Source organism: Nocardioides sp. (assembly GCF_014360585.1).
GTDB lineage: Bacteria > Actinomycetota > Actinomycetes > Propionibacteriales > Nocardioidaceae > Nocardioides.
Map to the genome: position 1 here is coordinate 1 of NZ_JACIXG010000041.1, position 46076 is coordinate 46076.

Here is a 46076-nt window from a genome sequence, read left to right on the forward strand (position 1 = left end):
CTCGAAGTCAACAGGTTTGAGATTGCGGGGTCTCGACAGGCTCGACCACCGGTGAGCACGCCTCGACCACGGCGTACGCACGTCTTCTAGACTGGTGCCTGCACCCCCTGTCTTCCCGGCCGGGGGCTCTCGTGCTTGCCTGCCATTTTGGAGTCACCCGTGATCCTCGCCCCGCTCGCCGATCTCGTCCTGCGCGATGCCGCCCTGAGCGAGGTGATGGCGGAGGCCAAGGGCGGCCGGATGCTGGCGCTCGACGTCACCGGGCCGGAGGCGCTGCGCCCGTTCGTGGTCACCGGTCTCGTACGCCAGGAGCGCACCGTCCTCGCGGTGACCGCGACCTCTCGCGAGGCGGAGGATCTGGTCAACGATCTGACCGATCTGCTCCCGCCCGACTCGGTGGCCATCTACCCGAGCTGGGAGACGCTGCCCCACGAGCGGCTCTCCCCGCGCAGCGACACCGTCGGGCGCCGCCTGGCGGTGCTCCGCCGTCTCCGTCACCCCGATGCCGACGGCGCCCACGGTCCGCTGAAGGTCGTCGTCGCCCCGGTCCGCAGCGTGCTCCAGCCGCAGGTCAAGGGCCTCGGCGACCTGGAGCCCGTGGAGCTGATCAAGGGCCAGGAAGCGGCCCTGGACGACGTCGTCCAGAAGCTCGCCGACGCGGCCTACTCCCGCGTCGACCTGGTCGAGAAGCGCGGCGAGTTCGCCGTCCGTGGCGGCATCGTCGACGTCTTCCCACCCACCGAGGAGCACCCGGTCCGGGTGGAGTTCTGGGGCGACGAGATCGACTCGCTGCGCCATTTCGCGGTCGCCGACCAGCGGGCGATCCCGCCCGAGCACGGCGGCGAGACCGAGCGGCTGTGGGCGCCGCCCTGCCGCGAGCTCCTGCTGACCCCGGAGGTGAGGGCGCGAGCCAAGGCGCTCGGCGAGGCCCACCCCACCCTGGTCGAGCTCACCGACAAGATCGCCGCCGGGATCGCGGTCGAGGGCATGGAGTCGCTCGCCCCGGCGCTCGTCGACGACATGGAGCTGCTCCTCGACCTGGTCCCCGACGACGGCCACGTGCTGCTGCTCGACCCCGAGCGGATCCGCAGCCGCGCCCACGACCTGGTCGCCACCGCTGATGAGTTCCTCGGTGCCTCCTGGGCCGCCGCCGCCAGCGGGGGAGTCGCGCCGATCGACCTCTCCGCGGCTTCCTACAAGGACTTGGCCGACGTACGCGCCCACGCCATCTCCCAGGGCAAGCCGTGGTGGTCGGTCAGCCCGTTCGGCCTGGATGACGCCGACTCCGATCTTGCCGACCCGGATGTGGTCGGCGTCCCTGCCCGCAAGATCGACTGGCAGCCCGCGAAGGCCTACCGCGGCGACACCGCCGCGGCACTGGCCGACATCGAGCGGTGGCGCGACGACAGCTACCGCGTGGTCGTCGTCCAGCCCGCTCACGGCACGGCGCAGCGTACGGTCGAAGCCCTCGGCGAGCGCGACGTCCCGGCCCGCCTCGCCGAGGACGACCCGGACACCGCCAAGCCGGTCCACAAGACGGTCACCGTCGTCCACGCCCGGCTCAACCACGGCTTCCTCGACGAGGCCAACCAGCTGGTCGTGCTCACCGGCGAGGACATCTCGGGCCAGAAGTCGTCGACGCGCGACATGGTCAAGATGCCGACCCGGCGCAAGAAGCAGATCGACCCCCTCGAGCTGAAGCCCGGCGACTACGTCGTCCACGAGCAGCACGGGGTCGGGCAGTTCATCGAGATGAAGCAGCGCGAGGTGCAGGGCGCGACCCGCGAATACCTCGTCCTGGAGTACGGAGCCAGCAAGCGCGGCGCGCCGCCCGACCGCCTCTACGTCCCCGCCGACGCGCTCGACCAGGTCACCCGCTACGTCGGCGGCGAGCAGCCGAGCCTCGACCGGCTCGGCGGCGCCGACTGGCAGAAGCGGAAGGCCCGCGCCCGCAAGGCGGTCCGCGAGATCGCCGCCGAGCTGATCAAGCTCTACGCCGCCCGCCAGGCGACCAAGGGCTTCCAGTTCGGCCCCGACAACCCCTGGCAGCGCGAGCTCGAGGACGCCTTCCCGTTCCAGGAGACCGCCGACCAGCTCGCGGTCATCGACGAGGTCAAGCAGGACATGATGCGGCCGGTGCCGATGGACCGGCTGGTCTGCGGTGACGTCGGCTATGGCAAGACCGAGATCGCGGTGCGGGCTGCGTTCAAGGCCGTTCAGGACGGCAAGCAGGTCGCGGTGCTGGTGCCGACGACGCTGCTGGTCTCCCAGCACCTCTCGACGTTCATGGAGCGGATGTCGGGCTTCCCGGTCAACGTCCGCGGGCTGTCCCGGTTCCAGACGGACAAGGAGGCGGCCGAGGTCATGGCCGGCCTCGCCGACGGCACCATCGACATCGTCGTCGGCACCCACCGCCTGTTCAACAAGGACATCCGGTTCAAGGACCTCGGCATGATCGTCGTCGACGAGGAGCAGCGCTTCGGCGTCGAGCACAAGGAGGCGATGAAGCGCCTGCGCACCTCCGTCGACTTCCTGTCCATGTCCGCGACCCCGATCCCGCGGACGCTCGAGATGTCGATCACCGGCATCCGGGAGATGTCCACGATCACCACACCGCCCGAGGAGCGACACCCGGTCCTGACGTACGTCGGTGCCTACGAGGACCGCCAGATCGTCGCCTCGGTGCGGCGTGAGCTGCTCCGCGAGGGCCAGGTCTTCTACATCCACAACCGGGTCAACTCGATCGAGAAGGCGGCCGCGCGGATCCGCGAGCTCGTGCCCGAGGCGAGGGTCGCCGTCGCCCACGGCCAGATGAACGAGAAGCAGCTCGAGCAGGTGATGGTCGACTTCTGGGAGAAGGAGTTCGACGTGCTGGTGTGCACCACGCTGGTCGAGTCGGGCCTCGACGTCTCCAACGCCAACACCATGATCATCGAGCGCGCCGACACGCTGGGGTTGTCGCAGCTTCACCAGCTGCGTGGCCGCGTCGGCCGCTCCCGCGAGCGCGCCTACGCCTACTTCCTCTACCCCGGCGAGAAGCCGCTCACCGAGACCGCCCACGAACGCCTAGCGACCCTGGCGCAACACTCGGACCTCGGCGGCGGCATGGCGATCGCGATGAAGGACCTCGAGATCCGCGGCGCCGGCAACCTGCTCGGCGGCGAGCAGTCCGGCCACATCGCCGACGTCGGCTTCGACCTCTACGTACGACTGGTGGGCGAGGCCGTCGCCGAGTTCAAGGCCGGCCCGGACGGAGCTGCCGAGGAGTTCAACGAGGTACGCATCGAGCTCCCCGTCGACGCCCACCTGCCCCACGACTACATCCCCTCGGAGCGGCTGCGGCTCGAGATCTACAAGCGCCTGGCCGAGGTCCGCACCGACGAGGACGTCGAGTCGGTCGCCGCCGAGCTCCTCGACCGCTACGGCAAGCCCCCGGCCGAGGTCTCCTCGCTCCTGCAGGTCGCCCGCTTCCGCGCCCGCGCCCGCCAGGCCGGTGTCACCGAGGTCACCCTGGCCGGCAAGAACGTACGCTTCCACCCCGTCTCGCTGCCCGACTCCCGCGTTGTGCGGTTGAACCGGATGTACCCCAAGTCCCTGGTCAAGCCGCAGCTGGACACCATCATGGTCCCGCGCCCGGTCTCCTCCGGCTTCCCCGCCAAGCCCCTCGACGGCCCTGACCTCCTCGACTGGGCCAGGGTCGTCATCGACGCGATCATCGACCCGCTCACCTGATGATGTAAGGGTTCGATCACATCAAACCTATGTAATCGAACCCTTACATCCGCGACGCGAGATGGTTCCCTTACACCTCCGGTCATCGCGAGGAGGGCCTGATGGCGTCCCGTGGGGGATCTGCATTGGACTTAGGTGGATCCTGTCGCCCGGGGCCGATCAGCCCCGACGTCACGATGGGGGATCAGCGGCCGAGGATCTCGTCGGCAAGCCGGTGCAGCGGTATGACCAGGTCGGTGTAGTCGCCCATGCGGGTGCGACTGAGCATGCGTGCGATTGCGAGGAGCTGTGCGCGCCGCCCGTCAGGGGAGTCGAGCATGTGGGAGAAGCGGTCTCTGATGGCAGCCGCGGTTTCGGGCACGAGGAGGCTGTGGCAGTACAGGGTGGCGATGTCATAGCCGGATGGGGCCAGGCCCCACTGTTCCCAGTCGAGGATGACGAGACCGGGGGCGGTGAGGTTGGCCCAGTGCAGATCGCCGTGAGAGGCCACCCAGCGCTCGACCTTGGGGTCGATGCGGTCGCCGAAGTACTCACGCAGCTGCTGAGTGACGTCGTCCTGGACCTTCGCCTCCCGCGTCGTCGACGCGGCCGCGAGCGCTTCGAGCGACGTACGCAGCTGGTCCAGCCATGCGTCGTCGATGGTGGGAGGTGTCGTCGCTGCAGGAATCGGCGAGGCAGGGGCCTGATCGACCAGCGTCATCACCTCGGTACGGAACCAGCGGTCCTCGTCACGGGTCTCGGCGGAGTCGAGGACGATCGGCTTGGGGACGCCGACGATCTTGTTGGCTTCGAGGTTGCCGGTCCAGAACAGCATGTCGACCCACTGGGACTGCTCGGTGACGGTGCGGACCCAAACTCTCTGTCCATCTCGCGTGGCGCCGCCGGACACAGAGCGGTCGTACCAGCCCCACCGCCGATCCTGGCCCAGCGTGCAGCCGAGTCGGCTGGCGGTGGCTAGGTGAATGTCGGTGAGGCGCAGCCGATGGGCGATGTCGGCGGGGCTCAGGTCGGTAGGTAGGAGAGTGTCGATCTGCTCGTTCGGATCTCCCAGCTGGAAGAGCACCGGCTTGGCCTCATCGGACATGGGGGGCACCTCTGTCGCCTTCTTGGAGTCGTAAGGCCACGCTACGTGTGGTCGCCGGCGGGGCGCTGGTGGCTTTCGTGGTGGAACTCGGCGAGAAGTTCGGTTGCCGTCGAGGCTGCGGTGGCGATGGTGTCCTTAGATACGTCGCACATCCTCAGTGCAGCCGCTGCGATGCGGTTCGCGCTCTTAGCGGTGAGTGTCATGCCAGCGTTGCGGATGGTGGTGACGACCTCGACCGAGTGCATCAGCATCTCGCCAAACTCTCGGGTGTCGATATCGGCGGCGACGCTGGGTGAGGCGGCCTGGAGGCCGAAGCGGCCGTAGGTGGCGACCAGTTCCTGGCGGGCATCGCGGAACTCGGCGTAGATCTCGCTATTGGTCACATCGGCCTGCCCGTAGAGGATGCCGACGTTGTGGGGTGCCTCGGCCAGGGTGCGGATGTCGATGAGCGCAAGGAGGTAGAGCGCGGTCGCGTGGATCTGCGGTGGGACCAGGGCCTCGATCTTGGCGACCTTGTCCACCGTAGGACGTACGGAGCGCTGCAAGAGTTCAGCGAGGATCTCGTCCTTCCCGGCGAAATGGTAGTAAAGGCTCGCTTGCCGAATCCCGACCCTTTCCGCGATCTCCCGGGTCGATGTCGCCGCGAACCCACGTGTCACGAACAGCTCCGCCGCCGCGTTGAGCACCTGGTCACGCGGCGATACCGCGCTGCTGCTGGGGACGTGCCGTGGGCGTCCTGGGCTCGGTCGCCGGGTTGTCATCGGCTGCCCCCTGAGGTCATCGCCTGCTGGGTCACGTCCACGTCCTGATCCTCCGATCACAACCATCAATTGGATCGGCCAAGGCGGCGGGGCATGAGAGTCGCACCCACCCGGTGCACACTCGGGGCGCCCGCCGCCCCGGCCGTGTTCCCAATCTGCAGCCCTGATGAAGGAGGCACTAGATGCCTGGTGTCGCCCCACGTGTAGGCCAGATGTAGGCCACAATCAAGGACATGGAGATCGGGGAACGGATTCGCCAGCACAGGCAGGAACTCGGCTGGAGCCAGGACAGGTTGGCTGCCGAGGCATGTCGTGCGGCCGGAGTCTCCGTGGGCACATTGGGTCGTCAGGAGATCTACCGCTGGGAAAAGGGAAAGCGCACGCCGCGTGAGTGGCTTTCGTTCATCGCCAAGGCTCTCGGCACAACCCAGGACGTGCTGAGGTCACCAGAGCCCGACATAGCGTACGGACCCTCCCTCGGAGGCATATGGCACAGCCACTACGCCTACGAGAGCACCGCGCGCGGCACCATCTCGCGCCACCACCACGTGGTCATTCTCCAAAGCGGCAACCAACTGTCGGCAGAGAGCCTTCCGAACTCCAACGATTCGCCGGTGTCATTGGCGCTGACCATGCGAGGCCCTATCGGGACGGGCACGTGGACAGAGCAGACAGCCGTCGGCGGCTACTACCAAGGAGCGGTGTATCACGGGGCGCTCCAGTTGATCGTGGATCCCACCGGACGCAGCATGGCGGGCAAGTGGGTCGGCTTCGATAAGGAGTTCCGCGTGGACTCCGGGCCTTGGAACCTCGACCTGGTTGACACCGCCACTGATGCTGCGACATGTCAGCGATACGACATCAGCCCAATAGGATCAAGGATCGATTGACAGACGCTGCGCGTGACGTACGCCGTCGAAGCGGCCGCCACGTGGCGCAACAGTCGAGTAGCGTGCAACGGTCCGGGAACGCCCTGCGTTTGGAGGAGTCGGCGATGGCATCGAGCGAAAGCGTACGCAGTTTTGAAGGGACCTGGCTCTCGCGGTATGTGATTCACCGCTCTGGTCACTCCATGGACGAGGTCTACGAGCACTCCATCGTAGTTCGTGAGCAGGGTGATCACCTGCTCGCCACGAGCCTCCCGCACCCGTCGGGCTCGACGGTGAGCCTCGATCTCGTAATTGAGCCCCCGACGGCCCCGAAGCTCCGCAATCAGCCCATCCTCCACTCCGCCAGCATGAGAGGTCAGCATGCGACAGCCTCTCTGCGCGCGAATGAAGATTCGTTCGCCCGCCAGTCAGCCCAATTGTCGAGCAGTCGAGGCGCCCGATGTTCGACTCAATCGGCTGACGCCTTTCGACTTCTCGGGCAAGGTGTGAGCAGAGGAGGACCAGATGACATCAGCCGCACCTCACGCAACGTCGCGGCCCTTCAGGCTGACTGTGGGCTCGCTGGTTCTGCGCGATTTCGAGGCGGGTGATGCCGACGGCGTACATGCCATCGTTGGTGATGACCGGGTCACCTACTGGATGAGCTTCGAGTCTCAAAGCCGGGACGAGGCGCAGGCCATGCTCGACGGGATCCTGGAGCGACAGCGCGAAACCCCACGCGGTGAGTTCTACCTCGCCATCACCGAGTCGGACTCGCCCGAGGTCATCATCGGCTTCGTCCGGCTCGGCCTGATGGGGGTCAAGGCAGCTGACCTGGGTTATGCGTTGCGACCCGAGTGGCAGGGCCGAGGCATTGCCCGAGTGGCAGTCTCGCGAATGATCGAGTTCGGGATCGAGGACCTTGGACTGCACCGGATCACGGCGAATGTCGGATCGATGAACACGTCGAGCATGCGGCTGGTGGAGTCGCTCGGCTTCCAGCGCGAGGGCACGATCCGGGACCATGTGCACACCAATGGCGCCTGGCGCGACAGCGTCTCCTTCTCACTGCTTGAAGGCGAGCGGTCGCCCGCATCTGATTGATGACCCAAGGGGTTCAATATCCACAAAGTGGAGGTTGTTATCCCTTTTGTGAGAAGCCAGGCGCCGTTGCTCGCGCCTCTGTTCCGGTCGGAGGCGCAGACGCTGTACGACGCGGCTCTGGAGCGGCTCACGACCTGAGCCGGGACTCGATGTCGGTGCTCGGATCTACGGTGGGGACATGACGGAAAAGCAGGAGCTTTCGAGGGAGCCGTCGTGGCAGGTCCTGGCGGTCTTTCACAACGACGACGACAGTCGAGACTTCGCCTACACGGTGGGATTGGCCGAACACGGGCTGCCTGAGGTGCACATGTGGGCGCGACCGAATGCAGGCGAGGACCCCGGCCACGACTGGCGGTTCAGCTCCCGAGATGCTGCTGCCATTCTCAACGAGCTCGCCTGGCGGCTGATCGACGGTCGGGTGAGGCCCGGCGATACGTACAGTCGGCGGTTCGACGCCGGGATGGTGCAGGTGACGTTCGAGCTCGGCGAGCCGGTCGAGGCAGGCAGTCTCGACGCATATCAGGCAGAACCATCGGCGGTCATCCCGTTGCTATGGTCGCTTCATCGTGTGCCGGAGGGCGTGCTCGTAGGGATGGACGCCGATGCGATCGGGGTTGCTGAGGCCGAATATGCCCGGCTCGGTGCGGACTTCGGGCGGTCGGAAGGCGTGCCCGGAGAGATCTGGGTGCCGCCGTCCGTCCCGTCCTGGGATCCGCACCAACGGTGGGGGCCGCGCACGCCCTTGGTGGCCGTTCACGCCGCCAGGATCGCCGGGTTCTCGACCGAGGACATGATCGGGTTGGTGAACATCGCGTTTCCTGTGGAAGTGGCAGGTTCTGCGGGCTACCCGCAGCTGGTGGCACGTGCAGCGGCGCGAGGCGTCGGGAGAAGTGGCGCACTCGACCAGCTCGCCGAGGACGTCTCGACGCTGGTCGACGAAATCGGGATCACCTGGAGCCGCGCTGCTTGGCCGGCGGCGCGCGACTGGCTCGACAGCGATGGCAGCGACGAGCCTTTCCCGGAAGAGGACCTTCGCCGGATGGTGAAGTCGATCCTGACCAGTCATCTGCTGACCGTCGCTGTCGCGGACCAGCTCACCACAGACCAAGAGCTGACCGGGACAGGTCCGGTCAGCTTCGCCGCAACGATCCAAGGCCTGCCTCCCGACGAGCGGTGGCACGCTGCGCCGCACATCATCGCCGTCGTGCGCGGACTGTTGACCGATGTGGATGCCACCGTAGCGGCGGCCCGTGCGTGGCGCTTGGCAGACGACGAGCCGGTGATGGCAGCGGGAGGGGATCTCCAGGTTGCCGCCATCCATGGCCCATCGATGTTCCCGCGGCTGTCCGAAGCGCTTCCGGCGCCGTTGCTCCGTGACGTTCGTCAGGCTGCGCTCGCTCACCGTGTGACTGAGGCGGTCGTGCAGTCGTGGCTCAGTGTCCTCGCGACGGTGCTGACACACCGAGCGAACCTTCAGGACGAGACTGTCGACGTGGTCAACCGGGTGGGATTGGCGATGCCGGGCCTCGCGACCGTCCTGAACACGCCTGTCGCTCTCACCGCAGGTCATCCCGGCTGAGAGTCCACTCTGCGGCGATGTCACTCCGACACGTACGGATCTGTCTGGCAGGATCGACGCATGACGATGGAGGCTTTCGGCGAGCAGTCCTTCCCTGAGGAGCCCTTCGGCAACGAGTGGGACACCGAGCCCGGGTGGCTCTCCGAGGAGGAGCTGGGTGAGACCCGCGGGCGGGTGCCCATCCTCTACGTGGAGGCGGTCCCGGTGCGTGTCGATCCCGACGGCGCGGTGAGCGAGGTCGGGTTGCTGCTTCGGAGCTCGCCCACGACCGGGACGATCACGCGGTCGCTGGTATCGGGCCGGGTGCTGCACGGTGAGCGGATCCGCGACGCGCTGATGCGCAACCTGGAGAAGGACCTCGGCCCGGTCGCCTTCCCGACGCTGCCGCTGACCACGGTGCCGGTGACCGTCGCCGAATACTTCCCCTGGCCCGGCGAGCGCTTCCAGGACCCGCGCCAGCACGCGGTCTCGCTGGTCTACGTCATCCCGGTGACCGGCGAGTGCGAGCCACGCCAGGACGCCCTGGAGCTGTCCTGGATGACGCCCGCCGAGGCCGCCTCCGACGCGGTCGTCGGCGACATGGAGGGCGGGCGCGGAGCGCTGCTGCGGCAGTGCCTGAGCGCGTTCGGGGCGCTGGATTGAGCCCAGCGGGCGGCGAGAGCGGGACGTACGCCTCGGGGGAGGGGCTCGTCGAGTTCCTCGACCTGATGCGGCTGATGCGTGAGCGCTGCGTGTGGAAGTCGTCGCAGACGCACGCGACGCTGGCTCCGTACCTGCGCGAGGAGTCCGACGAGGTGCTCGAGGCCATCGACGAGGGCGACCCCGAGCACCTCAAGGACGAGCTCGGCGACCTGCTGCTCCAGGTCTACTTCCACGCCGCCATCGCCGAGGAGGCCGGCGAGTTCACCATGGACGACGTCATCGCCGGCCTCACCGCCAAGATGAAGCGTCGCAACCCGCACGTCTTCGGCCCCGAGGCCGATTCCGGCCGGCGCTACACCATCGACGAGGTCGAGCAGCTCTGGCAGGCCGCGAAGGCCGCCGAGCGCGCCCACCCCGCCGAGGAGTAGGCGCTCGCGTCGGCCGAGACGTCACCCAGGTCGGCCGAGACGTCGCTTACGTCGGCCGACAGGGCATCTCACTGCCCTCTCGGTCGACGGGAGCGCCGCCTCGGCCGGCGTACGTGACGTCTCGGCCGACCGGGGCGACCTTTCGCGGAGCTAGGGGGATGAGCATCGCCGCGAGGGCCGCACCGAGTGCGATGAGGGCGAGGAAGCCGAAACCGTTGATGTAGCCCTGCTCCGCCGGATAGCCCGAGGGCAGGGTCTCGGCGGTGACGATGGAGGTCATCACCGCGGAGCCGATGGTGCCGCCGACGGTGCGGATGTTGGCGTTCATGCCCGTGGCCACGCCGGTGTGCTCGGGTGGCACCGCGGCCACGACAGCGTTGGCGAGGTTGGCGAAGACCAGGCCGGTGCCGAGGCCGGAGAGCCCCGCGGCGACGCACATCTGCCACGGCTCGTCATGGACGAAGGCGACCATGACCAGCGAGACCGCGGTGAGCAGCCCGCCGATGACCAGGATGCTGCGCATCCCGATGAGGTCTGCGAGCCGGGCGCTGACCAGTCCGCACAGGAACGAGGTGATGGCCGTCGGCAGCATCAGGTATCCGGCGACGGTGACCGACGCGCCGAAGCCGTAGCCGGCCGACGACGGGGTCTGGGTCAGCTGGGGGATGAAGCCGAAGGAGGCGTACATCGCGATGCCGATCAACAGGGCGACCAGGTTGGCCGTCCATACGCCGCGGCGGCCCATCAGACGCAGGTCGACCAGCGGCAGCCGCGCGGTCCACTCGACCCGGATCCAGGCGGCCAGGAGCACTGCCGCGGCGCCGAGCAGGCCGATGGTGGCGGGCGCGGTCCAGCCCCACGACGGCGCCTGGCTGACGCCGAGGAGGAGCGCGACCAGCCAGCCGGCGAGCAGCAGCGCGGGGAGCAGCGGGATCGGCTCGCGGGTGAGCACCGGTGACTCGGGCACCATCCGCAGCGCGCAGATCGCGGCGCCGGCCGCGACCAGCGCGGGCAGCAGGAACAGCGCCCGGAAGCCGAGGGTCTCGGCGACCGGGCCGGCCAGCACGATCCCGGCCGCGAAGCCCATCGAGAGCAGGGACGAGGTCAGCGCGATCGCACCGGCGACGCGCTCCTTGGGCAGCTCGTCACGCAGGATCGCGAAGGCCAGCGGCAAGGTCCCGCCACCCAGCCCCTGCAGGACCCGGGCGCCGATCATCACCTCGATGGTGGGGGCCGCGGCGGCGAGGAGGGCGCCGGCGGTGAGGGCGGCCAGGCTCCACACGTACATCCTCCGTTTGCCGAAGGAGTCGCCCATCCGGCCGATGATCGGGGTCGCGACCGACGCCGAGAGCAGGAAGGCGGTCAGGATCCAGGACCCGGTCGCCTGGTCGGTCTCCAGCTCGGTCTGGATCAGCGGCATCGTCGGCACGGAGACCGACTGCAGCAGTGAGTAGGAGCAGACGCCGATGGCGACGATGGCGAAGGTGAGGCGGGGGCTGGTGTGGGGCACGGACATCGCCGCAAAGTTTAGCTTGGCTAACTGTATTCCACGAACTGTTTCGCTCGCCGTGGCAGCTGCGAGCCCGGCCCGCCACCGGACGGTGGCGGGCCGGAGCCGAGATGATCCTCAGCGCTTGGGTGCCTTGCCGAGGTCGAGGAAGACCGTCTCCCCGGTGGCATCGTCGAGGCCGTCGTTGTCGGTGATCGCGTAGGCGTGACCGTCCGCGCCGATCGTGAAGCCCTCGAGCTTCTCCTGGGTCCATCCGTTGGTGCGCTGCAGGGCAGGCAGCAGGTCGTACGCCAGGCGCTTGCGCAGCGGGGTCACGGGGCTGAGTCCGGTGGCGCCGCGGCGGGGCAGATCGACCGTGTAGACCCGCTTGATCGCGGCCGTGGTGCCGTTCTGCTTGTCGCGCTCGACCACGGCGAGGGTGTCCTCGTCGACGGCCGTGATCTCGGAGAGCCCGAGCCAGTCGCCGGCCACCGAGGTCGACTCCAGGCCGTAGCCGAACCACTCCCATTCGCCCGTCGCCGGGGTGTAACGACCGATCCGAGCGGTGCTCGCGCCGTCCACGCCGGGCTTCTTCGTGGTCGAGTCGGCCCACAGCGGGCGCTGGAGCGCGACGTACACCTTCTCCGAGCGACGCTTTCCGGTCACCGTGACACCTTCGAGGCCCCACTTGCCGACCTTCGCGGCGATGTCCGCGGGCAGCGGCACCGTCTCGGCGATGCGGCCGTCGCGGTCGAGACGGAGCAGGGCGTTCCCGGTGCCGGTCTCGCCCTCGTCGGCGACCCAGAAGCCACCGCCACGGCGGGCAGCCAGACCCTCGATGTCGAGCCCCTCGGCCACCTCGCCCGAGGCGTCGGTGACCTCGAGGACGTCACGGATCACGGCGGGGGAGCGGCGTACGTTCAGGGTGTAGATCCTGCCCGTCGCATAGGCGGAGTCGCTGGCGGCGTAGAGCTTGCCGGGCTCGCCGGGCACCTTCGAGAGCGCGCTGAGCGCGCCCCAGCCGATCGGCTTGCCGTTCTGGGAGGCCGACTCGACGCTCGGGAAGGAGGACGACTTCCGACCGAACCCGTAGAGCGAGACCGAAGCCCGCACCAGGTCCTTGGCAGAGTCCTTCTCCGAGGAGATCGCGAGCAGGTTCCGTGACGGGATCGGCAGCAGCCCCTCGGGCCCGTTGGTCGCCGGAAGCACCTGCTTCAGCCTCGGCGAGGAGGGCGTACGCATGTCGTAGACGGCCACGAAGTTGCTGCGCTCGGAGCCCACGAAGGCGTACGGCACCCCACCGAAGGTCTCGAACGCCAGCCCCTCGGGCTCGGCCCCCTTCTTGGCGGCGCGGTCGTTGTTGTGCAGACCGTGCTTCGTGGCGATGTCCTCGAAGGTTGACCCGGCGTCCCAGACCACCTCTCCGGTCGCGGCGCGGAAGACGGTCCAGCCGCGCGTGCCACCCTTCCAGTCGCCCTCGTTGGCGGTGGCGACCAGGCCCTTGCCGACCCACTGGATCGAGTCGGGCTCGCGCGGTGCGTCGATGGTGTCGACCGGGTCGAACAGTCCGTTCTTGGTCGTGTCCACACCCTTCACGACCGCGTTCCCGGCGCTCCACACGGTCTCGACGGTCGCGGACGGGAGGTCGATGATCGCGACGCCGTTGTTCTCCTGCAGCGTCAGCGCGAGCTGGTTGTCGGCGTTGATGTCGACGTACTCCGGCTCGGCGTCCTCCGGCGCCTCCAGCCCCTTCAGCAGCGAGGCAGGCAGTGCCACATCGGTGATCCGCCACTCGGTCGGCCCGCCGTCGAGACCCACGATCTTGACCGATCCGGCCGGCGCCTGAGGCGGGTCGCCCTCCTCGCCGCCGGCCGGGGTGACAGCCTCGTTGCGCTGGTTCTCCATCGCGATCGCGGCGTACGTCCCGTCCGGGCTGACCGCGATCGAGTCGGGCTGACCACCCAGGTCGTAGGAGGCCACCTCCTCGTGCGGTGCGGCCAGCGAGATCACGTCGATCCGTCCGGCGCGGAGGCCGATCGCAGGCTCCTCGTCCTCCCACTCGGTGTCCTCGAGCCCGGGGTAGGTCGACTCGTCGACGACGACGAGCGCGTGGTCGCCAACGATGGAGACCGACGTGGGCGAGCCGCCTTTGCCACCGGAGACGTCGTGGCTGCCGATCCCCTTTGGTGAGGATGGGTCGGTGATGTCCAGGAAGCCGATCCGGCCGCCGGCCGCGTCGGTGTAGGCCAGCGTCATCCCGTCCTCGGAGACCGCCGAGATCTCGGCGACGGTCTCGTCGGCCGGGTCGAGCCCGGCGGGCACGTTCTGGAAGACGGGATAGGTCGCGAGCCGGCTGAACTCGCGGTGCGTGCCCGGATCGGCGGTGGCGGTGCCACCGAGCACGGTCATCAGCGAGACGCCCAGGCCCCCGATGGCCAGGACGCCGACCCCGGCGAGTGCGAGGCGGTTCTTGTGGAGAAGCATCTGAGGTTTTCCTCTCGGGGAATTGTTGCCGGAGGAACGATCCGGGCGGCGCCGCACCTGGGGGCATCGCCGTGATGACGAGGTGCCGACCTCGGCGTGAACACCAGGTGGGCGCAGGCAGGAGAGGTCCTACCGACCGGTTAACGTTCCAATCGCCAGGCCCATCCGGCCGGGTAATAGGCTGACGGACGACACCCCGTCCCTGACCCCAGGAGTAGTTCAGTGGCATCGATCGAAGCCGTAGGCGCCCGCGAGATCCTCGATTCACGAGGCAACCCGACCGTTGAAGTCGAGGTCGTCCTCGACGACGGCACCTTCGCCCGCGCCCAGGTTCCCAGCGGCGCCTCGACCGGCGCCTTCGAGGCCGTCGAGCTGCGCGACGGCGGCGAGCGCTACGGCGGCAAGGGTGTGCAGAACGCTGTCACCGCCGTCGTGGAGACGCTCGCGCCGGCGGTCGAGGGCTTCGACGCCGACGACCAGCGCGCCATCGACCAGGCGATGATCGAGGCCGACGCGACCCCCAACAAGGCGACCGCGGGCGCCAACGCCATCCTCGGGGTCTCGCTCGCCGTGGCGAAGGCCGCCGCCGACTCGGCAGGCCTCTCCCTGTTCCGCTACGTCGGTGGCCCCAACGCCCACGTGCTCCCGGTCCCGATGCTCAACATCCTCAACGGTGGCTCCCACGCGGACTCCAACGTGGACATCCAGGAGTTCATGATCGCGCCGATCGGCGCACCGACCTTCGCCGAGGCGCTGCGCGTGGGCGCCGAGGTCTACCACGCCCTGAAGGCCGTCCTGAAGACTCAGGGCCTGGCCACGGGCCTCGGCGACGAGGGTGGCTTCGCGCCCAACCTGGACTCCAACCGCGCCGCGCTCGACCTGATCGCCGAGGCGGTGGGCAAGGCCGGCTACGAGCTCGGCAAGGACGTCGTCCTCGCGCTCGACGTGGCCGCCTCCGAGTTCTACCAGGACGGGGCGTACCTCTTCGAGGGCGCCAAGAAGACCGCCGAGGAGATGACCTCCTACTACGAGGAGCTCGTCGCGTCCTACCCGATCGTCTCCATCGAGGATCCCCTCGACGAGGAGGACTGGGACGGCTGGAAGGCGATCACCGACGCCATCGGCTCCAAGACCCAGCTCGTCGGCGACGACCTGTTCGTCACCAACGTCGAGCGCCTCGCCCGCGGCATCGCGGGCGGCCAGGGCAACGCTCTGCTGGTCAAGGTCAACCAGATCGGCACGCTCACCGAGACCCTCGACGCGGTCGACATGGCCCACCGCGCCGGCTTCAAGACGATGATGTCCCACCGCTCCGGCGAGACCGAGGACACCACCATCGCCGACCTCGCCGTCGCCGTCGGCTCCGGCCAGATCAAGACCGGTGCCCCGGCCCGCTCCGAGCGCGTCGCGAAGTACAACCAGCTCCTCCGCATCGAGGACGAGCTCGGCGAGGCCGCCCGCTACGCCGGCGCCTCGGCCTTCCCGCGCTACCAGGCCTGATCCAGCGCCGAGTCGGCGCATCCTGACAAGATCCCTGCCGAGTCGGCGCGTCATGACGAGCCGACTCGGCGAGGTTTGCGGTCAGGATGCGCCGACTCGCTGGTCTCAGATGGGAGGATGAGCGACGTGGCAACGCAGGGACCGGGACAGAACAAGCGCGTACGCGGTCCTCGGGCTCCGCAGGGCCCGGGGCGGCGGCCGCGCGCCCCGATCTCGCCCCGGCCGGCATCGATCGGCGGCTTCGAGACGCTGCGCAAGCGACTGCGCCGGCCCAGGCTCACCGGCCGGGCGATGATGATCATCCTGGTCGTCGCGGTGCTGGTGATCTCCTACGCCTCATCGCTGCGTGCCTACATCCAGCAGCGCAACGACATCAACGCCCTCCAGACCGAGATCGCCGAGCGCAAGGAGCACATCAAGCGCCTCGAGGAGCAGACCCGTCGCTGGGAGGACCCGGCCTACGTCCAGCAGCAGGCCCGGGAGCGGTTCGGGTATGTGATGCCCGGGGAGACGGCGTACGTCGCCCTCGACGAGAACGGCGAGCGGATCCAGACCGAGCCGGAGCTCACCGACCCCGACTCGGTGGGCAGTGCGGAGCAGCCGAAGGCGTGGTGGGACGATGCGTGGGGTTCCGTGCTGCTGGCCGGTGACCCGCCGGAGCAGACAGGAGACGGGCCGGAGTCGGAGATCGACCCGCCCAAGCAGAAGAAGGACTAAGACATGGCCATCGATCCCAAGGACGTGTCCGCGATCGCGGCACAGCTGGGACGCGAGCCACGGGGGATCCACGAGGTCGGGCACCGCTGCCCGTGCTCGTTGCCCGACGTGGTGACCACCGAGCCGCGGCTGCCCAACGGCACGCCTTTCCCCACGACCTTCTATCTCACCTGCCCGCGTGCGGCCTCGAAGATCGGCACCCTCGAGGGCACCCACGTGATGAAGGACATGGAGGCGCGGCTGGCCACCGACGAGGAGCTCGCCGCCGCCTACGCCAAGGCCCACGAGGCCTATCTCGAGGCTCGCTACGAGCTCGGCGACCCGCCCGAGATCCACGGCATCTCCGCAGGTGGGATGCCGAATCGGGTCAAGTGCCTGCACGTCCTCGCGGGCCAGGCGCTGGCTCAGGGTCCGGGCGTGAACCCTCTCGGCGACGAGGTGCTCGAGCGGCTCGGCGAGTGGTGGAAGTCCGGTCCGTGCGTGGATCTGGAGCTCGAGGACGAGGAGCAGTGACGAAGGTCGCTGCCATCGACTGCGGCACCAACACGATCAAGCTCCTGATCGCCACCGTCACGCCCGACGGCCTGACCGAGGACGTACGCGAGGCCCGCATGGTCCGTCTCGGCCAAGGTGTCGACCGCACCGGTGTGTTCGCCGGCGAGGCTCTGGAGCGAGCCTTCGGAGCCATCGACGAGTACGCCGCGCTGATCCGCGAGCACGACGTCCAGAAGGTGCGCTTCGTCGCCACCTCGGCCACCCGGGATGCCGCCAACGCGGCGACCTTCACCGACGGCGTACGCGCTCGCCTGGGCGTCACGCCCGAGGTCGTCACCGGCGCGGAGGAGGCGGCGCTCTCCTTCGGCGGCGCCGTCCGCAACCTGCGTGGCACCCCGCCGCCACCGCTGCTGGTGATCGACATCGGTGGCGGCTCGACCGAGCTGATCCTCGGTGAGGGCCCGACGCCGACCAGCAGCGACTCGATGGACATCGGCTCCGTGCGTCTCCACGAGCGCCATCTGCGCTCCGACCCGCCCACGGGTGCGGAGATCGAGGCCTGCGTACGCGACATCGACGACCATCTCGATGGCTGCCCTGTCGATCCGGCGGCCGCCGGGTCCGTGGTCGTGGTCGGCGGCACCGCCGTCCAGCTGACCATGGGGCTGCTCGAGCTGGCGGCGTACGACCGCACCGTCACCGACCACGCCGAGTTCTCTCCCGACGAGGTCTACGGGCTCGTCGAGCGACTCCTCGCGATGACCGTCGAGGAGAGGCTCGCGCTGCCCTGGATGCACCCCGGGCGAGCCGACGTGATCGCGGCCGGCGGGCTGATCCTCGACCGGATCCTGAGGCGCTCGAGCGCTGGCTCTCTGCTGGTCTCCGAGTCCGACATCCTCGACGGAATAGCCTGGTCCGTTAGAGACTAGGCATGTCGGGGGACTTGATCTTTGTGTTTGGCGCCTAGGTTTGGGTTCACCGACCCACCCATCAAACAGAACCAAACCGTCTCTCGGAAGGTCAAGAAGTGAAAAAGCTCATCCTGTTTGCCATCGCTGCTGCTGGTGTCGGCGTGCTGGTCAAGAACAAGTCTGAGCAGCTGAAGGCCGGCGCGAACAAGGTCAGCCATGACCCGCGCGTCCAGTCGGCCCTCGCGACCGCCTCGGAGAAGGCGGCGCCCCTCAAGGAGAAGGCTGCTCCCTATGCCGAGGCCGCCATGGCCAAGGCGAGCCCCTATGCCGCCACGGTGAAGGAGAAGGCCGGTCCGTACGCGGATCAGGCCCGGGAGAAGGTCGCGGCCGCGGCCGACGTCGCCTCCGAGAAGCTGCACCACACCGAGTCGGCCTCCGAGTCCACCGCTACGCCTGCCACAGGCACCCCTATCGCGGAGGCTCCGCCCGCGCCCGAGTCGGCCACGGACTCGTCCTCGACCAGCGAGTACGGCGGCTACCCGCCGGCTCCGCCGGCGCCGTCCGCCCCGCAGGCCGGGGTCACCGGTGACCCGCTCACCGACCCGATCGCGCCCGCCGACCCCTACGCCACCGAGGTGCCGCCCCCGCCGGCCGGCTCCGACTCCGACTCGGACAAGACCTCCTACGACGACCTGGGCGGCGGCGACACCGCCGTCAAGCCCACCTCGGAGACCGCGCCCGAGTTCGCTCCCGAGCCGGTCGAGCCCTCCCAGGAGGAGAAGGACAAGTGGTTCCGCGGCTGATCCAGCCGTCGAAGTCCATCTGAGTCACCCGCGGTCCGCCATCGGCGGGCCGCGGGTGACAATGGTCTGGTGACCATCCACGCCATCACCGTCCTGGGACACGACCGCCCGGGGATCATCGCCGACACCACCGCCCGCCTGGCCGGACTCGGGCTGAACCTCGAGGACTCGACGATGACCCGGCTGCGCGGTCACTTCGCGATGACGCTGCTCTGCGCGGGAGAGGCGACCACGGAGGCCATCCGGGCCGACCTCGAGCCGATCGCGTCCGACGGCACCCTGACGGTCACGGTCTACGAGCTCCCCGAGGAGCAGGCCGCGGCCGGCGCAGGCCGGCTCTTCGTACTCTCCGTGCACGGTGGCGACCGCCCCGGCATCGTCTCCACGGTGACGGCCGAGATCGCCGCCGCCGGCGGCAACATCACCGACCTCACCACCCGTCTCTCCGGCGACCTCTACGTCGTCGTCGCCGAGCTCGAGCTGCCGGCCGACGCCGACGTCGCAGCGCTGGAGTCCGCGATCGAGCGGGCCACCCAGGAGCTCGGCGTCGACGCCAGCCTGCGGCCGATCGAGGCCGACGACCTGTGAGCGTGAACGAGCGGGTGCTGGCCTGGACGGAGGCCGAGCTGGGCGTCGAGGGCAAGGTCCTCGACGTCGTACGTGCCCCCGCACAGGTCCTGTCCGTGCCAGGCGAGGACGTCGACCCGACCGCTCCCGAGACCGTCCAGCTGGCCGCCGACCTGATCGCCACCATGCGCGTCTCGCCCGGCTGCGTGGGCCTGGCCGCCGACCAGGTCGGGGTCTCGGCCCGGGTCTTCTGCGTCGACGTCTCCACCCACGTCAAGACCAAGACCCACCACGGGACGTACGTCCTGTGCAACGCGGAGGTCGTCGAGGCCAGCCGCAACGAGAAGGCGCGCGAGGGCTGCATGTCCGTCCCCGACCTGACCGGTGACGTGAAGCGGGCCTCCCGCCTGAAGGTACGCGGCCAGCTCCCGGTCACCGGCGAGACCGTCGAGATCGTCACCGACGCCTTCGAGGCCCGCTGCCTGCAGCACGAGATCGACCACACCGACGGTCTGCTCTTCATCGACCGGGTGGCCGGGGCGCACGCGCTTCATCAGCGCCAGACATACTTATGACGCTAGGGTCTGGCTGTTCGCCCCGGTGTCCCAACTGGCAGAGGATGACGACTTAAACTCGTCCAGATGTGGGTTCGAGTCCCACCCGGGGCACCCTTTGTGTTCCCGGAACATCGGGGTTGTCCCGGACGTTGAGTGAGACACAGGGCCGGTACGCTGGCCCACAGGAGCCGCCACCGTGGCGGGATCTTTCCAGTCGCTTTCGAGGAGTGACCACCAGATGCAGAGCAACAACCCGGTGTTCCGTCGGTCGGAGGGCTTCGGGCAGCCGTCGCACAACGCCTACGGCAACCAGACCTACGGCGGCAACGGAGCTCCGTACGCCGGCTATGGGCAGGACCCGAGCCAGTGGTCGACAGGCGGCCCCCAGGCTCCGACCACGAGTGCCCCCATGACGATCGACTCGGTGGTGCAGAAGGGTGCGATCACGCTCGGCGTGGTCTTCCTCGCCGCCATCGCGACGTGGGTCCTGACCCCCGACATCAGCTCCACCGCCAGCCTTGGGCCGCTCTACATGGCCGCAACCCTCGGCGCCGGTGCCGCCTTCATCCTGTCCCTGGTCAACTCGTTCAAGCGCGTGGTCAGCCCGGCTCTGGTCCTGGCGTTCGCCCTTGTCGAGGGCATCGCCCTGGGCGCGCTGAGCAAGGTGTTCGACGCCATGATCGGCGGCGGCATCGTCGTCCAGGCCGTGATCGGCACCTTCGCCGCCTTCGCAGGCACGCTGGCCGCCTACAAGTTCTTCAACATCAAGGTCGGCGCGAAGTTCCGCACGTTCGTGATCGCCGCCATGTTCGGCATGGTGGGGCTGAGCCTGATGGAGGTCGTGCTCGGCATGTTCGGTGCCAGCTTCGGTCTCTTCGGCCTCGGCACCCTCGGCATGATCACCGCCATCGCCGGCCTCGCGCTCGGTGTGTTCATGCTGATCCTCGACTTCGACATGATCGAGCAGGGCATCGCCGCCCAGCTTCCTGAGCGTGAGTCGTGGCGCGCCGTCTTCGGCCTGACCGTCAGCCTCGTCTGGATCTACACCAACCTGCTCCGCCTCCTGGCGATCTTCCAGCAGGATTGATCGGTCAGCGGCCTTCACGACGAAGGAGTGAAGGCCGCGTAGGTCGATCAGGTCGAGCGAGCGCGCCGCTGAGCTTGCGAAGCGGCGCTGGCGAGCCGAGACCAACACATCAACGAACCGCCTGCTCCAACAAGGAGCAGGCGGTTTCGTTCGTACGCGACTGTGTTGGTCTCGACACGCCTTCGCCTAGCGGCTCCGGCGGCTCGACCAGCGTGAGCCCTGGCCCGACCAGCGGGTGCTAGCGAGCGGGTTGCCGCACGGCGGGCGGGGGAGTCTCGGAAGGACGCTCGCCACGGTGGGGCGGGCGCTGCTCGTTCTCGAAGGAGCGGGCACGGGCCCAGTTGCGGCCGACGCGGCCACGGGGGCGCGGCGCCGGGTCGATCTCGGTCCCTGGCCGGATGACGGCGCGGAGCGAGGCGGCCGCGAGCGGCATCACCTGCTTGCCGTTGTAGGTCTCCAGGATCGCGTTCTCGTCGCCCACGAGGCCCAGCACCGAGAGCGTCGGCGGGACCAGCACCTCGCCGAGGGCCTGGTAGCCGGCGGCGGAGGGGTGGAACAGGTCGGCGCCGAACCAGAACGCCGGGGTGGCCTTGAAGGCCGGCCCGAGGACGTCACCCAGCGACACGGTGTGGCCACCGGCGCGGACGACGTGGAACATCTGGCCGGCGGCGATGCGGATCGACCAGGCTCGCATGATCGAGCGCAGCGGCGGCAGGATCGGGGTGGCCGTGCTGAGGTCGGGGACGGTGCCGACAAGCACCCTCACGCCGGCCTCCTGGAGCCGGATGACGGCCTGGGCGAGGTGGCTCACCGCGACCCGCGGGCGCACCCGGCGGATCACGTCGTTGGAGCCGACCAGGATGACCGCGATGTCGGCGTCGGCGGCGATCGCCTTCTCGACCTGCGGGTGCAGGTCGGAGGACTTGGCGCCGATCTCGGACAGATCGTGCAGCCGCACCGGCCGGTTGGCCTTCTCGGACACCCCGGAGGCGAGCACGGCACCGGGCGTGTCCTCGACCTCGGTCATCCCGTAGCCGGCGGCGCTCGAGTCGCCAAGCAGCGCGATGTTGATCGGGCGGCCCGCCTGACGTGCTCCGTACCACCCTGTCGGGGATGGAGCCACCGGCATCTTGACCTGGTGCGTCGCCCGGACAGCAAGCGCCGCTTCGGCGACGAGGATCCCGGCGAACGCAGCCGTCGCGGCCAGGACACCACCGCCGGCGTACGCGGTCTTGCGAGCCAGACTCTTCTTCGCCACGTGGACCACTCTAAAGTCTTCGGCCCATTACCGGGCACTCAGTATCGGGATATAGGGGATCTCACCTAGTGGACATACGCTGTCGGTATGGAGTACGTGGACTCGCTTCTCGACCTTATCGGCAACACTCCGCTCGTGCGGATGCAGCGCGCGTTGGACGGCGCCGGGGCCTCCGAGCCCGGCGCGGGACCGTTGGTTCTGGCCAAGGTGGAATATCTCAACCCGGGCGGCTCGGTGAAGGACCGCATCGCCATCCGGATGATCGATGCGGCCGAGGCCTCCGGTGAGCTCGAGCCCGGTGGGACGATCGTCGAGCCCACCTCCGGCAACACCGGCGTCGGCCTGGCGATGGTCGCCCAGCAGCGCGGCTACAAGTGCGTCTTCGTCTGCCCCGACAAGGTCAGCGAGGACAAGCGCAACGTGTTGAGGGCCTATGGAGCCGAGGTCGTCGTCGCGCCCACGGCCGTGCCGCCCGAGCACCCGGACTCCTACTACAACGTCAGCGACCGGCTCGCCTCGCAGCCCGGCGCCTGGAAGCCGAACCAGTACGCCAACCTCAACAACCCGCGCTCCCACTACGAGGAGACCGGCCCCGAGATCTGGCGCCAGACCGAAGGCAGGATCACCCACTTCGTGGCCGGCGTCGGCACCGGCGGCACGATCTCCGGAATCGGCCGCTACCTCAAGGAGCAGAACCCTGACGTCCAGGTGATCGGCGCCGACCCCGCCGGGAGCGTCTACTCCGGCGGCACCGGTCGGCCCTACCTGGTCGAGGGCGTCGGCGAGGACTTCTGGCCGGAGACGTACGACCGCGGCATCGCCGACCGGATCATCGAGGTCTCCGACGCCGACTCCTTCGCCTACACCCGCCGGCTCGCCCGCGAGGAGCAGCTGCTCGTCGGCGGCAGCGCCGGCATGGCTGCGTACGCCGCCAAGCAGCTCGCCGAGGAGCTGGCCGGCACGCCGGAGGGGGAGAACGCCGTGATCGTCGTGCTGCTCCCCGACTCCGGGCGCGGCTACCTGACCAAGGTGTTCAACGACGAGTGGCTGGCTCAGTACGGCTTCGCGACCGGCGAGGCGGCCAAGCAGACCGTCGGTGACGTGCTGCGCGGCAAGTCCGGCCGGCTTCCCGACCTGGTCCACACCCACCCCGGCGAGACGATCGCCGAGGCGGTGCACATCCTGCAGGAGTACGGCGTCTCGCAGATGCCCGTCGTGCGCGCCGAGCCGCCGATCGTGGCTGCGGAGGTCGCCGGATCGGTCTCGGAGCGGACCCTGCTGGACGCGCTGTTCACCGGCAAGGCCAAGCTCACCGACCCGGTCGAGGAGCACATGTCTCCGCCGCTGCCCACGATCGGCTCTGGCGCCGGCGCCCAGGAGGCGGCCCACACGCTGGGCTCCTCCGACGCGCTGCTGGTGCACGAGGACGGCAAGCCCGTCGGTGTCCTCACCCGTCAGGACCTGCTCTTCTTCCTGACCAGCTCCTGAGCCCAAGGCCACCCTCCCTCTAGCGGGGGAGGGTGGCGTACGCCATGATGCCTGCTCATGATCGCGTACCCCCACACGCGCCGGTCGGCCATCGCCGCGGCCCTTCTGATCACGATGCTCTCGTTGACCGGATGTGGTGCCGGCGATGGCAGCAAGGGTGGCGACCGGCCCAGCGTCGACGACATCGAGGCCCAGATCGCCAAGACCAGCGGGGACCAGGTGACCGAGGACCAGTCCGCGTGTCTGGCGAAGACCTACTACGAGTCGGATCTCTCCGACGAGGCGGTGCGCCTCCTGGTCGAGGCCGAGGATGTCGCCAAGATCAGCCCGGCGGATCTGTCGAAGGCCGACCAACTGGCCAGCAAGGAGCTCTACGACCCGCTGGTGAAGTGCCTGACGCCTGCTGAGTAATCGCCGTTCGGGATGGGCCGCAGCCAGGTGCTGGCCACCCGGGTGAGGTCCTCGCGGCCGGAGACCCCGGTCTTGCGGCTGATGTTGTGCAGGTGGGTCTCGGCCGTGCGGGTGCTCATCTCCAGGTCGGCTGCCAGCGAGGCGGTGGTCGGTCCATCGGGCAGCAGCCGCAGCACCTCGCTCTCGCGCGCGGAGAGCCCGATGTGGGTCACCGCGCGGCCGAACATGCCGGTGCGGCTCCCGGAGATCTCCGAGCGCTCCCACGCCATGTCGAGGGTCTCCGCGGCCGCGGCGAGGTCGCCGGCCTCACGCTGGAGGATGGCCAGGGAGATCGCGGCTCTGGTCACGAAGACGAGGGCGCCGGCGTCGGCGAGGGTCACGATCGCCTCGCGGAGGCCGTCGATGTCCCCGGAGGCGGCGGTCGCTGCGTACGCTCCCATGCCCTGCAGCAGCGGGCTCTCGGTCTCGGCGGCGAGGGCGGCCGCGCGGGCGATGTGCCTGTTCTCGTTGGCGCCGCGCTCGACCGCCTCGACGGCGAGGAAGACCCCGCCGGTGACGTAGCCGGCATCGAGGCGCTGGCCGACGAGCTCGCACAGCTCCTTGAGGCTCGGCATCCGGCCGCTGGAGGGCGCCATGATGCCGGCCACCATGCCGGGCCACGGGCCGAGCGGGACCTTCGCACCGCCGATCTGGGAGGCGAGACTGCGCGCATACTCCGGCCGGCCCTGCGCCTTGGCGATCTCGGCGCCCAGGGTCAGGATGCCGGTGTGGGCGAGGTCGCGGTGGGCGGCGACGCTGGAGGAGGAGAGGGTGCGGAACGCGACCTGGCTCGCCTCGGTCAGCCGTCCTGCGATGCTCAGGCCGAGCACGCTGAGGTAGGCATGGATCAGGATGAGCTCCGCGCTCTCACCCTGGGTCGCCGCCTCGAGGTGGTCATGGGCGGAGTCGATGCCGCGCTCCACGTCGCCGCCGAAGACGTCGGCCAAGCCGGTGAGGAAGGCGTGCAGGCCGGCCGGATAGGGCATCTGTGGGCGCTGGCCCTCCAGCAGGTTGCGGGCTTGTTCGACCGCCCCGGCGGCGAGGAGGCGCTCGGCAGCGACGACGCCGAGCACCTCGGCGCCGACCTCGTCTCGTGGGCCGGGCTCGACGGTCGGCAGCTCAGGGACGTACTCGGTCTGGAACCGCAGGTGAGCCCGCGCGCCCTCCAAGGTCGCCGCGAAACCGGGCAGCCGTTCGAGGCCCCGGTCGAGCACCTCGTTCGCCGCGTCCAGGTCACCCAGCTCGATCGCCTTCCAGTTGGCGAACCAGGCCAGCAACCAGGCCGACTCCTGCCCGTCTGTCAACGGCGTACGCCGCTCGAGCTCCTCGATCTGGTCGCGCGGTGCGGCCGTGTTGCGGAGCGCCATGAGCAGCGGCAGCGCCGTCTCGGCCGAGGGCATCTCGGTCCAGCGGCTGCGTGCGCGGGCGACGGTGTCGGCCATCTGGCGCAGCGAGCGCTGGTGGAGCAGGGCCGCGTCGGCGCCGCGCGGCCGGTGGGTGGCGTAGTCGAGAAGCCGCTGCTCGGTGGCGAGATGGTTGCGTGCGATCACCAGACCGAACGCAGACCCCTCGGCGATCAGGTAGTCGCCGATGACCGGTGGGTAGAGGCCGACGACCCCGCTTCCGGGGCCGTCCTCGCTGTGCCTGGCGATCCCGTGGGCGAAGAGCGCGTCCAGCACGCGGCGCTCGATGATCTTCTCGGCCTCGTCCAGCGGCACCGGTCCGGTCACCGCGAGCGCGGTCGCGGCATCCCAGGCCTCCTGGTCGAGCCCGGCGACGAGAGGCTCGACGGCCGAGGCCAGCTCCGGCGCCCAACCCGTACGCCGCGGCAGCCGCCACAGCCCGTCGAGCTGCTCCAGCACTCCTGCCCGGGGGCCGATGGTGGCGATCGCCCTGACCAGGCCGAGCAGGCCGCCGGTCACCATCGCGATGCGGGCCAGGGACCCGGCCTCCACCGGGCCGCCGAGGATCGATCGGCACTCCTCGTGCACCTCGTCGACCTCGAGCGTCGGGGTGCGGACCTGGACCGAGGGGGCGATCCCGAGCATCAGGGTGTTCTCGGCGACGGGGTGCTGGTGACGGCTGCTGGTCACGGCCAGGAGCCGGCGCCGGCGGTGGATGTTGCGCAGCGCGCCGACCGAGTAGGTGTCGAGCGCATCGGCGTCGTCGATGACCAGAACGGTGCCGTTCTCGACCTGCTTGTTCAGCGCCGTGGTCATCTCGCCGATGGTGCGACGGGGGCCGGCGGGGGTCGCGCCACCGATGCCGGCTGCGGTCAGCGCTGCGAACGGCTCGTTCTGCCACGCGCGATGGCCGCCGACATGGAGCACTGGCAGACCATCGTCCTCGAGCCGGTCTGCGACCAGTGCGCAGAGCTCGCTGCGCCCGGAGCCCCGGGGGCCAACCAGGTGGACGCTCAGGCCCGCGCCGACGTAGTCCGTGACCTCGTGGACCACCCGCGCGAGGACGCCTTCTTGATCCGACATGGCCACCCCCCGGTCCTCAAGGTACATCCAAATGCATACCGGATTTTCTGTGGGGACGCTGTATCGCCCGCGTATTGGGGCCACTGATACGCAGGTCAACTGTTTACAGTACGTAAACAGTCCGTCCGAGACCGCAACGTATGGCCGCAAATGATGAGATAGTGATCTCACGGGTTGAGGTACGCCTCAGCCTGAGTCACTGAGTGACACCTGTCGCCGCAACAGCTCCCCCCATCTGATTGCGGTGCCGGTGACACGAAGACCTGAGAGCCCGGCCGTCCCGGACTCGAGGTCGCGATCATCCCCCCGCGGTCGTGACCTCGAGCCCAGGGCGGCCGGGTTTCGGTTTTCCTGGGTCCGGTTTCTGGGTCCGATTTCTGGGTCCAGGTGGGGTGGCTCACAAGTCGCGCACCCCCGACAGAGGGGGTGCTGAGGCGCTCCGAGCGGCGGTGTCATAGTCACTGGCGTGGACAGCGTCCTGGAGTTAGCCAGGTGGCAGTTCGGCATCGTGACCGTCTACCACTTTCTGTTCGTCCCGCTCACGGTGGGACTCACCATGCTCGTCGCCGTGCTGGAGACGATCTGGCTGCGTACGAAGAATCCTGAGTGGCTTCGGCTGACGAAGTTCTTCGCGAAGCTCTTCCTGATCAACTTCGCGCTCGGTGTGGTCACCGGGATCGTGCAGGAGTTCCAGTTCGGGATGACCTGGTCGGACTACTCCCGCTTCGTCGGGGACGTCTTCGGGGCGCCGCTGGCGATCGAGGCGCTGCTCGCCTTCTTCCTGGAGTCGACCTTCCTCGGACTGTGGATCTTCGGCTGGGACAAGCTGCCGCGGGCGCTGCACAACGCGTGCATGTGGATCGTCCATCTGGGCACGCTGGCGTCGTCGTGGTTCATCCTCGCGGCCAACTCCTGGATGCAGCACCCGGTCGGCTACCGGTTCAACGAGATCACCGGCCGCGCCGAGCTCACCGACTTCTGGGCGGTGATGTTCAACAAGGTGCAGCTGGGTACGTTCCCGCACGTCATCCTCGCGGCGTACCTGACCTCGGCGGCCTTCATGATCGGAATCCTCGGCTGGCTCTACCTGCGCCGGCCGGGTGAGAACAACGCAGAGCGCCCGATGTACCGGCGCGGGATGGTCCTGGCGGCCTGGATCATGGTCTTCTCCGGCGCCGGTGTGGCGGTCTCGGGCGACATCCAGGGCAAGATCATGACCGAGGTGCAGCCGATGAAGATGGCGGCCGCGGAGGCGCTGTGGGAGACCTCCGAGTCGTGCGCCCCGTTCTCGATCCTCACCATCGGCACCCGCGACGGCAAGCACGAGAAGTGGGCCCTCGAGGTGCCCTGCGTGCTCTCCTTCCTCGGCACCGGCACCTTCGACGGCAAGGTCGAGGGCATCTACGACCTGCAGGAGAAGTACCGGGAGACCTACGGGTCGACACCGGGGGAGACCTACTACTCGCCCGGTGACTACACCCCGAACATCCCGGTCACCTACTGGACCTTCCGCTGGATGATGGGCCTCGGTGTGGCCGGCACCCTCGTCGGGCTGGCGGTCCTGTGGCTGACCCGCCGGGGACGTACGCCGACCGGGCTGGTCGCGCGCTTCCTGCCCGCGCTGGCGATCTCGGCGCCGGTGATGGTGCTGCTGGGCAACTCGATGGGCTGGATCTTCACCGAGATGGGCCGCCAGCCATGGGTGGTCTTCGGTGTCCTGACCACGGCTCAGGGAGTCTCGCCGGGCGTCGAGCCCTGGGAGGTGTGGATGTCGCTGATCGGCTTCACGCTCCTCTACGCCGTCCTGGCGGTGATCGAGGTCGGGCTGCTCATGAAGTACGTGAAGAAGGGGCCGGACCCGTTCGTCGAGCCGCCTTCCCCGACCCTGCGCGGCTCCGAATCGGATGCCGACGAGCCGATGAACTTCGCGTACTGAATCTCGACAAGCTCGATCACCGGAGTAAAAATGGAACTCACGACTGTCTGGTTCTGCCTCATCGCAGTGCTGTGGATCGGCTACTTCGTCCTGGAGGGCTTCGACTTCGGTGTCGGGATGCTGCTCCCAGTGCTGGCCCGCGACGACCGCGAGCGGCGGGTCATGATCAACACCATCGGCCCGGTCTGGGACGGCAACGAGGTGTGGCTGCTGACCGCGATCGGGGCCACCTTCGCCGCCTTCCCGGAGTGGTACGCCACGTTGATCTCCGGGTTCTACGTGCCGGTCTTCCTCATCCTGATCGCGCTGATCGTGCGTGGCGTCGCCTTCGAGTATCGCCACCAGCGCCCCTCGGCCACCTGGGCCGGCTGGTGGGACCGCGCGGTGATCTTCGGGTCCTACGTCCCGGCGTTCCTGTGGGGCGTGGCCTTCGCCAACATCGTGCGCGGGGTGCCGATCGACGCCGACTTCGAGTTCACCGGGACGGCGCTGTCGCTGCTCAACCCCTACGGTCTCCTCGGCGGCCTCGTCACGATGTCGCTGTTCGTGATCCATGGGGCGCTCTTCATCGCGCTCAAGACCGACGGTGAGATCCGCGGCCGGGCCCGTGCGCTGGCGCTGCGGCTCGGTGTCGCCGCGGTCGTGCTCGCCGTCGTGTTCATGTTCTGGACGCAGGCGCTGACCGGCAACCTCGCCTCGGCCGTGCTCTTCGTCGTGGCGGCGCTGGCACTTGCGGGTGGGCTCGGGGCGGCGTACGTCGGCCGGGAGGGGGTCGCCTTCACGGGCACCTTCATCGCGATCGGGCTGGTCGTGGCCGGGCTCTTCGTGGGGCTCTTCCCCGACGTGATGCCCTCGACCACCGACTTCGCCAACTCGCTGACGACGACGAACGCCGCGGCGTCGCCCTACACGCTGAAGCTGATGACCATCGTCGCGGCGGTGTTCGCGCCGATCGTCGTGGGCTACCAGGCCTGGACGTATTGGATCTTCCGCAAGCGGATCTCGATCCACAACATCCCCGCCGGACACTGATGCGCCCGAACGATCCCCGACTGCGGGCCCAGCTGACGGTGGCCCGGCGGCCGCTGGCCGTCGTCGTAGCCGCCGGGGTGCTGGGTGCGGTGCTGCTGATCACCCAGACGTACGCGATCACCGGACTGCTCATCAGCGCGATCCGCGACTCGGGGTCGGGGGCGGTGGGCGGCTGGGGCCTGGCCGTCGTGGCGGTCTTCGTCGGCCGGGCAGTCGTCGGGGTCGTCTCCGACGTCGCCGGTGCCCGCGCGGCGGGGGTCGTCGGGGCGGACCTGCGGCGCCGGGTGGTCGGCGCGATCCTGCGCGGGCAGGCGGGTCGCTCGGGATCGCTGTCCGCGCTGGCCACGCGCGGGGTCTCGGCCGCCGAGCCATACCTGACGCGCTACGTGCCGGCGCTGGTGCTCGCCTGCGTACTGCCCGTGATGGTGCTTGCGGTGATCGTCTGGACCGACCCGCTCAGCGGTCTCATCGTGGGGCTCACGTTGCCGCTGATCCCGATCTTCGGGGTGCTGGTCGGGCTCACCACGCGTGACCAGGCGGCCAGCCAGTGGCGGACTATGTCGGCGCTGGCCGGTCATTTCCTCGACGTGATGAAGGGCCTGCCGACCCTGGTCGCCTTCGGCCGCGCCAACGCACAGTCGCGGGTCATCGCCACGATCACCGACCGCTACCGCCGTCGCACTCTCGAGACCCTGAAGATCGCCTTCGCCTCCTCGGCGGTGCTCGAGCTCGTCGCGACCATCGCGGTCGCGCTCGTCGCGGTCACGATCGGGGTCCGGCTCGCCGCCGGATCGGTCGACCTGCAGACCGCGCTCGTGGTCCTGCTGCTGGCTCCCGAGGCCTACTGGCCCCTTCGTCGTATGGGCGCCGAGTTCCACGCCGCCGCCGAAGGCAGCGCCACCCTCGAGGCGACGGCAGATCTCTCCCGAGACGTCACGCGCGTCGGCCGAGACGTCACCGATTGCCATCTCGACCGACGGGAGCGACGTCTCGGCATGGTTCTCGACGGGGTGGGGCTGACCTACCCGGGTCGGGAGCGGCCCGCGCTGATGCCGGTCTCGGCGACGGTCCCGGACCGGGGGATCACCGCGATCGTCGGTCCGAGCGGGTGCGGTAAGTCGACGCTGCTCGCGACGATCGCGGGCCTGCACGAGACGTACGCAGGCACCGTCGAGCTCGACGGGCAGACCCCCGCTGCGGGCGACGAGTGGCGAGAGCGTTTCGCCTACCTTCCCCAGCGGCCGGTGTTCGTCAGCGGCACGATCGCCGACAACCTGCGTCTGGGCTCGCCGGAGGCGACCGAGAGCGACCTGTGGCGCGTACTGAAGCGGGTCGCGCTCGCCGAGCGGATCGCCGAGCTCTCCGGTGGGCTCGACGCCGACCTGGCCGAAGACGGCCGCTCGCTCTCGGGTGGTGAGCGGGCGCGGCTCGGGCTGGCCCGCGTCGTACTCTCCGAGCGCCCCTGGGTCCTCCTCGACGAACCCACCGCCCATCTCGACCCCGACACCGAGCGGATCATCGCCGACACGGTCACCGACCTGGCCCGCCACTGCGCCGTCGTCCTCGTCGCCCACCGCCAGACCCTCATCGACCTCGCCAACCACGTCATCACCCTTTCTGCCGAGACGTCACGGGCGTCGGCCGAGAAGTCGCTCCCGTCGCCCGAGGCGTCGCTTGCGTCGCCCGAGACGTCGCTTGCGTCGTCCCAGATGGCAACCGGTGACGCTTCGACCGACGCGGGTGACGCCTCGACCGACGCGGGTGACGCTTCGACCGACGTACCTGACGCCTCGGCCCGGGTTGCGCTGTGGGGGTCGGCGGTGGTCGGCGGGTTAAGCTGGGCGTCGGGGGTGGCGCTGACGGCGCTGGCGGGGTGGCTGATCATCAAGGCCTCCTACCATCCGGTGATCCTGACGCTGGTGGCCGCGATGGTGGGGGTGCGTACGTTCGGGATCGCGCGGCCGGTGCTGCGCTACCTGGAGCGGCTGTGGTCCCACGACAGCGCGCTGAGGCTGCTGGCCAGGCGGCGGGTCGAGATCTACGAGGCGCTGGTGCCGCTGGTCCCCGGCGCGCTCCCGGGCCGCCGGGGTGACGTGCTGGCCAGCGTCGTCGACGACGTCGACGCGGTGCTCGACGAGGAGCTGCGGGTGCGGCTGCCGGTCCGGGAGTACGCCGTCGTCGCGGCGCTCGCGGTCCTGGCGACCGCACTCATCGACCCGGTCGCTGCGGTCTTCACCGCGGCCACGGTGCTGGTGGCGGGCGCGGCCTTCGGGATCGCGTACGCAGGGGCAGCACGCGCCGAGCAGATCTCGATCACGGTGCGGGCGAGAGTGTCCGAGCAGGTGGTCGAGGCGACCCAGACGGCGACCGAGCGCCGGATGTGGCAGGCGAGCGAGCCGGTGCTGCACACCCTCGACGGTCTGGCCCGCACCGCCACCCGGGCGACGGTCACGGCCGCTGCTGCCGCCTCGATCGCCAAGGCGCTCGTCCTGATCACCGCCGGCGCGGCGGTCGCCGCGACCGCGGCGTACACCACTGTCGGCGACGGCCCGATGCTCGCTCTTCTCGCTCTGGTCCCGCTGGCGCTTGCCGAGCCCGCGGCGACCCTCGCCGACGCGGGTGCGGCCAGGGCCCGCACCCGAGCCGCGCAGAGACGCCTGGACGACCTCACCGGCCGCCGCCCGGCCGTCACCGCCCCCGAGCACCCGGCGCGGCCGACCGATGACACCACGGTCACGATCACCGGCGTCACCGCCCGCCCCGGTGGCCAGGGCGGCCAGAGCGTGGAGATCCCCGACCTGCACGCCGCGCCCGGCGCGAGGATCGGCATCGTCGGACCCTCCGGCTCCGGCAAGAGCACGCTGGCCGCGCTGCTGCTGCGCTTCCTCGACCCGGAGACCGGCACGATCGCGCTCGGCGGTCGGCCGACGCGCGACCTGGACCCCCAGGACGTACGGAAGATCGTCGGTCTGGTCGACGACGATCCGCACGTCTTCGCCTCCAACCTCGTCGAGAACGTCCGCCTGGCCCGGCCAGAAGCCACCGATGACGAGGTCGAGCAGGCGATCCGGCGTGCCCATCTCGTCGACTGGCTCGACGCCCTGCCCGCAGGGATGCAGACCAGGCTCGGCGACGGCGCCGACCAGGTCTCCGGAGGCGAACGCGCCCGACTGGCGGTGGCAAGGTCGCTGCTGGCAGGGCACAAGGTCCTGGTTCTGGATGAACCTTTGGCCCATCTGGACACCTCGACCGCCGAGTCGCTGGCGCGCGAGGTGCTCGCGCGGGAGGATGGCTCGACAGGTGAGACGGGAGTCGGTCCGCATGGCGGCACGAAAACCGTACTGTGGATCACTCACACATCGACCGGACTGGGGCTGACCGATACCGTGGTCTCCCTTCAACGAATGGGGGAAGTGAGACGGTGTTGACCGAGACGAGGACGATCCGGGTCTACCTGCTCGACGACCACGAGGTCGTGCGTCAGGGGCTGACGACGCTGCTCGACAGCCATGACGACATCGCGGTCGTGGGCCAGGGCGGCACCACCGCGCAGGCGCGCGAGGACATCGACCGCCTCCGGCCGGACGTCTGCGTGCTCGACGCCCGCCTCCCCGACGGCTCGGGGATCGAGGTCTGCCGGGAGGTCCGAGCGGCCTACCCCGAGATGCTCGCACTCATCCTGACCTCCTATGACGACGACGAGGCGCTCTTCTCGGCGATCATGGCCGGAGCGAAGGGCTACGTGCTCAAGGACATCCGCGGCAACGACCTCGTCGAGGCGATCCGCACCGTCTCCGGCGGCGGCTCGCTGCTCGACCCGCTGATGACCGCGAAGGTCATGGAGAAGATGCGCAACCCTGACGGCGAGTCGGCGCAGATGCAGGCGCTCACGCCCCAGGAGAAGCGCCTGCTCGCGCTCATCGGCGAGGGCCTGACCAACCGCGAGATCGCCGGCCGGATGTTCCTGGCCGAGAAGACGGTCAAGAACTACGTCTCCAGCATCCTGGCCAAGCTCGGTGTGCAGCGGCGCACCCAGGCGGCGCTGATGGCCAAGGAGCTCCTCCGCCCCCGTCGGGGTAACTGAGTCAGACCCCAGCGGTGATCGGCACCTGCCAGACGAGCTCGGTGCCGCTGGGCAGACGCGGGCCGATCTCGAGCTGACCGCCGAGCTGGACCGCGCGGCAGCGGGCGTTCTTCAGCCCGCTCTCCTCGGCCTCCTCCGGGACGCCGCCGCCGTCGTCGCGTACGACCAGCTTGACCTCGCCGTCCTGGAGGCTGAGCTCGATCTGGGCGCTGTGGGCCTGGGCGTGCCGGGCGAGGTTGGAGACCGCCTCGCGCAGCACCGGAAGCAGGTGGTTGCGGACCGAGTCGGGAACGGCGGTGTCGACCGGCCCGGTGATCTTGATCTCCGGGGTGAAGTCCATGACGCCCGCGTACTCCCGGACGACCTCGCGCACCTGCGCACGCAGCGAGGAGGCGTCGTGGTTGCTGAGGTCGAAGATGGAGCCGCGTACGTCCTTGATGGTCTGGTCCAGCGCGTCGACCTGCTCCGAGAGGCGCTTGGGCAGGTCCTCGACGCGCTGCGGGTTGCGGCCCAGGGTCTCGAGCTGGAGGCCGATCGCGAAGAGACGCTGGATGACCACGTCGTGCAGGTCGCGGGCGATCCGGTCGCGGTCGGTGATGACGGCGAGGTCGGCGCGATCCTCGACCGCACGGAGCCGGTCCAGGGCGAGGGCGGCCTGTCCGGCGAAACCGAAGAAGAGCTCACGCTCGTGCTCGTCGTGCGCGGCGGAGGCCTTGTCGTAGATCGCCAGCAGCGCGCCGCGTCCGGCGAGCGAGGAGCGGACCGGGGCGACCACGATGTAGAGCCCGTCGGCCTCGAGGTCCAACGGCTCGACGATGCGCCGGTCGATCAGGAGCGGGACCTTCTCGGTCACCGCGCGGACCCGCTCCTCCTGGCCGGGCACGGCCGCGACCCCGGAGACGAGACCGTGTTCGATGCGGGTGCCGGCACCGACCCCGATCGCTCGCATCAGCGGTAGCGCGGTCTCGCACATCCGCTCCAGCGCGACCGTGTGCTCCAGCGGAGGGGTGAGAGCCCGGCTGAGCTCGGCGCTCGCCTCGAGCCACCTGCGGCGCTGCTCGCTGAGCTCGAGCTCGCGTACCTTGTCGATCTGGGCGCCCGCTGCGCGGGCCAGGGCGACGACGAGCTGCTCGTCGTGGCTGGTGAAGTCGGCGCCGCCGGCCTTCTCGGCCAGGAGCAGGTGTCCGAAGTCGTGGTCCTTGATCCGCAGCGGCACCTCGATGAACTTGCGCTTGCCGGGGTCGCCCGTACGCAGAGCGTGGCTGCCGCCGTCATCAGAGGTGTGGGGTGCGACCGGCAAAAGAGGATCGGGAGCGGTGGTTCCCCTGGGCCGGGTCGTCGATGCTGGCTCATCGTCGTCATCGAGGCGGGCTCGGCGGCCCCGGCTCTTCCCCACGACCTGCAGCGTCGGCTCCTGCTGGTGGCCGTAGGTGATCAGGTCCTGCAGGTCGCCGTCGACGTCGAGGACACCGAGCGCGCCGTAGCTCGCTCCGGTCAGCTCGCAGGCAGACCGGGTGATCCGCTCCAGCATCGCGCTCAGATCGAGCTCGCTCGACATCGCGATGACCGCGTCCAGGAGCGAGCGCGCCGATGGTTCGAGACCGGACAGGTCGTCGGTCGCGTCGGTGGTCACTCGTCAGAGTCTGTCCTGCCGGACCCGCCCGCGTCCACATATCGGCAACAGTTTCTCCACTGTCTGCCTCAAACCCACGCGAATGCGTGCTTTCGGGTCAAACGTCGGCTATCTCGCCGTCGACGTAGAGCCACCGTCCGGCACGCACCTCGAACCGGCTGTGCTCGGCGAGCACGCCGTCGCCCGCCGGAGCCCGGTAGGAGGCCCGGAAGGCCACCCAGCCATGGGTGTCGTCGTCGAGCCCGGAGCCCTCGATCTCGAGACCCGTCCACGTCAGCCGCGGGTCGGGTGCGGCCACGCCCAGATCGTCCGGGCGGGTCCCCGGGTGCCAGGTGCGGAAGATGTAGTCCCAGTCCCCGAGGGCGTACGCCGCATAGCGGCTCCGCATCAGCTCCTCCGGAGTCTCGGCCAGGGCACCGCCACGGTGCAGCCGGTGGCAGCACATCGCATAGCGCTCCCCGCTGCCGCACGGACACTGCTGTTGCAGCGGAGAACTGCCGGGAATACTGCCGAACGGGGACATGAGCCCAGTGTGTATCAGAACGCACTTTTTTCTGTCCTAGGGCAAGAAGGTCAGCCACTATTGTTTAGGCGAGGCTCAACTCAGGAGAGGCGGGGATACTTCGGTGACGGATGTGAGCATCTGTCTTCTCGGGCCCCTGCTTGTCAGTCGTGCAGGGGAACTCATCGAGGTCCCGGGACGACGCCCCCGCACGCTGCTCGCGCTGCTGGCCATGGAAGCCGGCACCCCGGTCTCCGCCGACCTCCTCGCCGACCGGATCTGGGGCGAGGACCTCCCTGACAACCCGCGTGGCAGCCTGCACACCTACATCGGGCGGCTGCGTCGCGTGCTCGGCAAGGAGGTCGTACGCCGCGCCGCCGGCGGCTACATCCTCGACCTGCCGCGCTCGTCCGTGGACGCGCTCGCCTTCGTCGACCTGCTCGACGGGGCCCAGGGTCCTGAGGCGTACGAGCGGCTGGAGGCAGCCATCGAGCTGTGGCGCGCCGACCCGTTCGACGACTCCGCGGGGCAGTCGCTCGCCGAGCGCACCCGGCCATGGCTGGTCGACCGCTATCTCGCCGCCCTGGAGCATCGCGCGGAGCTCGACATCGCTGCGGGCCGTGCGGCGAAGGCGGTCGCCGACGTGCGCCGGGTGGTGGGTGATCATCCGCTGCGCGAGTCCCTGTGGGCGGTTCTCCTGGACGCGCTGGACGCCGCGGGGCGTACGGCCGAGGCGCTGGAGGCCTTCGAGGAGGTCCGGGCACGGCTGGCCGACGAGCTCGGCACCGACCCCGGCGCGGAGCTGCGCTCGACGTTCACCCGACTGCTGTCCGGCGCCTCGCCGACCGCTCCGCAGACCGAGGACCCCGAAGGGCAGGCGATGGTGCCCGCGCAGCGGGTCTCGGAGGAGGACATGGTCCCGCGGCAGCTTCCGGCCGACATCCCCAGCTTCTCGGGGCGGGAAGCAGAGCTCCGGCTGCTCGACGCGGTCACGATCTCCCACGACGTCGGCTGGCCGAGCGTGGTCGCCGTGCACGGCATCGGGGCAGTCGGGAAGACCGCCCTCGCCGTGCATTGGGCACGGAGCCGGACCGAGCACTTCCCCGACGGGCAGCTCTTCATCGACCTGCGTGGCTATGGACCGGGTGAGCCGCTCTCGCACGCTCAGGCGCTCACGACCCTGCTGATCGGGCTCGGTGTCGATGTCGCCTCGGTGCCGGCCGAGGTGGATGCGGCCTCGGCCCTGCTGCGTACGACCCTCGCTGGGCGACGCATGCTTCTGGTGCTCGACAACGCGCGCGACTCCACCCATGTGCGTCCCCTGCTTCCGGGCAGCGACTCGCTGGCTCTGGTGACCAGCCGGAGCCAGCTGCGTGGCCTGGCCACCCGCGAAGGCGCCCGGCGGATCGCGCTGGACACCCTCGCTCCGGAGGAGTCGGTGGCCTTCCTGAAGCAACGGCTCGTCGACCGGTCCGCGGGCGAGGCGGACATCCGCGCGCTGGCGGACCGGTGCGGGCACCTGCCGCTGGCTCTCGCGGTCGCGGCCGAGCGCTGCAGCCGCTACCCCGACCTCTCGTTGACCGACCTGCTGGCCGAGCTCGACGGTGAGACCAGCCGCTTGGCCGCGCTGGAGGCGCCGCTCGATCCCGTCTCGGACCTGCGCGCGGTCTTCTCGTGGTCCTACGACTCCCTCGACGAGGAGTCACGGCGTGCCTTCCGCCTCCTCGGCCTCCGTCCCGGACACGAGATCGGGATGCCGGCGATGGCGGCGCTCTTCGCCGCCGACATCGCGACCGCGCGGCGCCTGGTCGACAAGCTGGTCGACGCCAACCTCGTCCGTGAGCACCGCCCTGGCCGCTTCGTGCTCCACGACCTGATCCGCGACTACGCGCTGGAGCTGGGCTCGGCGGAGGAGTCGGGTGAGGCACTCCGGCGACTATTGAGCTGGTACTCGCACTCCCTTGTCGCTGCCGCCGTTGCTGACCGTCGGCCGCTTGGGATGATGAGGCTTGATCCGGTCGTAGGTGGAGTGACGCCTTTGACCTTCGCGACCGCGCAGCAGGCGCGTTCCTGGGGTGATCGAGAGTGGCTCAACATGGGGAGCGCCGTTCGGCTCGCTGCGGGTCTGGGGCTCCACTCTCCCGCGTACCAGTTGGTCAACAAGATCTTGTTCTTCGCGATACGGCACCCACCCAGTGACACCCTTGAACTCCAAGAGATCGGCGTGGACGCAGCTTTGCGAGCAGGGGAGTTCGTTGACGCCGCATATGTGCGGAATCAGTTAGGGATCACCCGTGCGCGTGCTGGCGACCTGTCTGGTGCGATCTCAGATTTCCGCGCTGCAGCGGCGGTGTTTCGCGAGGCTGGAGAAGCAATGGGGCTTGGGATGTCCCTGTCGAACTACGGCCAGGCAATGGCGGCAATAGGGGCGTTCGAGGAGGCTGTCTTGGTCCTCGAGGAGGCGCATGCCGTCGCGGTCGAAGCCGGCCTCGACGTTCGCGTACGCAACAGCTTGATCGCTCGTGCTGAGGTCTACGTTCGGATGGGGCGTTATGAAGATGCGCTTGCGCTGTTCGAAGGGGAGATCGGCACAGATCCCGTCGACGCTCAGTCCGCCGCGCCTGGGGCGACCTTGATCGACGCGCTGATCGGGATGGAACGCTACGACGATGCTGAAAAGCACCTGTGCCGCGAGTTGGCACGTCATACGCAGAATCGCAATCGGTGGAGCGAAGCCCGGCTGCTCTTCCGTCGCGCCAAGATCGAACGGAAGACTGATCGGGGCACTCACGCGCGAGAGACTCTCCACGAGGTCCTCGGGATCCTTGACGAAGTCGGCGAACTCGACCACACCGAGCTGACTCGGGAGGAGGTCGAGGGGTTACTCACGAGCCTCGGCGCCATCGCACGGGTTCCGGAAATAGAACGAGATCCGAGACGGCAGGGCCTCGGATCTCGAAATCAGCCCGCGATGACGAACTATGCGCCGCCTTCCCAGGCATCTCCGGGGCCGTCAGCAACGATGTGAGCAGGCGCCACAGCTCCGCCCTCCCAACCGTCTTCGCCGGCGTTTCCCTGCCACGAGTGTGCACCGCCTGACGTGGCGAGTCCAATCACAGCGGTCGCAGCGGCGACGGTACCTAGACGCAGAATGTTGCGCTTCATCACAATCGTCCTTCCGAGTTGGTGGAGTTGCCCGACGAGGCTATCGAGGTCACCGCTGTTGGTCCGCGAAATCGGCAAACTTCGCGCGGGACGCATGGAGGGCTGACCGACACCGGGATGATGCCACCAGCACCAAGGTTGGGCGGCGGCGTAGCGTTGCGTTCGTGACTGCCGCACCCACGATCAGCACCCTCGGCCAGCTTCGCGAGAGCGGCCACGTGTTCAAGTCGCTCCGCCAGGAGATCCGCGACAACCTGCTGGCGAAGCTGGCCGCCGGAGAGGACCCCTGGCCCGGTCTGCACGGGCTCGAGGACACCGTCATCCCGCAGCTCGAGCGTGCCCTGATCGCCGGGCACGACGTCGTCCTGCTGGGCGAGCGTGGCCAGGGAAAGACCAGGCTGCTGCGTACGTTGGTGGGGTTGCTCGACGAGTGGACCCCGATCATCGAGGGATCGGAGCTCGGCGAGCACCCCTATGAGCCCGTCAGCGTCGGATCCCAGCGGCTGGCGGCGACGGCCGGCGACGCGCTGCCGGTCGCGTGGAAGCACCGCTCCGAGCGTTACTCGGAGAAGCTGGCCACGCCCGACACGTCCGTGGCCGACCTGATCGGCGACGTCGACCCGATGAAGGTCGCCGAGGGTCGCTCGCTGGGTGACCCGGAGACGATCCATTTCGGCCTGATCCCGCGCTCCCACCGCGGCATCGTCGCGATCAACGAGTTGCCCGACCTGGCCGAGCGGATCCAGGTGGCGATGCTCAACGTGATGGAGGAGCGCGACATCCAGATCCGCGGCTATGTGCTGCGGCTCCCGCTCGACCTGCTCGTCGTCGCCTCCGCGAACCCGGAGGACTACACCAACCGCGGCCGGATCATCACCCCGCTCAAGGACCGTTTCGGCGCCGAGATCCGCACCCACTATCCGCGCGAACTGGAGGCGGAGATGGCGGTGATCCGGCAGGAGGCCACCTTGGTCGCCGACGTGCCGGACCATCTCCTCGAGATCCTGGCCGTCTTCACCCGTCATCTACGCGGCTCCTCCGCGGTCGACCAGCGCTCCGGGGTCTCCGCGCGCTTCTCGATCGCGGGGGCCGAGACCGTCGCCGCCGCCGCGCTCCACCGGGCCACCGTCCAGGGTGAGGCCGACGCGGTCGCCCGCCTCGTCGACCTGGAGACCGCCGTCGAGGTGCTCTCCGGGAAGATCGAGTTCGAGTCCGGCGAGGAGGGCCGCGAGGCGGAGATCCTCACCCACCTGCTGCGTACGGCCATCGCCGAGACCGTCCGAAAGCGCTTCCGCGGCATCGACTTCGCGCTGCTCATCGACGCCATCGAGGACGGCCGCATGGTCACCACCGGCACCAAGGTCACCGCCCGCGCCTTCCTGGAGAGCCTCCCGGTCCTGGGCGAGTCCGACCTCTACGACCAGATCGGCGACCGCGTCTACGAGTCCACCGGCGGTCCCAAGAACGACGGCCAGCTAGCCAGCGCAGTGGAGTTGGCCCTCGAGGGCCTGTTCCTGGCCAGAAAGATCGGCAAAGACACCGAAGGCGGGGAGACGATCTATGGCTGAGTCTTCTCGCTGGTCGAGCCGCGCGAGCGCCAGCGAGCGCGTGTCGAGACCAACACAGCAGGCGACCGTGTTGGTTTCGACACGGATTCGCTCGTACCTCACGACTCCGGCTCAACCAGCGGGGCACTGATGAGCCGCTACAAGAAGTACGCCGGGGGTGACCCGCTCGCTCCGCCGGTCGACATCGCCGAGGCGCTCGACGCGATCGGCGAGGACGTGATGTCCGGCTACTCGCCCGAGCGGGCGATGCGCGAGTTCCTGCGGCGCGGGGGACAGGACCAGCGCGGCCTCGACGACCTCGCTCGGCAGATCGCCGAGCGGCGGCGTGAGCTGCTGCAGCGCCACAACCTGGACGGCACGCTCGAGCAGGTGCGCGAGCTGCTGGACAAGGCGGTCCTCGAGGAGCGCAAGCAGCTCGCCCGCGACGTCACGATGGACGACGGCGACCGCGCGTTCCGGGAGATGCAGATCGACAACCTCTCGCCGAACACCGCCGCCGCGGTCAGCGAGCTCTCCGCCTACGACTGGACCTCGCGAGAAGCCCGCGAGGCCTACGAGGAGATCAAGGACCTGCTCGGCCGAGAGGTCCTCGACCAGCGCTTCAAGGGCATGAAGCAGGCCCTGGAGGGAGCCAGCGACGAGGACCGTGAGGCGATCGCGGCGATGCTCCGTGACCTCAACACGCTCCTCGACCAGCACAACCGCGGTGAGGACACCGAGGCCGACTTCGAGGAGTTCATGGCCAAGCACGGCCAGTACTTCCCCGAGAACCCGCAGAACATCGACGAGCTGCTCGACGCCCTCGCGCAGCGCTCCGCGGCCGCTCAGCGGATGCTCAACTCGATGTCGGCAGAGCAGCGCCGCGAGCTCATGGAGCTCTCCCAGCAGGCCTTCGGGTCGCCCGCGCTGATGGAGCAGATGGCACAGCTCGACGCCAACCTGCAGGCAGCGCGCCCCGGGGAGGACTGGGGTGGCTCCGAGGAGTTCGGCGGCGGAGAGGGACTCGGCCTCGGCGACGGCACCGGAGTCCTGCAGGACATCGCCGAGCTCGACCAGCTCTCCGAGCAGCTCCAGCAGTCCTACGCCGGCTCGCGGCTCGACGACATCGACCTCGATGCCCTCGCCCGGCAGCTCGGCGACCAGGCCGCGGTCGACGCGCGCACCCTGCGAGAGCTCGAGCAGGCGCTGCGTGACTCCGGCCAGCTCGAACGCGGCTCCGACGGCGACCTCCGGCTCACGCCGAAGGCGATGCGCCAGCTCGGCAAGGCCCTGCTCCGAGACGTCGCGCAGCGGCTCTCCGGACGCCAGGGCGAACGCGACCTGCAGCGCGCCGGCGCCGCGGGTGACCTCTCCGGCTCGTCGCGCCCCTGGGCCTTCGGCGACACCGAGCCCTGGGACGTACCTCGCACGATCACGAACGCCGTCATCCGAGAGGTCGGAGAAGGCCGGTCGGGGCCGGGCGTGCGGCTGACCGTGGACGACATCGAGGTCCAGGAGACAGAGGCCCGTACGCAGGCAGCGGTCGCCCTCCTCGTCGACACCAGCTTCTCGATGGCCATGGACGGCCGTTGGGTGCCGATGAAGCGCACCGCGCTGGCGCTGCACACGCTGATCAAGAGCCGTTTCCGCAACGACGACCTGCAGCTGATCTCGTTCGGTCGCCATGCCCAGACGATGGAGATCGAGAAGCTGACCGCCCTCGACGCCATCTGGGACAAGGGCACCAACCTGCACCACGCGCTGCTGCTCGCCAACCGCCACTTCCGCAAGCACCCGGGCGCCCAGCCGGTGCTCCTGATCGTGACCGACGGAGAGCCCACCGCCCACCTGGAGCCGGGCGGTGAGGTCTGGTTCTCCTACCCGCCCCACCCGGTGACGATCGCGAAGTCCGTCGAGGAGCTGGAGAACTCCCGCCGCCTCGGCGCCCAGACGACCTTCTTCCGCCTCGGCGACGACCCCGGCCTGGCCCGGTTCATCGACTCCATGGCCCGCCGCGTCGAGGGGCGAGTCGTCGCCCCCGAGCTCGACGACCTCGGCGCCGCCGTGGTCGGCTCCTATCTCGGCGACAGGACGGCGCGGCGTACGTCTAACACCTACGGGGGCTATCCCGATGCGTTCGGGGGTCGTGGCTGGTGGGCCGGCTGAATGCTCACCGAGGTAACTCGGTGAGCGCCCACTTCCCTCGCGGAGTTCCACGAGGCAACCACACATCGACCGAGTTAACTCGGTGAGCATCCCGCCGCGTAATCTGCGCTCGTGCCAGAGGAGACGCTGAACGTACTCGCCCTTCTCGCCCTCGCGGCCCTGGCCGCCGGGTACGTGGACGCGGTGGTCGGCGGGGGCGGGCTGATCCAGCTCCCGGCGCTGCTGCTGTTCCTCCCCGGCGCCGCGCCGGTGCAGATCCTGGCGACCAACAAGCTGGCCTCGATCTTCGGCACCTCGATCAGCGCGGCGACCTATTATCGGCGGGTGGGGCCGGACCCGAAGACGTTCATCCCACTCATGATCCTCGCCTTCGTCGGCTCCGCCCTGGGGGCAGGGGTGGCTTCGTACCTTCCCGAGACCGTCTTCGAGCCCATCGTCCTGATCGCGCTGATCCTGGTCGGCGCCTGGGTGCTCTTCAAGCCGTCCCTGGGTGAGCTGACGGCCCTGAGGTACGACGACCACCGGCACGTGATCGGCGCGATGCTGGTCGGGTTCGCGGTCGGCTTCTACGACGGCGCGCTGGGTCCCGGGACCGGGAGCTTCTTGGTGATCGGGCTGGTCGGCCTCCTCGGCTACTCCTTCCTGGAGGCGAGCGCGAAGGCGAAGATGGCCAATGTCGCCACCAACCTCGCGGCGTTGATGGTCTTCATCCCGCAGGGTGCGGTGCTGTGGAAGACCGGCCTGGTGATGGGCGTGTGCAACCTGATCGGCGGCTACCTCGGGGCGCGGACCGCGGTCGCGAAGGGCGCCGGGTTCGTCCGAGTCTTCTTCATCGTCGTGGTCGCCGGGTTCATCATCCGCATCGGCGGCAGCGTGCTCGGCCTGTGGTGACATGGGCTCTGGAGGCGAGATGCACTACCTGACCATCGGCCGCGACGGCGCCGCCGAGATCGAGGAGAAGCGGTCCCGCTTCCTGTGCACGCTCGCTCGGGTCGACGACGAGGCCGAGGCGCGGGCGGTGGTCGAGCGGCTGCGCAAGCAGCACTGGGACGCCCGCCACACCTGCTCGGCCTTCAGGATCGGCCCGCCGCCACAGCCCGTCGAGCGGTCCAACGACGACGGCGAGCCGGCCGGCACCGCGGGGGCGCCGATGCTCGAGGTCCTTCGTGGCGCGGACGTCTCGGACACGGTCGCCGTGGTCACCCGCTGGTTCGGCGGGACGCTGCTCGGCGCCGGTGGCCTCGTCCGGGCCTACTCCGACGCCGTCCGCGCCGCGTTGGCCGAGGTCGGGACGCTGAGGCGAGAGCTGGTCCGGGAGTATCGGATCGAGGTCGCGTACGACGCTGCCGGCCGCCTCGAGACCGACCTGCGATCGGCGGGGGTATCGGTCCTCGAGACCTCCTATGACACGGCCGTGACGCTACGGATCGGGGCCCCTCCGGCGGAGGAGAAACGCATCGAGACCCTCCTCGCCGAGGTCACTGCCGGCGCGTCTGTGCTGGTCCCGGGCAAGGACCAGTGGGCAGACGTCAGTTGACGTTTGGGAGAATGGCCGGGTGAGCGACCAGAGCGAGACGCCCGTGGAACTCCCTACCGGATGGACGGCCAAGGTCCCCGACCTCGATGAACTCCCTGCACTTCTGAGGCTTCGAGCGGTCGACAAGACACCGTTCGAGGGGTCCGGAAAGGTCGACGCCGACGCCATCGCCGGCGAGATCGCCGGACCTGCCTCTTGGACCCGACAGCAGCTCGTTGCGATCGATCCGGACGGTGACGTACGAGCCTGGGCGATCGCCCACGACCGCGCCGCGGGGCGCACGCTCGTCTATCTCTACGTCGACCGCACCATCGCCCAGGCCGCGGAGGTGGCGGCCGGGCTCTATGCCTGGCTCGCCGAGCAGGCCCGGTCGATGGCCGAGTTGCGGGGCATCGCCGAGTCCCACCTCGACGCGAGCCCGTTCGCCGACGACACCGTGCAGCGGGAGTGGCTGGCGGCCGCGGGATTCACCAACCGACGCACCTGGTTGCACATGAGCCGGCCGGTGCTGCCCGACGAGAAGGTGCCCGATCTCCGTGAGGGCGTCGCCATCCGCCCGGTGGAGACCCACGAGAACGGCATGCCGGTGGCGGCCGATCTGCAGACCGTCCACCAGACCCTGGAGGAGTCCTTCCAGGACCACTTCAACTCCTACCGGGAGAGCTTTCCGGAGTTCGTGCAGCGGCTGCGTGAGGACCCGGGTCATCGCTGGGACCACTGGTGGCTGGCGTACGTCGACGACCCCGAGGCGGAGACGGATGACGCTGCCTGGCTGCCGGCCGGCTCGCTGGTCGCCTCGGTGCTCCCTGCCAACGCGGCCGGGGTCGAGGGGGCGTACGTCGAGTACATCGGCGTCAACCGCAATGCCCGCGGCCGCGGGGTGGCCAAGGGCCTGCTCTACACCGTCATCGGCGACGCGATCAAGCGTGGGCGTGACCGGGTCTCGCTCGAGGTCGACGCCGACAGCCCCACCGGCGCCGACGGGCTCTACAAGTCGATGGGCTGGGTGACCGACTACGTCACCGAGTCCTGGCACAAGGACGTCACGGTCTAGCCGTCTGAGGATCAGGCGCCGACGTCGGGGAGCTTGAGGTCGAGCGTCGGCGTCTCGGTGCCGCCGTCGACCTCGAGCAGCTTCCCGGTGACGAACTGGCCGGCTCGGGAGGTCAGGTAGACCACCCCGGCGGCGATGTCCTCGGCCTCGCCGATGCGTCCGAGCGGGGTCTTCGACTCGATCTCGCTGCGCATGTTGTCGTCTCCGGCCACGAACTCGAGGGCACTGGTCCGCACCGACCCGACGAAGATCCCGTTGACCCGGATCCGTGGGGCGAGGTCGGTGGCGGCCAGCCTGGTCCAGTGCGCCAGCGCCGCCTTCGCGGTGCCATAGGCGAGATAGCCCCGCCCCGCCGTACGCCCCATCATCGAGCTGATCGACACCACCGACTGCTGCCCGTCCGGGCTCTTCACCAGGTAAGGCACCGCGGCCCGGGTCAGTGCGTGCGCCGTGGTCACGTTGAAGTGGAACGCCTCCTCGAGGTAGGCCTCGTCGGTGTCGAGGAACGTGTTCGGGATCGTCCCGCCGACGTTGTTGACCACGATGTCGAGGCGCCCGAACTCCTCGTACGCCGCCGCGGCCAGCCCGGCCGTCGCGGCCGTGTCCGCCAGGTCCGCCGGCACCACCAACGCCCGCCGTCCCGCCGCCTCGACCTTCTCGGCGACCTCCCGCAGCTGCTTCTCGGTCCGCGACGCGATCACCACGTCCGCCCCCGCCTCGGCCAGCGCGACCGCCGTAGCCGCCCCGATCCCGCGCCCCGCCCCCGTAACCACAGCCACGTGGCCGGTCAGTTCGAACCGTTCAAGAATGCTCATCCTGGGTTTCCTTTCGATGTCGAGAAGTCAGGTACGTCGGCCGAGGCGTCACCCGCGTCGGCCGAGACGTCAGGTACGTCGGCCGAGTGGGCACGGCTCTGCCCACTCGGCCGA

At 69.3% G+C, this 46076-nt stretch carries 35 protein-coding genes and 1 tRNA gene; 27 read left to right on the forward strand and 9 right to left on the reverse strand.

Features of this window, described 5'->3' with window-relative positions; genetic code table 11:
- Positions 1-216: 216 nt before the first annotated feature.
- Positions 217-3732 carry a transcription-repair coupling factor gene (gene mfd, locus H5T77_RS14690; RefSeq protein WP_292650498.1) on the forward strand — a complete coding sequence of 1172 codons (3516 nt, stop codon included), beginning with the start codon at positions 217-219 and terminating at the stop codon, positions 3730-3732.
- A gap of 184 nt (positions 3733-3916) precedes the next feature.
- Here the strand turns inward: mfd and H5T77_RS14695 are convergent, their stop codons facing one another.
- Together H5T77_RS14695 and H5T77_RS14700 are read right to left on the reverse strand one after the other, a co-directional pair.
- Positions 3917-4816 carry a phosphotransferase gene (locus H5T77_RS14695; protein WP_292650441.1) on the reverse strand — a complete coding sequence of 300 codons (900 nt, stop codon included), beginning with the start codon at positions 4814-4816 and terminating at the stop codon, positions 3917-3919.
- Positions 4817-4857: 41 nt separating this feature from the next.
- Entirely contained in the window at positions 4858-5502 is a 645-nt protein-coding gene (locus tag H5T77_RS14700; RefSeq protein ID WP_292650442.1) for a TetR/AcrR family transcriptional regulator, read from the reverse strand.
- A 308-nt stretch (positions 5503-5810) separates the two neighbouring features.
- Between H5T77_RS14700 and H5T77_RS14705 the strand changes: the two genes are divergently transcribed.
- The 5 genes from H5T77_RS14705 to H5T77_RS14725 all read left to right on the forward strand — a co-directional run bounded on the left by H5T77_RS14705 (position 5811) and on the right by H5T77_RS14725 (position 10199).
- A complete protein-coding gene (locus tag H5T77_RS14705; protein WP_292650444.1) occupies positions 5811-6467 on the forward strand; it encodes a helix-turn-helix domain-containing protein in 657 nt (218 codons plus the stop codon).
- A gap of 504 nt (positions 6468-6971) precedes the next feature.
- Positions 6972-7550: a GNAT family N-acetyltransferase gene (locus H5T77_RS14710; protein WP_292650446.1), complete on the forward strand. Its 579-nt coding sequence runs from the start codon at positions 6972-6974 to the stop codon at positions 7548-7550.
- 178 nt (positions 7551-7728) lie between these two features.
- Positions 7729-9129, forward strand: coding sequence for a hypothetical protein (locus H5T77_RS14715; protein WP_292650447.1), 1401 nt, complete (start codon positions 7729-7731; stop codon positions 9127-9129).
- 60 nt (positions 9130-9189) lie between these two features.
- Complete coding sequence (locus tag H5T77_RS14720; RefSeq protein ID WP_179656434.1) at positions 9190-9771, forward strand: NUDIX hydrolase family protein; 582 nt, start codon at positions 9190-9192, stop codon at positions 9769-9771.
- Complete coding sequence (locus H5T77_RS14725) at positions 9768-10199, forward strand: MazG nucleotide pyrophosphohydrolase domain-containing protein (protein WP_292650448.1); 432 nt, start codon at positions 9768-9770, stop codon at positions 10197-10199. The genes H5T77_RS14720 and H5T77_RS14725 overlap by 4 nt, the downstream gene beginning before the upstream one ends.
- 46 nt (positions 10200-10245) lie before the next feature.
- Here the strand turns inward: H5T77_RS14725 and H5T77_RS14730 are convergent, their stop codons facing one another.
- Together H5T77_RS14730 and H5T77_RS14735 are read right to left on the reverse strand one after the other, a co-directional pair.
- On the reverse strand, positions 10246-11715 hold the full coding sequence (locus H5T77_RS14730) for an MFS transporter (protein ID WP_292650450.1): 1470 nt from the start codon (positions 11713-11715) through the stop codon (positions 10246-10248).
- A 111-nt stretch (positions 11716-11826) separates the two neighbouring features.
- The gene (locus tag H5T77_RS14735; protein ID WP_292650452.1) at positions 11827-14172 is read right to left on the reverse strand and encodes an esterase-like activity of phytase family protein; all 2346 of its coding nucleotides are present in this window, start codon (positions 14170-14172) and stop codon (positions 11827-11829) included.
- 222 nt (positions 14173-14394) lie between these two features.
- Here H5T77_RS14735 and eno point away from each other — a divergent pair, with 222 nt between their 5' ends.
- From eno to H5T77_RS14780, 9 genes are all read left to right on the forward strand, one after another.
- Positions 14395-15672 (forward strand): phosphopyruvate hydratase, encoded by a 1278-nt coding sequence (gene eno, locus H5T77_RS14740; protein WP_292650454.1) that lies wholly within the window; start codon positions 14395-14397, stop codon positions 15670-15672.
- A 126-nt stretch (positions 15673-15798) separates the two neighbouring features.
- Positions 15799-16389: an FtsB family cell division protein gene (locus H5T77_RS14745; RefSeq protein ID WP_292650455.1), complete on the forward strand. Its 591-nt coding sequence runs from the start codon at positions 15799-15801 to the stop codon at positions 16387-16389.
- Between the two features lie 3 nt (positions 16390-16392).
- A complete protein-coding gene (locus tag H5T77_RS14750) occupies positions 16393-16902 on the forward strand; it encodes a DUF501 domain-containing protein (protein WP_292650457.1) in 510 nt (169 codons plus the stop codon).
- The gene (locus H5T77_RS14755; RefSeq protein WP_292650459.1) at positions 16899-17813 is read left to right on the forward strand and encodes a Ppx/GppA phosphatase family protein; all 915 of its coding nucleotides are present in this window, start codon (positions 16899-16901) and stop codon (positions 17811-17813) included. The genes H5T77_RS14750 and H5T77_RS14755 overlap by 4 nt, the downstream gene beginning before the upstream one ends.
- 98 nt (positions 17814-17911) lie before the next feature.
- Positions 17912-18598, forward strand: coding sequence for a hypothetical protein (locus tag H5T77_RS14760; protein ID WP_292650461.1), 687 nt, complete (start codon positions 17912-17914; stop codon positions 18596-18598).
- A gap of 69 nt (positions 18599-18667) precedes the next feature.
- Entirely contained in the window at positions 18668-19186 is a 519-nt protein-coding gene (locus H5T77_RS14765) for a glycine cleavage system transcriptional repressor (RefSeq protein ID WP_292650463.1), read from the forward strand.
- Positions 19183-19740, forward strand: a complete 558-nt coding sequence (def, locus tag H5T77_RS14770) for a peptide deformylase (protein ID WP_292650464.1) — start codon at positions 19183-19185, stop codon at positions 19738-19740. Before H5T77_RS14765 ends, def begins: the two co-directional genes overlap by 4 nt.
- Before the next feature lie 19 nt (positions 19741-19759).
- Positions 19760-19833, forward strand: a tRNA-Leu gene (locus tag H5T77_RS14775).
- A 127-nt stretch (positions 19834-19960) separates the two neighbouring features.
- Positions 19961-20809, forward strand: a complete 849-nt coding sequence (locus H5T77_RS14780) for a Bax inhibitor-1/YccA family protein (protein WP_292650466.1) — start codon at positions 19961-19963, stop codon at positions 20807-20809.
- Positions 20810-21047: 238 nt separating this feature from the next.
- Here H5T77_RS14780 and H5T77_RS14785 read toward each other — a convergent pair whose 3' ends face one another.
- A complete protein-coding gene (locus H5T77_RS14785) occupies positions 21048-22067 on the reverse strand; it encodes an SGNH/GDSL hydrolase family protein (protein WP_292650468.1) in 1020 nt (339 codons plus the stop codon).
- 87 nt (positions 22068-22154) lie between these two features.
- Here H5T77_RS14785 and H5T77_RS14790 point away from each other — a divergent pair, with 87 nt between their 5' ends.
- Together H5T77_RS14790 and H5T77_RS14795 are read left to right on the forward strand one after the other, a co-directional pair.
- Positions 22155-23555: a cystathionine beta-synthase gene (locus H5T77_RS14790; protein WP_292650470.1), complete on the forward strand. Its 1401-nt coding sequence runs from the start codon at positions 22155-22157 to the stop codon at positions 23553-23555.
- Between the two features lie 57 nt (positions 23556-23612).
- On the forward strand, positions 23613-23966 hold the full coding sequence (locus tag H5T77_RS14795; RefSeq protein WP_292650472.1) for a hypothetical protein: 354 nt from the start codon (positions 23613-23615) through the stop codon (positions 23964-23966).
- Here H5T77_RS14795 and H5T77_RS14800 read toward each other — a convergent pair.
- The gene (locus H5T77_RS14800; RefSeq protein WP_292650474.1) at positions 23927-26491 is read right to left on the reverse strand and encodes a LuxR C-terminal-related transcriptional regulator; all 2565 of its coding nucleotides are present in this window, start codon (positions 26489-26491) and stop codon (positions 23927-23929) included. The genes H5T77_RS14795 and H5T77_RS14800 overlap by 40 nt on opposite strands.
- A 466-nt stretch (positions 26492-26957) precedes the next feature.
- Here H5T77_RS14800 and H5T77_RS14805 point away from each other — a divergent pair, with 466 nt between their 5' ends.
- From H5T77_RS14805 to H5T77_RS14820, 4 genes are read left to right on the forward strand one after another with little or no spacing between them, the layout of a single operon-like run.
- A complete protein-coding gene (locus H5T77_RS14805) occupies positions 26958-28427 on the forward strand; it encodes a cytochrome ubiquinol oxidase subunit I (RefSeq protein WP_292650476.1) in 1470 nt (489 codons plus the stop codon).
- A gap of 30 nt (positions 28428-28457) precedes the next feature.
- The gene (gene cydB / locus H5T77_RS14810) at positions 28458-29459 is read left to right on the forward strand and encodes a cytochrome d ubiquinol oxidase subunit II (protein WP_292650478.1); all 1002 of its coding nucleotides are present in this window, start codon (positions 28458-28460) and stop codon (positions 29457-29459) included.
- Positions 29459-32887 carry a thiol reductant ABC exporter subunit CydD gene (gene cydD, locus H5T77_RS14815; RefSeq protein WP_292650480.1) on the forward strand — a complete coding sequence of 1143 codons (3429 nt, stop codon included), beginning with the start codon at positions 29459-29461 and terminating at the stop codon, positions 32885-32887. Before cydB ends, cydD begins: the two co-directional genes overlap by 1 nt.
- On the forward strand, positions 32881-33543 hold the full coding sequence (locus H5T77_RS14820) for a response regulator (RefSeq protein WP_292650482.1): 663 nt from the start codon (positions 32881-32883) through the stop codon (positions 33541-33543). Before cydD ends, H5T77_RS14820 begins: the two co-directional genes overlap by 7 nt.
- A 1-nt stretch (position 33544) precedes the next feature.
- Here H5T77_RS14820 and H5T77_RS14825 read toward each other — a convergent pair whose 3' ends face one another.
- Entirely contained in the window at positions 33545-35176 is a 1632-nt protein-coding gene (locus H5T77_RS14825) for a sensor histidine kinase (RefSeq protein WP_292650483.1), read from the reverse strand.
- Between the two features lie 97 nt (positions 35177-35273).
- Positions 35274-35699 carry a YchJ family protein gene (locus H5T77_RS14830; RefSeq protein ID WP_292650485.1) on the reverse strand — a complete coding sequence of 142 codons (426 nt, stop codon included), beginning with the start codon at positions 35697-35699 and terminating at the stop codon, positions 35274-35276.
- A 103-nt stretch (positions 35700-35802) separates the two neighbouring features.
- Between H5T77_RS14830 and H5T77_RS14835 the strand changes: the two genes are divergently transcribed.
- The 6 genes from H5T77_RS14835 to H5T77_RS14860 all read left to right on the forward strand — a co-directional run bounded on the left by H5T77_RS14835 (position 35803) and on the right by H5T77_RS14860 (position 45147).
- The gene (locus H5T77_RS14835) at positions 35803-38706 is read left to right on the forward strand and encodes an AfsR/SARP family transcriptional regulator (protein WP_292650487.1); all 2904 of its coding nucleotides are present in this window, start codon (positions 35803-35805) and stop codon (positions 38704-38706) included.
- A 301-nt stretch (positions 38707-39007) separates the two neighbouring features.
- The gene (locus tag H5T77_RS14840; RefSeq protein ID WP_292650488.1) at positions 39008-40411 is read left to right on the forward strand and encodes a magnesium chelatase ATPase subunit I; all 1404 of its coding nucleotides are present in this window, start codon (positions 39008-39010) and stop codon (positions 40409-40411) included.
- A gap of 129 nt (positions 40412-40540) precedes the next feature.
- A complete protein-coding gene (locus H5T77_RS14845) occupies positions 40541-42556 on the forward strand; it encodes a vWA domain-containing protein (protein WP_292650489.1) in 2016 nt (671 codons plus the stop codon).
- A gap of 111 nt (positions 42557-42667) precedes the next feature.
- A complete protein-coding gene (locus H5T77_RS14850; RefSeq protein WP_292650491.1) occupies positions 42668-43447 on the forward strand; it encodes a TSUP family transporter in 780 nt (259 codons plus the stop codon).
- 19 nt (positions 43448-43466) lie between these two features.
- Entirely contained in the window at positions 43467-44093 is a 627-nt protein-coding gene (locus H5T77_RS14855) for a YigZ family protein (protein WP_292650493.1), read from the forward strand.
- A 43-nt stretch (positions 44094-44136) separates the two neighbouring features.
- A complete protein-coding gene (locus tag H5T77_RS14860) occupies positions 44137-45147 on the forward strand; it encodes a GNAT family N-acetyltransferase (protein WP_292650495.1) in 1011 nt (336 codons plus the stop codon).
- Positions 45148-45158: 11 nt separating this feature from the next.
- Here the strand turns inward: H5T77_RS14860 and H5T77_RS14865 are convergent, their stop codons facing one another.
- On the reverse strand, positions 45159-45962 hold the full coding sequence (locus H5T77_RS14865) for an SDR family oxidoreductase (RefSeq protein ID WP_292650496.1): 804 nt from the start codon (positions 45960-45962) through the stop codon (positions 45159-45161).
- Positions 45963-46076 lie beyond the last annotated feature (114 nt).

Coding starts and splice junctions, on each gene's coding strand:
- mfd (WP_292650498.1), top strand. CDS start 217: ATGGCGGAGGCCAAGGGCGGCCGGATGCTGGCGCTCGACGTCACCGGG.
- H5T77_RS14790 (WP_292650470.1), top strand. CDS start 22,155: ATGGAGTACGTGGACTCGCTTCTCGACCTTATCGGCAACACTCCGCTC.
- H5T77_RS14845 (WP_292650489.1), top strand. CDS start 40,541: ATGAGCCGCTACAAGAAGTACGCCGGGGGTGACCCGCTCGCTCCGCCG.
- H5T77_RS14710 (WP_292650446.1), top strand. CDS start 6,972: ATGACATCAGCCGCACCTCACGCAACGTCGCGGCCCTTCAGGCTGACT.
- H5T77_RS14715 (WP_292650447.1), top strand. CDS start 7,729: ATGACGGAAAAGCAGGAGCTTTCGAGGGAGCCGTCGTGGCAGGTCCTG.
- H5T77_RS14795 (WP_292650472.1), top strand. CDS start 23,613: ATGATCGCGTACCCCCACACGCGCCGGTCGGCCATCGCCGCGGCCCTT.
- H5T77_RS14855 (WP_292650493.1), top strand. CDS start 43,467: ATGCACTACCTGACCATCGGCCGCGACGGCGCCGCCGAGATCGAGGAG.
- cydD (WP_292650480.1), top strand. CDS start 29,459: ATGCGCCCGAACGATCCCCGACTGCGGGCCCAGCTGACGGTGGCCCGG.
- H5T77_RS14705 (WP_292650444.1), top strand. CDS start 5,811: ATGGAGATCGGGGAACGGATTCGCCAGCACAGGCAGGAACTCGGCTGG.
- cydB (WP_292650478.1), top strand. CDS start 28,458: ATGGAACTCACGACTGTCTGGTTCTGCCTCATCGCAGTGCTGTGGATC.
- H5T77_RS14735 (WP_292650452.1), bottom strand. CDS start 14,172: ATGCTTCTCCACAAGAACCGCCTCGCACTCGCCGGGGTCGGCGTCCTG.
- H5T77_RS14800 (WP_292650474.1), bottom strand. CDS start 26,491: ATGTCGGATCAAGAAGGCGTCCTCGCGCGGGTGGTCCACGAGGTCACG.
- H5T77_RS14750 (WP_292650457.1), top strand. CDS start 16,393: ATGGCCATCGATCCCAAGGACGTGTCCGCGATCGCGGCACAGCTGGGA.
- H5T77_RS14695 (WP_292650441.1), bottom strand. CDS start 4,816: ATGTCCGATGAGGCCAAGCCGGTGCTCTTCCAGCTGGGAGATCCGAAC.
- H5T77_RS14730 (WP_292650450.1), bottom strand. CDS start 11,715: ATGTCCGTGCCCCACACCAGCCCCCGCCTCACCTTCGCCATCGTCGCC.
- H5T77_RS14780 (WP_292650466.1), top strand. CDS start 19,961: ATGCAGAGCAACAACCCGGTGTTCCGTCGGTCGGAGGGCTTCGGGCAG.
- H5T77_RS14830 (WP_292650485.1), bottom strand. CDS start 35,699: ATGTCCCCGTTCGGCAGTATTCCCGGCAGTTCTCCGCTGCAACAGCAG.
- H5T77_RS14865 (WP_292650496.1), bottom strand. CDS start 45,962: ATGAGCATTCTTGAACGGTTCGAACTGACCGGCCACGTGGCTGTGGTT.
- H5T77_RS14720 (WP_179656434.1), top strand. CDS start 9,190: ATGACGATGGAGGCTTTCGGCGAGCAGTCCTTCCCTGAGGAGCCCTTC.